51 protein-coding genes (1 of these 51 cut by a window edge) are annotated in these 56,052 nt (G+C 63.5%); 23 read left to right on the top strand and 28 right to left on the bottom strand.

The window, feature by feature from the left end; all coding sequences use genetic code 11:
• The first annotated feature begins 1,498 nt into the window (after positions 1–1,498).
• The 5 genes from UNPF46_RS11835 (at position 1,499) to UNPF46_RS11815 (ending at position 8,723) form a co-directional block, all read left to right on the top strand.
• The gene (locus UNPF46_RS11835; RefSeq protein WP_181769893.1) at positions 1,499–4,201 is read left to right on the top strand and encodes a tellurite resistance TerB family protein; all 2,703 of its coding nucleotides are present in this window, start codon (positions 1,499–1,501) and stop codon (positions 4,199–4,201) included.
• Complete coding sequence (locus UNPF46_RS11830; protein WP_142250121.1) at positions 4,198–5,520, top strand: ATP-binding protein; 1,323 nt, start codon at positions 4,198–4,200, stop codon at positions 5,518–5,520. Before UNPF46_RS11835 ends, UNPF46_RS11830 begins: the two co-directional genes overlap by 4 nt.
• The gene (locus tag UNPF46_RS11825; protein WP_142250120.1) at positions 5,517–7,754 is read left to right on the top strand and encodes a DEAD/DEAH box helicase; all 2,238 of its coding nucleotides are present in this window, start codon (positions 5,517–5,519) and stop codon (positions 7,752–7,754) included. Before UNPF46_RS11830 ends, UNPF46_RS11825 begins: the two co-directional genes overlap by 4 nt.
• Positions 7,755–7,958: 204 nt before the next feature.
• Positions 7,959–8,150 carry a hypothetical protein gene (locus tag UNPF46_RS11820; RefSeq protein ID WP_142250119.1) on the top strand — a complete coding sequence of 64 codons (192 nt, stop codon included), beginning with the start codon at positions 7,959–7,961 and terminating at the stop codon, positions 8,148–8,150.
• Between the two features lie 282 nt (positions 8,151–8,432).
• Positions 8,433–8,723: a hypothetical protein gene (locus UNPF46_RS11815; RefSeq protein ID WP_142250118.1), complete on the top strand. Its 291-nt coding sequence runs from the start codon at positions 8,433–8,435 to the stop codon at positions 8,721–8,723.
• Here the strand turns inward: UNPF46_RS11815 and UNPF46_RS11810 are convergent.
• Positions 8,715–9,413: a TetR/AcrR family transcriptional regulator gene (locus UNPF46_RS11810; RefSeq protein WP_210248333.1), complete on the bottom strand. Its 699-nt coding sequence runs from the start codon at positions 9,411–9,413 to the stop codon at positions 8,715–8,717. The two genes, UNPF46_RS11815 and UNPF46_RS11810, sit on opposite strands and share 9 nt — an antisense overlap.
• A 79-nt stretch (positions 9,414–9,492) precedes the next feature.
• On the opposite strand from UNPF46_RS11810, the gene UNPF46_RS11805 reads away from it, so the two are divergent.
• Positions 9,493–10,611, top strand: a complete 1,119-nt coding sequence (locus tag UNPF46_RS11805; RefSeq protein WP_100175160.1) for an FAD-dependent oxidoreductase — start codon at positions 9,493–9,495, stop codon at positions 10,609–10,611.
• 337 nt (positions 10,612–10,948) lie between these two features.
• Here the strand turns inward: UNPF46_RS11805 and UNPF46_RS11800 are convergent, their stop codons facing one another.
• The 3 genes from UNPF46_RS11800 to UNPF46_RS11790 all read right to left on the bottom strand — a co-directional run bounded on the left by UNPF46_RS11800 (position 10,949) and on the right by UNPF46_RS11790 (position 13,639).
• Complete coding sequence (locus UNPF46_RS11800) at positions 10,949–11,494, bottom strand: hypothetical protein (RefSeq protein ID WP_142250117.1); 546 nt, start codon at positions 11,492–11,494, stop codon at positions 10,949–10,951.
• A gap of 178 nt (positions 11,495–11,672) precedes the next feature.
• Entirely contained in the window at positions 11,673–13,115 is a 1,443-nt protein-coding gene (locus UNPF46_RS11795) for an MATE family efflux transporter (RefSeq protein ID WP_142250116.1), read from the bottom strand.
• A gap of 32 nt (positions 13,116–13,147) precedes the next feature.
• Positions 13,148–13,639, bottom strand: coding sequence for a hypothetical protein (locus UNPF46_RS11790; RefSeq protein WP_100175163.1), 492 nt, complete (start codon positions 13,637–13,639; stop codon positions 13,148–13,150).
• Between the two features lie 222 nt (positions 13,640–13,861).
• On the opposite strand from UNPF46_RS11790, the gene UNPF46_RS11785 reads away from it, so the two are divergent.
• On the top strand, positions 13,862–16,918 hold the full coding sequence (locus tag UNPF46_RS11785; RefSeq protein WP_142250115.1) for an ATP-binding protein: 3,057 nt from the start codon (positions 13,862–13,864) through the stop codon (positions 16,916–16,918).
• A 311-nt stretch (positions 16,919–17,229) separates the two neighbouring features.
• Positions 17,230–18,471 (top strand): OpgC domain-containing protein, encoded by a 1,242-nt coding sequence (locus UNPF46_RS11780; RefSeq protein WP_142250114.1) that lies wholly within the window; start codon positions 17,230–17,232, stop codon positions 18,469–18,471.
• Here UNPF46_RS11780 and UNPF46_RS11775 read toward each other — a convergent pair.
• The 4 genes from UNPF46_RS11775 to UNPF46_RS11760 form a co-directional block, all read right to left on the bottom strand.
• Positions 18,434–19,546 carry an ABC transporter permease gene (locus tag UNPF46_RS11775; protein WP_142250113.1) on the bottom strand — a complete coding sequence of 371 codons (1,113 nt, stop codon included), beginning with the start codon at positions 19,544–19,546 and terminating at the stop codon, positions 18,434–18,436. The two genes, UNPF46_RS11780 and UNPF46_RS11775, sit on opposite strands and share 38 nt — an antisense overlap.
• 2 nt (positions 19,547–19,548) lie before the next feature.
• The gene (gene rbbA / locus UNPF46_RS11770; RefSeq protein WP_181769892.1) at positions 19,549–22,320 is read right to left on the bottom strand and encodes a ribosome-associated ATPase/putative transporter RbbA; all 2,772 of its coding nucleotides are present in this window, start codon (positions 22,318–22,320) and stop codon (positions 19,549–19,551) included.
• Positions 22,317–23,384: an HlyD family secretion protein gene (locus tag UNPF46_RS11765; protein ID WP_142250111.1), complete on the bottom strand. Its 1,068-nt coding sequence runs from the start codon at positions 23,382–23,384 to the stop codon at positions 22,317–22,319. The genes rbbA and UNPF46_RS11765 overlap by 4 nt, the downstream gene beginning before the upstream one ends.
• 248 nt (positions 23,385–23,632) lie before the next feature.
• Positions 23,633–24,838, bottom strand: a complete 1,206-nt coding sequence (locus tag UNPF46_RS11760) for an ABC transporter substrate-binding protein (protein ID WP_142250110.1) — start codon at positions 24,836–24,838, stop codon at positions 23,633–23,635.
• A 211-nt stretch (positions 24,839–25,049) separates the two neighbouring features.
• Here UNPF46_RS11760 and UNPF46_RS11755 point away from each other — a divergent pair, with 211 nt between their 5' ends.
• Positions 25,050–26,663: an acyl-CoA synthetase gene (locus UNPF46_RS11755; RefSeq protein WP_142250109.1), complete on the top strand. Its 1,614-nt coding sequence runs from the start codon at positions 25,050–25,052 to the stop codon at positions 26,661–26,663.
• A gap of 15 nt (positions 26,664–26,678) precedes the next feature.
• Entirely contained in the window at positions 26,679–27,005 is a 327-nt protein-coding gene (locus UNPF46_RS37425) for a hypothetical protein (RefSeq protein WP_181769891.1), read from the top strand.
• Here UNPF46_RS37425 and UNPF46_RS11745 read toward each other — a convergent pair.
• The gene (locus tag UNPF46_RS11745; protein ID WP_245448096.1) at positions 26,927–27,646 is read right to left on the bottom strand and encodes a helix-turn-helix transcriptional regulator; all 720 of its coding nucleotides are present in this window, start codon (positions 27,644–27,646) and stop codon (positions 26,927–26,929) included. The genes UNPF46_RS37425 and UNPF46_RS11745 overlap by 79 nt on opposite strands.
• 512 nt (positions 27,647–28,158) lie before the next feature.
• Here UNPF46_RS11745 and UNPF46_RS11740 point away from each other — a divergent pair.
• Entirely contained in the window at positions 28,159–29,010 is an 852-nt protein-coding gene (locus UNPF46_RS11740; RefSeq protein WP_142250108.1) for an outer membrane protein, read from the top strand.
• A gap of 12 nt (positions 29,011–29,022) precedes the next feature.
• Here UNPF46_RS11740 and UNPF46_RS38240 read toward each other — a convergent pair whose 3' ends face one another.
• Positions 29,023–29,232 carry a hypothetical protein gene (locus tag UNPF46_RS38240; RefSeq protein ID WP_246668637.1) on the bottom strand — a complete coding sequence of 70 codons (210 nt, stop codon included), beginning with the start codon at positions 29,230–29,232 and terminating at the stop codon, positions 29,023–29,025.
• A gap of 60 nt (positions 29,233–29,292) precedes the next feature.
• Between UNPF46_RS38240 and UNPF46_RS11730 the strand changes: the two genes are divergently transcribed.
• The 4 genes from UNPF46_RS11730 (at position 29,293) to UNPF46_RS11715 (ending at position 33,758) form a co-directional block, all read left to right on the top strand.
• Positions 29,293–30,096 (top strand): MBL fold metallo-hydrolase, encoded by an 804-nt coding sequence (locus UNPF46_RS11730; protein ID WP_142250107.1) that lies wholly within the window; start codon positions 29,293–29,295, stop codon positions 30,094–30,096.
• A 157-nt stretch (positions 30,097–30,253) separates the two neighbouring features.
• Entirely contained in the window at positions 30,254–31,270 is a 1,017-nt protein-coding gene (locus UNPF46_RS11725) for an alpha/beta fold hydrolase (RefSeq protein ID WP_142250106.1), read from the top strand.
• Positions 31,271–31,285: 15 nt separating this feature from the next.
• Entirely contained in the window at positions 31,286–32,251 is a 966-nt protein-coding gene (locus UNPF46_RS11720) for a fatty acid desaturase (protein ID WP_142250105.1), read from the top strand.
• 274 nt (positions 32,252–32,525) lie between these two features.
• Positions 32,526–33,758: an EAL domain-containing response regulator gene (locus tag UNPF46_RS11715; protein WP_142250104.1), complete on the top strand. Its 1,233-nt coding sequence runs from the start codon at positions 32,526–32,528 to the stop codon at positions 33,756–33,758.
• Between the two features lie 56 nt (positions 33,759–33,814).
• On the opposite strand, the gene UNPF46_RS11710 is transcribed toward UNPF46_RS11715, so the two are convergent.
• The gene (locus tag UNPF46_RS11710; protein ID WP_142250103.1) at positions 33,815–34,057 is read right to left on the bottom strand and encodes a hypothetical protein; all 243 of its coding nucleotides are present in this window, start codon (positions 34,055–34,057) and stop codon (positions 33,815–33,817) included.
• A gap of 138 nt (positions 34,058–34,195) precedes the next feature.
• Positions 34,196–35,176 (bottom strand): helix-turn-helix transcriptional regulator, encoded by a 981-nt coding sequence (locus UNPF46_RS11705; protein WP_142250102.1) that lies wholly within the window; start codon positions 35,174–35,176, stop codon positions 34,196–34,198.
• Between the two features lie 83 nt (positions 35,177–35,259).
• Between UNPF46_RS11705 and UNPF46_RS11700 the strand changes: the two genes are divergently transcribed.
• Positions 35,260–35,904 (top strand): glutathione S-transferase family protein, encoded by a 645-nt coding sequence (locus UNPF46_RS11700; RefSeq protein ID WP_142250101.1) that lies wholly within the window; start codon positions 35,260–35,262, stop codon positions 35,902–35,904.
• 17 nt (positions 35,905–35,921) lie between these two features.
• A complete protein-coding gene (locus UNPF46_RS11695; RefSeq protein ID WP_181769890.1) occupies positions 35,922–36,356 on the top strand; it encodes a DUF6157 family protein in 435 nt (144 codons plus the stop codon).
• Here UNPF46_RS11695 and UNPF46_RS11690 read toward each other — a convergent pair whose 3' ends face one another.
• From UNPF46_RS11690 to UNPF46_RS11675, 4 genes are all read right to left on the bottom strand, one after another.
• The gene (locus UNPF46_RS11690; RefSeq protein ID WP_142250100.1) at positions 36,357–37,142 is read right to left on the bottom strand and encodes an enoyl-CoA hydratase/isomerase family protein; all 786 of its coding nucleotides are present in this window, start codon (positions 37,140–37,142) and stop codon (positions 36,357–36,359) included.
• Positions 37,143–37,155: 13 nt separating this feature from the next.
• Positions 37,156–38,262 carry a cyclic nucleotide-gated ion channel gene (locus UNPF46_RS11685; protein ID WP_142250099.1) on the bottom strand — a complete coding sequence of 369 codons (1,107 nt, stop codon included), beginning with the start codon at positions 38,260–38,262 and terminating at the stop codon, positions 37,156–37,158.
• Between the two features lie 158 nt (positions 38,263–38,420).
• Positions 38,421–38,645, bottom strand: a complete 225-nt coding sequence (locus tag UNPF46_RS11680; protein WP_142250098.1) for a hypothetical protein — start codon at positions 38,643–38,645, stop codon at positions 38,421–38,423.
• Between the two features lie 115 nt (positions 38,646–38,760).
• On the bottom strand, positions 38,761–40,206 hold the full coding sequence (locus tag UNPF46_RS11675; RefSeq protein ID WP_100175180.1) for a TAXI family TRAP transporter solute-binding subunit: 1,446 nt from the start codon (positions 40,204–40,206) through the stop codon (positions 38,761–38,763).
• Positions 40,207–40,623: 417 nt separating this feature from the next.
• Between UNPF46_RS11675 and UNPF46_RS11670 the strand changes: the two genes are divergently transcribed.
• Together UNPF46_RS11670 and UNPF46_RS11665 are read left to right on the top strand one after the other, a co-directional pair.
• The gene (locus tag UNPF46_RS11670) at positions 40,624–40,971 is read left to right on the top strand and encodes a DUF3307 domain-containing protein (protein WP_174719270.1); all 348 of its coding nucleotides are present in this window, start codon (positions 40,624–40,626) and stop codon (positions 40,969–40,971) included.
• A 274-nt stretch (positions 40,972–41,245) separates the two neighbouring features.
• Positions 41,246–41,644, top strand: coding sequence for a hypothetical protein (locus UNPF46_RS11665; RefSeq protein ID WP_142250097.1), 399 nt, complete (start codon positions 41,246–41,248; stop codon positions 41,642–41,644).
• A 100-nt stretch (positions 41,645–41,744) separates the two neighbouring features.
• Here UNPF46_RS11665 and UNPF46_RS11660 read toward each other — a convergent pair whose 3' ends face one another.
• Together UNPF46_RS11660 and UNPF46_RS11655 are read right to left on the bottom strand one after the other, a co-directional pair.
• Positions 41,745–42,068, bottom strand: a complete 324-nt coding sequence (locus tag UNPF46_RS11660) for a YkgJ family cysteine cluster protein (protein ID WP_174718743.1) — start codon at positions 42,066–42,068, stop codon at positions 41,745–41,747.
• 5 nt (positions 42,069–42,073) lie between these two features.
• Positions 42,074–42,772 (bottom strand): helix-turn-helix transcriptional regulator, encoded by a 699-nt coding sequence (locus UNPF46_RS11655; protein ID WP_097660039.1) that lies wholly within the window; start codon positions 42,770–42,772, stop codon positions 42,074–42,076.
• 113 nt (positions 42,773–42,885) lie between these two features.
• Between UNPF46_RS11655 and UNPF46_RS11650 the strand changes: the two genes are divergently transcribed.
• Both UNPF46_RS11650 and UNPF46_RS11645 read left to right on the top strand, forming a co-directional pair.
• A complete protein-coding gene (locus UNPF46_RS11650; RefSeq protein ID WP_100175184.1) occupies positions 42,886–43,146 on the top strand; it encodes a hypothetical protein in 261 nt (86 codons plus the stop codon).
• A gap of 36 nt (positions 43,147–43,182) precedes the next feature.
• Positions 43,183–43,911: a glutathione S-transferase family protein gene (locus tag UNPF46_RS11645; RefSeq protein WP_100175185.1), complete on the top strand. Its 729-nt coding sequence runs from the start codon at positions 43,183–43,185 to the stop codon at positions 43,909–43,911.
• A gap of 336 nt (positions 43,912–44,247) precedes the next feature.
• On the opposite strand, the gene UNPF46_RS11640 is transcribed toward UNPF46_RS11645, so the two are convergent.
• The 9 genes from UNPF46_RS11640 to UNPF46_RS11590 all read right to left on the bottom strand — a co-directional run bounded on the left by UNPF46_RS11640 (position 44,248) and on the right by UNPF46_RS11590 (position 53,373).
• On the bottom strand, positions 44,248–45,399 hold the full coding sequence (locus UNPF46_RS11640; RefSeq protein WP_097660036.1) for an ABC transporter substrate-binding protein: 1,152 nt from the start codon (positions 45,397–45,399) through the stop codon (positions 44,248–44,250).
• A 78-nt stretch (positions 45,400–45,477) separates the two neighbouring features.
• Positions 45,478–45,897, bottom strand: a complete 420-nt coding sequence (locus UNPF46_RS11635; protein WP_063200585.1) for an acyl-CoA thioesterase — start codon at positions 45,895–45,897, stop codon at positions 45,478–45,480.
• Positions 45,898–45,909: 12 nt separating this feature from the next.
• Positions 45,910–46,671, bottom strand: coding sequence for an SDR family NAD(P)-dependent oxidoreductase (locus tag UNPF46_RS11630; protein WP_100175186.1), 762 nt, complete (start codon positions 46,669–46,671; stop codon positions 45,910–45,912).
• A gap of 25 nt (positions 46,672–46,696) precedes the next feature.
• Positions 46,697–48,580: a feruloyl-CoA synthase gene (locus UNPF46_RS11625; protein WP_100175187.1), complete on the bottom strand. Its 1,884-nt coding sequence runs from the start codon at positions 48,578–48,580 to the stop codon at positions 46,697–46,699.
• Positions 48,577–49,386: a crotonase/enoyl-CoA hydratase family protein gene (locus UNPF46_RS11620; protein WP_100175188.1), complete on the bottom strand. Its 810-nt coding sequence runs from the start codon at positions 49,384–49,386 to the stop codon at positions 48,577–48,579. The genes UNPF46_RS11625 and UNPF46_RS11620 overlap by 4 nt, the downstream gene beginning before the upstream one ends.
• 227 nt (positions 49,387–49,613) lie before the next feature.
• On the bottom strand, positions 49,614–50,072 hold the full coding sequence (locus UNPF46_RS11615) for a DUF3237 domain-containing protein (RefSeq protein WP_142250095.1): 459 nt from the start codon (positions 50,070–50,072) through the stop codon (positions 49,614–49,616).
• Between the two features lie 223 nt (positions 50,073–50,295).
• The gene (locus UNPF46_RS11605) at positions 50,296–51,615 is read right to left on the bottom strand and encodes a TRAP transporter large permease (protein WP_100175190.1); all 1,320 of its coding nucleotides are present in this window, start codon (positions 51,613–51,615) and stop codon (positions 50,296–50,298) included.
• Between the two features lie 2 nt (positions 51,616–51,617).
• Positions 51,618–52,127: a TRAP transporter small permease gene (locus UNPF46_RS11600; protein ID WP_100175191.1), complete on the bottom strand. Its 510-nt coding sequence runs from the start codon at positions 52,125–52,127 to the stop codon at positions 51,618–51,620.
• A 229-nt stretch (positions 52,128–52,356) separates the two neighbouring features.
• Complete coding sequence (locus tag UNPF46_RS11590) at positions 52,357–53,373, bottom strand: TRAP transporter substrate-binding protein (protein ID WP_100175192.1); 1,017 nt, start codon at positions 53,371–53,373, stop codon at positions 52,357–52,359.
• A gap of 267 nt (positions 53,374–53,640) precedes the next feature.
• Between UNPF46_RS11590 and pobA the strand changes: the two genes are divergently transcribed.
• Positions 53,641–54,810 (top strand): 4-hydroxybenzoate 3-monooxygenase, encoded by a 1,170-nt coding sequence (gene pobA, locus UNPF46_RS11585; protein ID WP_142250093.1) that lies wholly within the window; start codon positions 53,641–53,643, stop codon positions 54,808–54,810.
• A 222-nt stretch (positions 54,811–55,032) separates the two neighbouring features.
• Complete coding sequence (locus UNPF46_RS11580) at positions 55,033–55,452, top strand: PaaI family thioesterase (protein WP_100175194.1); 420 nt, start codon at positions 55,033–55,035, stop codon at positions 55,450–55,452.
• An 85-nt stretch (positions 55,453–55,537) separates the two neighbouring features.
• Here the strand turns inward: UNPF46_RS11580 and UNPF46_RS11575 are convergent, their stop codons facing one another.
• Positions 55,538–56,052, bottom strand: the 3' portion of a protein-coding gene (locus UNPF46_RS11575; protein ID WP_100175195.1) for a LysR family transcriptional regulator. Its footprint extends 370 nt past the window's final position; only the last 515 of its 885 coding nucleotides appear in the window; its start codon lies off the right edge, out of view — the gene reads right to left on this strand; its stop codon occupies positions 55,538–55,540.

Genomic DNA, 56,052 nt, shown 5'->3' with positions numbered 1-56,052 from the left:
TGCCCTCGTTCAAGCACGGCGTAACCAAGTCCTGTCAGGCGATAACAGGGTTTGGGATGGTTTCGGTATTGCGGGTTATCGACAATCTCAAGCAGGCCACGTTCCAGAAGCCAAGCGGCGATGGTGTCACCGACGCCCGGATGTTGAGCGGTAGGTTCGCCATAGCTGAATGCGGTGCGAAACGAAGTGAGGCCTTTCCAATAGTGGCCGGTAACGTCATCATGCGTAATGTCAAACATCAGGTTTCCCCGCGATTCTCTCTGGTTGGATGTTAGCGGAAGAGAACGCCCATGCGAATGGAGTTCGAAGCCGATCTTTGTCGGATCAAGGTGCACAGAGAGATGTCCGGTTTTCCTGAAATCGGATGCGCTTCGAGCGTAAGGCGTGCGGTCTACGGCAGAGGGTAGACGGAGTGCGAACGCGGCGTTTGCATTCCTTACAACTTAGCATTGCAGCGAGGTCGAAAGTCGGCATAATCGGCTTCGGCTCGATTGGCGTGGGGGCGCGCAATGATCCGAAGGTTCGCAATTGCTGCGTTCGTTGCGGCGTTAGGCGGCTGCGCGTCAAAACCTCCTCCACCGGCAGCGCTTCCGACGGTCGCGCTTGTTGGTACGCTTGATCTCAGCAAGCCCGGTATCGGCATTCATATTGCGGACGAACCTGGGGTAATTTCGTGCGATACGCACTATGACAAAGGAAAATTGCCTGAAACGCTCTCTCTGCCGCTGACGTGTGCTGATGCACGAACTGGAACGTTGGATCTCGTCAAGACACCCGATCTTCGCGGGACTGCGTCACTGAGCGATGGCGTTTCTGGAACGGTTACCTTTGCGCCACCTCCAAACGTGGCCGTGCCGCCGCCCGTACCACCCACAGTCGCGCCAACGACAGTATCGATAGCATATGTCAGGTCCCGGAGTTCAACTGGATATGTTCGGGGCCACTATCGGCGTGGAACATACGTTCATAGCTATTATCGCAACGGCCATTACGTCCGTGGGCACACGAGGCGAGGTTCGTACGTCCGCCCATACTATCGTCATCGACGCTAAAGGATCAAAGCGGCTCTCTAGTGGCGCCGAAGTTCAACGGCGGTCCACTACACGCGCCAGACGAAGAAATGGCGAGCAGGTGAAATAGTACCTCAGTGAGAACTCCCCGCTTCGCGCCGATGCCCGTTCATGCCTCGGCTTCTTCCTACACTTGCGCTTCCTCTGGGGCGCAAACCGACGCCAGCACAAGGAATTCGTTCGAGAATCCGCGTCGGCCGCTCAGCAAAACGGCCTAGCGCCGGCCTTCTCTATGCCGTAGACTTTTTTGCAACTTCTAGGTGGGGCCGACCGGCGGCATACGGACAGGACTCGGGGGAGCGCTGATGTGGGGAGTGCACAGATCCTGGCGACTGGTTGCGACCGTCATCGTGATGCTGTCGACCTCGTACGCTTCCGCCCAAACACCACCTGTTGCTTCGGCGGCCACAGGAGCGGCGCATCAAGGGGTGAGAAAACCTCCCAGCCTGACCGTGGGCACTCCAAGCGCCTCGCGTCGCAGCAATCCTATCTCCGGTACCACCAGGGGACGCTACTTCGCGCCGACATCGGCGGAATGGCTCGCCTATCAGGAGCGCCTACGTCCGCAACTGAGGCTGCTCGACCGAGAAAATCATACCGAAGATCCTACCAGCATGACGCCAACGGTTCCTTGGTGGATCTCGCGCACCGATGGTTCTAGAATTGTGGTCGGTGTGACGAAAACGAAGACTTCGGAGCCGAAGGAAACAACCGAACCTGTCTCTGCTATCGGCACTGGACCAGATCCAAAGCCCTTGGAGCGGCCGCTGACGCGCGCTGCTTCCGATATGGTTGCGACACCAAGCCCGCCAGTGCCGTCCATACATGGGAACCCAAGCAGTTCGTTCGGTATCGTCGCAGTAACGATCATTACTGCCTTGGCGTTCCTAGTGAAGGGGCTGTCGCTCTGGCGCGAGAGAATTCGCGTCCAGCCCACAATCCGACGGAGCTCCGCTGTCGAACCACCGGCCCCGCCACCCGATTTGACGCGGGACGCTCCTGCCGTTGTCACGACGCCGATCATAGAGATTCCGAAGCGGCGCGCCGACGACAATCCCGTGTGGGTGCCATTTGGAACGTCGGCGCGGGTCGGCCGATTGAATATCGCTGGACCTGCCTACGTCGGCCGCCATCTTGCGAAGCTCAACGGCACTGGATCAGAGAACTGCCTCATCGATCCCTTGCTACCGGTTGGCGTAATCGCCGACACGGCTGGGCGGCTGATGGACTATTGGCCGAGCTACGAGTCGATGGATCCCCAATCCAGACGAGCGTTCTTGGACTGGATGGCGTCTTCGCGAAATGCGCCCGGGACCTACATCGGCTATGTCTTCGTTTACTTCTATGCGCTTGAACGTCGCGCCATTCTCGAACGATCGGCCGAAGACCGACCTGCCATCGCTAAAGAGCTTGAACGCCTACTTGCGATTTACGGCGACAACCGATCCTTCCGTCGTTACGGCACGGCATTGCAGGCGGCCATTCAGTTGCTCGATTTGGCCCGTCGAAGCGATCTTTCACTGGAATTCAGCTCGTCCGAAGGTGGCGTGCCGCTCAGCACGAAAGTGGCGGTGGGTCGCAGGTTGAGGGACGGCCTGCCAATCGAGCCAGATCTCCTATTGTCGCTCACGATGTCGCACCCTTCGACGAAGGTGAAGGCGTCTGCACACCGCTCCTTCGATCTTCTGCGTGCGTCGTTTGCGGACGAATGTCGGCGTCGTTTCCCGACGGGGCTAAGGTTGGATGGTTCCAGCTTGAGCCAGGCGCAATTCTCTTACCGCGCGGCAAGCGGAAGCTTCGTGTCCGATTTGACGGATGCCGTCGGATCATTGCCGGATGCGGCAGAATGCGAAGAGGCATTGGTGTTGGGGAGGCGCATTCTTGACGAATGTACCGAGCGACTTGAGGCCTACGGCAAATATGTGGTGAAGGCCCCCGAGCAGGCCTCCTCGCTTGTCGCGATCTCCTTGTTGCCACCTTCACAGCGCGCTTCCGCCGTCGCAGGACTACCGGGGGATCCGCTGGCCTGCCTGCGCGAACGCGCGCGCAATCTCGACCCGATATCTGTCGGGCAGGTATTCGAGAATGTGGCGCCTGGAACGGTGCCAAAGATTACTCCGGCTAAGATCCGCGAGCTCGCGCAAGTTCTCGCGAGGTTCGGCCTTGGAATTGTTCCGGATCCCGATTTTTCGTTAGTGGCCGTTGACGACGCAATGTTGCTCTTCGAAACGGCGGGGCCGATCGAGGCCATGGCCGCACCTTCCGCCGCGTATCGAGGCACGTTACTTACGCTCGCGCTCGGCATGTTGGTCGGAAAGGCCGACGGACATCTGCAGGATGTCGAGAGGGTTGTGCTTGAAGGTCTGGTGAAGAACGCAGGGGACGTGACACCCGATGAGCGGCGAAGACTCCACGCTGATCTCCGCTGGCTCGAACTGCATCCCGTCGCACTCGGAGGAGTTCGGCGCAAGGTCGCATCGCTTGGGGCGGCCGAGCGATCAAAGATCGCCGATCTGCTCGTCGCGGTCGCATCGGCGGGGGGAACGCTTGAGCGAACTGAAGTCGCGATACTTGAACGCATCTATCGGGAGCTGAATCTAGATCCGGAACGCCTTTACCAAGGACTGCACCGCGCGACGGTTGACGAGGAGAACGACGAACCAGTTCGTTTGGCTGGCGATGGGCCGTCCCTGGGTTATGCGATCCCGCCTGCTCCAACGGTCTCGGGCGCAAAGCCTGGCACTGAGGCCCACCCGCCCCGTAAATCAGGCTCGGCACCGGTCGATCGAAGGGCCGCGATTCGAGCAGAAACTGAAGCCGCGGCTGCCCTGCTCGCTGGCGTATTCGATACGGAGGAGAAGGAGCCGGAGGAGACTACATCTCCGAGCGACTCTCGTGGTCTTGAGCCGCGTCTCGGCGGTCTCCTGCGTATCCTGTTGGAACGGCAACATTGGCCCCGCGGCGAATTCGAACGGCTTGCCCGCGAACACGGGCTCATGCCGGGTGCCGCGCTTGAGAACATAAATTCCTGGAGCTTCGAGGAATACGACGAATGTCTGCTGGAAGACGGCGACCCGATCGTGGTCAATGGCGATATTCTTTCAGGTCATTTCTCCGAGGCCGCTGAATGACGAAACAGCCGACCATCAAACCGAGGGATCGGGAAACGATCCTCAATGCGCTCCGTTCGGGCGTCGTGCCGCGCATTGGGCTTCAGCACATTCAGGTAGGGCGCAAGCGCGAGATAGAGACGCTGCTTTCCGATCTTGAGCGCGTCGCGTCGGGGGGCGGTTCGCTGCGATTCGTCATCGGAGAATATGGTGCGGGCAAGACCTTCTTTCTGTTCTTGCTGAGGCAATTGGCCGTCGCCAAGAACCTCGTGGTGATGCAGGCCGAACTCTCGCCCGACAAGCGTCTGCACTCAACGACGGGGCATGCTCGTGCGTTATATGCCGAACTTGCACAGAGCACAGCTACGCGGACATCGCCAGACGGTGGCGCCTTGCGCAATATTCTTGAGAGGTTCGTTGGGAAAGCCGCGGAGGACGCAAAGACGAAGGGCATCTCTACGGCAGACGAAATAAAGTCCAAGCTGGATGACGTGCGGCAGATGGCCGGCGGCTACGATTTTGCGGCCGTCGTGAGCACCTACGCCCGCGGATATGAAGAAGGCTCGGACGAAATGCAGGCAGCGGCGCTTCGTTGGCTAAGGGGAGAGTATGCCAACAAGACAGCCGCGCGACAGGAACTGGATGTAAGAACGATCGTTGACGATGCCGGAGTGTACGATCATTTAAAGCTGGTCTCGCGCTTCGTCCGCCATGCCGGTTACGCGGGGCTCTTTGTCTGCCTCGACGAACTTGTCACGCTCTATAAGCTTCAAAGCGCGCAGTCCCGCAAACTCAATTACGATCAGATTCTACGTATAATCAACGATGTGCTTCAGGGGTCGGCTGAGGGAATAGGGTTTGCGCTGGGCGGAACTCCCGACTTCTTGTTGGATACGCGTCGCGGATTGTATTCTGATGGTGCGCTTCAATCGCGGCTCGCGGAGAATAGCTTCGCGAAAGACGGCCTTGCCGATTATTCGGGGCCAGTCATCAAGTTGCAAAACCTCACCCCAGACGAGCTGTTGGTCCTATTCGAGCGGCTTCGAAACGTCTTTGCTGGGGGGCATCCGGATAAGTTCCTCGTTCCGGACGAAGCGCTCGAGGCGTTTTCCGCTCATTGCCGGGAACGACTAGGGGACAATTACTTCCGTACACCGCGTAACAGCGTGAAGGCGTTCGTCGATCTTCTTTCCGTTCTTGAGCAGAACCCTAGCGCCGATTGGCGCTCCTTGATCGGGGCCAGTGACATTCCGGAGGACCACGGAGCTTCAGCCGACGCACTGGATCCCGAGGGTCCGCTTGATGCGCCGGACAACGAGCTGAGCCGGCTGCAATTGTGACCTCTAGTACCTCCTCGCAGTTCGATCGCCTCGCCGACCCTGTCAAGCGCTGGGTCTGGACGCAGGGATGGACGGAATTGCGGGATGTGCAGGAGCGCGCTATTCCGGCGATCATGGATGGTGGCGACGTCATCCTCGCCGCACGAACCGCGGCCGGTAAGACAGAAGCTGCGTTCCTCCCTCTGATTTCTAGAATACAGGCGCGCGGGGCGAGCGCATCGGATGGTTTTTCTGTCGTCTATGTCAGCCCCTTGAAGGCCCTGATCAATGATCAGTTCCGAAGGCTTGAGGGGCTTCTCACCACCTGCCAGATTCCTATCCATCGTTGGCACGGCGACGTTTCTGCTGACGCCCGCAAGCGCGCCATCGAAAGGCCGGCGGGAATCGTCTTGATCACCCCGGAATCGCTGGAAGCAACGCTGGTCCGTCGCGGTCGTCAGGTTGAACGGCTGTTCGGGCGTTTGGATGCCTTTGTGATCGACGAGCTTCATGCTTTCATCGGCTCTGAGCGAGGGCGTCAGCTACAGTCGGTTCTAAATCGAATCGAGGTTGCCACACGTCGCGAAAGAATAGACCGGATCGGTTTGTCCGCGACGTTGGGCGACATGAGCTTGGCTGCCGAAGAGTTAAGGCCTGGCGCCGGGCAGACTGTCGAAATCGTTGAGAGCCGCGAGGGAACGCAGGACATTCTTCTACAGATTCGGGGTTATCGTCATCGGCGTCCACCGGTCGAACGAGCTGAAAACACTCCGGCCGCGCCGGTAGCCGATGAAGAAATGGTCCAACACATGTTCAGCGCGCTGCGCGGAAAGCGCAACCTCCTGTTTGGCGGTTCGCGCAGAAACGTTGAGCTCTTCACAGACCGGCTCCGTGAATCTTGCGACGACCAGCGTATTCCCAACGAGTTCTTCGCCCATCATGGAAACCTCTCGAAAGCCGAGCGCGAACAGGTCGAACAGAGGTTGCGTGACGATCCGAGGCCAACGACTGCGGTGGCGACTTCGACCCTGGAGCTTGGTATCGATATCGGCGAGGTCGAGAGCGTCGCTCAGGTAGGCCCGGGCTGGTCCGTCGCGTCGTTGCGCCAACGTCTCGGTAGATCTGGTCGCCGTGCCGGCAAGCCGGCGATATTGCGGATCTATATCCCGGAAGAGGAATATGGCCCGGGACTTCACCCATCGGACAGACTTCGGCTCGATCTCGTGCAGGCCGTCGCGATGGTTGAATTGCTGATAGCAAAATGGTGCGAGCCTCCGCGAGCGTCAGGATTGCATCTGTCCACCCTCTTGCAGCAGACACTTGCGTTGATCTGCCAATTCGGCGCAGTGAAGCCGACGTCGGCTTGGAAGGTGCTGTGCGAACGCGGGCCGTTCCGATCTGTTGATGATGCCCTTTACGCGCGGTTGCTTAAAGCGATGGCAACAGCGGAGTATCCCCTTCTTGAAATGGGCTCTGACAAGACATTGATGCTTGGAAAGGGCGGCGACCGCATAGTGGCAGGTCACGACTTCTATGCCGTCTTTGCGACGACCGAGGAATTTCGCGTCATAGCCGAAGGAAAAACCATTGGCACGATTCCAATCGACCAGACATTGGTGCCTGGGCAAACGATCATCTTCGGAGGACGCAGATGGAAGATACTCTCGGTAGACACAAGATCTCGCGTATTGGAGGTCAAAGCGAGCGATGCTGCCATTCCGCCTCGATTTGGCGGTGGCTTCGCGGGAGTACACGACAAGGTCGCGGAAACAATGTGGTCGATCCTCGTCGGAACAACTGTGCCGGCACACCTGGATACGATCGCACGGGAGCTTCTTAAGGAAGGTCGCTCGGCATTTCGAGAAGCTGGCTTGGATCAACGATCGATCTCGCAGAATGGAAGTGGCTGCTTCGTCTTTCCGTGGGTCGGCTCGGTCAAGCTCGATACGTTTGCCTTGGCTCTAATGAGTCGCGGTTTTGAGGCGAGTGCGAGTGGTCACGTGATCGAGGTCGCAAATTGCAATACGACAGATGTATTGGAGGTATTACGCGAAATCGCGACGTCGGCTGCGCCCGACGGAATGGAGTTGGCTAAGCACGCCGCAAAGTTGCAGCGGGAAAAATATGATCATCTCATTCCGGACGAGCTTCTCTTGATGGCTATGGCAAGAGAGCATCTTGATGCTGCTTCGGTTCCGGACCTTGCTACGCAAATTTTGAAACGCTGCTCGGGATCGGGAACTGAGAGTTATTAGGTATTCGGAACTGCCTTCCTCGTGCCAAGCCGGCGGCAGTCGTCGGTTCAATTCGTCGACACCACCGATGGCGTCTGCTTGCTTGTGCGTGCACGTCGTCCCGATTTGCAAGCGTAGCCTTGCATTCCGACCTGAGACAACCATGTTTGTGACGTTGTGCTTGTTGCGTTGGGTCGACTACCATTCCTAAATGGAGAGACCGCCATGAGCGATGCTGACAGCCTTGTCCGCTTTACCGTCAGGGAGACCTCGCCTCAGGTCAATCAGATGAATCCCGCCCAGCCCATCTATTGGCATTGGTCCGTCGTAGCCCGATCGCCGGAAGAAGCGGTCGCGGCGGTGCGCGCCGGGATGACTGGTGGCCGGGACCAGCAGATCGTTATGCCTCTGGGCTGAAAATCGATCTCCACGAGAGCCGCGCCGCGCGTAGCTTATCTTCGTCGCCCGCGTCCACAGCGGACGTCACGAGATGGCGGCAGAACAACCGTATGAAACTGCCGCTTTGGTGGAATCTGCGTTTGATTAGCACAAATTCTAGCACAGAATTATTTTTACTCCATGATTATATAATTATATCAGTAATTTATCCGAGTGCTTTCCTGTCTCATAACCTGAAGGTCATAGGTTCAAATCCTATCCCCGCAACCAAATTCGGATTTGACCGGATCCGATACGAAAATGGCCCGCATCGCGCGGGCCATTTTTGTTTTGGGGGCGGTCTCCGAGCGGACCAGCAGGAGCGCGGGCCGGCAAAGTGCCGGCTCGTGCAGCATCGGGAAAAAGAAGGCGCTCAGGAAGCCTGATATCTTTGGCCTCGGCGGTGCATGGCGGAAGGCCGGACATGTCAGCTGCAAACCGCGGAAGCTTGAGCGCCGCCCCGCCTCGAGCATGATCCGGAAAGGTGTGCAGCGGATTTCCGAAAGATCAGGCTCAAACAACAACCTGCAGCGCGATGGCGTTTCATCTTGATCGCATTGCGCTGCAGGCGTTTCGCTTGACGCAGGCGCCCGCCAGGATGAAGTCGACGCCGGCGACGAACTGTTGCCGATCGTCATGCTCGCTCAGCTGTGCCGCCACCCGCCGAAGAAATGGACGCGATTCGGGATCATCCTGAATCCAGCCGCTGGCTATGCCCTTCAGCCAGGCCTTGCGATCCGTTCCGCGCGGAAGCGTGCGGGCGTTGGCCGCGTTCTGGCCGGCCACACCGAGGATGTAGTTCGTCAGCGCTGAGGCGCAGTCGAATTGTGCATGCACAGGGACGCCAAGCGGCTGGAGCCATTCGCCGATGCGTTCGAAGATCTCTCCAACCGCGGCATGCCATGGTTCGCGGGAAAGGTGAGCGCCTGCCCAGGGGTGAGCGTCAATCGCATCGAATGCCGCGAGCGCGATGGCGCGGATCGCGACCCTTGGCTCCTTTTCCTTGGCCACTTTCGCCAGGGCGCGGGCGAGAACATCGCCCGTCGCGGCGCCAAGGAGGCCGTTCCTGTCGGCGATATGCCAGTAGATCGCCCCGCTGCCCGTCGCCAAGTGTGTCGCCAGCGCCCGGAATGTCAGAGCGGCCTCCCCGCGCGCATCGAGAATCTCGATCGCCGCCTCAACAATCCGCGCCTTGGAGAGGGCGTCCGCGCGCCGCGCCGACCGGTGGGCCCGTTTTGACATGCGCCACCATGGCATACCTGGAACGTCGTTCCAATCCATGTTATATGGAACACTGTTCCAATCCTCTCGAGGGACCACCATGACCGCCTCCGTTACTATTGTTGGTGCAGGCTTGGGCGGCCTGACCCTCGCCCGTGTACTCCACGTCCACGGCATCGCTGCCACGATCTATGAAGCAGAGCCCTCCGAGAGCGCGCGCGCTCAAGGCGGCCAGCTCGATGTTCACGAACACGACGGTCAGCGCGCGCTCGCTGCGGCCGGCCTGACAGACCCGTTTCGCGCGATCGTTCACGAGGGCGGCGACGCGACGCGCGCGCTCGACCGAAACGGCAACGTGCTGCTCGACCAGCCCGGAGATGGCAGGCGTCCTGAGGTGCTTCGGGGCGAGCTGCGGCGCATCCTCATCGACTCCTTGCCTGCCGGGACGATCCAGTGGGGGCGGAAACTGGTCGGAGCCACGCCCTGTGGCGCCGGTCGTCACGAGCTGACCTTCACCGATGGTTCGGCTGCAGAGACCGAATTGCTTGTCGGCGCCGACGGCGCCTGGTCGAAAGTACGCCCGCTGTTGTCAGACGCGGAGCCTGCCTATGTCGGCGTGTCCTTCGTCGAGGCCTACCTGCACGACGCTGATCGGCGATTCCCCGCAACGGCTGTGGCGGTCGGAGCCGGCGGAATGTTCGCGCTCGAACCGGGCAAGGGGATCACCGCGCACCGGGAGCCGGCAGGCGCGCTTCACACCTACGTTCAACTGATGCGACCTGCGGCGTGGTTTGCAGAAATCGACTTCAACGACACAGCGATCGCGAAAGCCCGGATAGCAGCCGAATTCGACGGGTGGACATCGACTCTCACCACATTGATCACAGGTAGCGACACGGGGCTGGTCCTGCGAACGGTCAATGCGCTGCCAGTTGGTCACCGATGGAATCGCACGCCTGGCGCGACGCTGCTCGGCGATGCCGCGCATCTGTCGCCGCCGGCCGGCGACGGCGCAAACCTGGCGATGCTCGACGGGGCCGAGCTTGGCGAGGCCATAGCCGCTCGGGCTGGAGACATCGAGGGCGCGCTGGCCGCCTATGAGGCGGTGATGTTCTCGCGCAGCGAGGCCGCTGCCGTGGACGCGCACCGGGTCCTGGACCTTTGCCTGGGTGAGCGGGCGCCCTTCAGCCTCGTCGACTTTCTCGGCGCCGCGCAATAGCCACGGTACTTCGGGCAAGCGACGCTGGCGTTGCCGAACGTGTCTCCGATCGCGCAGCGAGCGCGTTCACCGCGTTCACCCGCCATGTCGGGCCAGGGGGCACCACGCCTCCGGCGGCATACGAGTATTTTCAGATGGGATCATATTGATTGTCAGTTGATTAGACGGGGTGTCCGCCTGCTCATGGCCGTAGGTTCAAATCCTATCCCCGCGCCAAAATTCGGATTTGACCGGATCCGAGACGAAAATGGCCCGCGCGATGCGGGCCATTTTTGTTGTGGGACGGTCTCCGAGCGGACCAGCAAGAGCCGCGGGCCGGCTGCCGCCGTGGCGCAGCTTACTTGGCAGAGTGCTCCTGCCGAGCCTCTGCCGAGGCATCCGCCTTCCGCGACCTGGTCGCGTAAGGGCAGACCATGGTCAGGTTGAGCAGCGTCGGCGCCTGGTCTTCGCCGTTGCCGTATTCCCAGACCAGACGAATCTCGTGCTGGTCGGAATTGACGTCGTCCTGCTGATGCTGCGTGATGTCGGCCTTCATCGGAATCGGCGGCTCCGAGTTGAAGCATTTGCGGATGGAGGCATCCAGCAGCGCGCATTTGGTCGGCGGCACCACGACGCGCTCGTCGTTCGACAGCGGCGTGGTGTTGGGCTGCGCGGTGAGCTGAAGCCGGGCATGGCCGAGCGCCTTGAACCACACCTTGCCGCTGCCGTTCGGCCACGTCTCGAGCGGCGACAGGATCGGCTGATACTGGCCGTATTCCATCGTCTCGATGTCGATCTGCTTGGAGGCTTTGAGTCTCGCCACGCTCTTCTTCATGTTCTCGAGCGGGTAGTAGTTGGCGTTCATCAGGTTCTTGTAGTTCTGGTCGTCGTAAATTCCGCCCATCGATCACTCCCGATCTTCGCCTGAGCACTGGCACGCGTGCCGGCGAGACATTCCAAAGCAGCGTGACCCATGATGAACCACGCTTGTGCCCCAAGTCTTACGCTGCGAACGCTATCATTCGTGCAGATGCGGCGTCAACGAAAGCAACCTGAGAGCGTCGTGGTGTGACCTTGCGCTGCTATTTGTCCGCCGCATTCGCCAAGCTCAGCGAGCCCTTTGCGCCGGTCATGCGCGGCCCCCAGCGAGTCAACGCAACTGCTACACAAGAGAGAAGGCCGAGCAATATCATCGACGCGGCCGTCAGCATGAAGAAGCTCTCGGCTGTTGCCGCCTGCGATGTCAGATACCAGCCGCCAAGGATGATGAAGAGCAGGCGCGCCGTTTGCGCCAGCACGGGACCGAGCACGTTACCAGCACCCTGCGACGAGAAGTACATCGCCGAGGCGAGCCCGATGAAGGCGTAGAACGGGGCGACGGTCCGGAGATATTGCCGGCTGGCGGCGTGCGCTTCGGCATTGTCGGTAAAGAGGCTAACCCACGGATCCGGGAAGAGCGCGACCGCGCTTGCGAGCCCTCCGACCACAACGAGCGCGACAAGGCCGGTCGTCCAGGCGACACGGCGGGCCCGCGGGATGCGCCCCGCGCCGACCGCTACCCCGATCATCGGTACCGAGCCGATGCCTACGGAGAAGGCAATGGTCGCGAGCACGTATTCGAGCCGTGCCCCGATGCCATAGGCGGCGAGAACCGCGGTGCCGAACACGGCCAGCATATGGGTGAAGATGAGGTTGGTCAGCGTATTTTGCAGCGGGGAGAGGCAGGCGACCATGCCGACCTTGAGGATGTCGACAAACAGGGGCCATTGCATGCGAAACCCGCGCAACCGGGGAGCGATACGGCTCCGGCCCGAGAACAGATACCAGGCCATGATCGCGATATTGATCGAATAAGCGATCAAAGAACCGGTAGCGACTCCCGGCATGCCGAACTGCGGCACGGGCCCGAGGCCGAGACCGAGCGTCCCGCCGAGGATGGTCTGGCAAATCGCGGAGTTCACGATCATCATCGACGGCAGTTTCATGTTGCCGGTGCCGCGCAGGATGCTGGCCAGAATATTGACCAGCCAGGTCAGCACCGCTCCGCCGAAATAGATCTCGCTGTAAGCGATTGCCTGCGCCAACACGTCGCCCCTGCCGCCGAGCAGCTGCAGTAATTGCCTGCCGCCGATCTGCATGCCCAGCATGAAGACGAGGCCAAAGAAGATCGCGATCAGAAGCGCGTGTGTGGCAAGGCTCTCGGCGCGATCGCGGTCACCTGCGCCGAGCGCGCGCGCAATAGCTGAAGATACGCCCCCACCCATGGCAGCCCCCGAAACGCTCATGGTGAGCATCACGCAGGGAAACACCAGCGCCATCGCCGCCAGCGATTCGACGCCCAGTTGTCCGATGTAGGATGTCTCCGCGATCGCGACCAGCGTCCCGGCCGAGAATGCGATGGCATTCGGCCAGGCCAGCGAGAGCAGCGTGTGCAGGACCGGTCCGTCGAGCAGCTTGTTCGCAGCTGCCTGCGCGGTCGGCGGCAACGGACTGTCTTCTTTCGCTTGGCGGGCGGGCGTCTCCATCGGAGCATCCGCCCCTGGGGCTCGGATGGTGTTCAGGATCTGTGCGGACAGACCATCGTCAGATTGAGCAGTGTCGGCGTGTCCGAGCCCTTCTTGTACTCCCACTCGAGCCGGATCTCGTGCCGGTGGGCGTAGGCGTCGCTGGCCGCGTGGGTGATGATCTTCGTCTTCATCGGGATCGGCGGCTCGGAGTTGAAGCACTTCCGGACGCAGGCGTCGAGCAGGTCGCATCGCGTCAGCGGGATGACGCCCGGCTCGTCCCTGGAAAGGGGGACGGTGTTCGGCTGGGTGCTGAGATCGACGCGCGCCCGGCCCTTTTCCTTGTGCCAGTACTTGGCGCTTCCCTGTGGCCATTTCGAGGGTGGGGTCAGGATCAGGTGGTACTGGCCGTATTCCAGGGTCGGCAGATCGATGTCGTCCGACGCCTTGAGCTTGGCGACGCTCTTCTTCATGTTCGCCAGGGGATAGTAATTGGCGTTCATCAAGTCTCGAAATGCCTTGCCGCTATATGCCAGTCCGCTCATCGTCTTTTCCCCAATCGAAATTGCTGGGCTCGTGGCCCAGGTATCAAAGCGTATCGGCCGCCTAGTGCCTGCTCTTAGACGCTACCATCCAAGAAAGCGTCGCGTCCAGAGAGCTACCCCAATAAGTTGTGTTCTGTGCGAGACTGATTGCCATGGATATCCCGATCGGTAATCTTACGCTTAATTGAGCGCGCCATCTCCGCGCCCGGTGAGAACGCAGGAATGAATTGCCAGGCGTGCCAGTCGATGATTGACCCAGGCGATAGCTGGTGCCGCAAATGCGGGGCAGCAGTCGGGCATCGCCTTGATCCCGACAATGAGCGGCGGTTTGTGACCATCCTCCGCGCCGATGTCATCGATTCGACCGGTCTCGTTGCCGAGTTGGGACCGGAAGAGGCGGTCTTGCGCCTGGAGCCGGCCTTGGCGGCGATGAGGGGCGCGGTACGGCAGTTCGGCGGCATCGTCAGCAAAGAGCTTGGCGACGGGCTTGCCGCGGTGTTCGGTGCCCCTATCGCGGACGATAACCATGCGCCGCTGGCTTGCCATGCCGCCATCGAACTCGTCCGGCGCGTCGCGAGCCTGGGCGATCCCGGACTTCAGGTGCGTGTTGGCCTGCATTCCGGCCACGTCGTCGCCTACATGGTCGCAAGCGAGTTCTCCAAGGTTTACGAGATTGGTGGTGCTGCGCAGCACTTGGCCGCGCGGCTGGAGTCGGCTGCCGAGGCGAATCAGATCTACGTGTCCGAAGCCTGCCAGAGCCTTGCGGATGGGCACGTCCGTTTTGAGTTTTTAGGGTCCAAGACGCTGCGCGGCTTCAATGAGCCCCTGCCGGTCTACAGGATTATGGGCGCGAGTGACCTGTCGAGCTGGCGGGTCCGACGGGCGCGGAGCATCTCCCGGTTCGTCGACCGCACCACGGAGCGCGCCCTGCTGGCGCGTGCGGCCGAAGGAACGAGCGAGATCCGCCAGACGGTTCTGCTGTTGGGCGATGCTGGAATCGGAAAGTCCCGGCTCGCGCATGAGTTCGCGCAGGGGCTGCGGGCCGAGGGCTGGAGCCTTGTCGCCGCCGAGTGCAGCCCAAACCTTCAGGGAGCGCCGTTCAGCACGCTCAAGCGCGTGTTGCTTCCGATCCTGGAGGCGGCCGCAAAGGATCCCGATGATCCCGCCGATCCTCGTAAGGACCTGCCCGCGATTCAGCGGTGCGCGCTCGATGCGGTGCTCGATTTGCCCATATCCGATCCGCAGTGGAACGACCTGGAGCCCGATGCTCGAAGACGCGCGATTTCCGATGCGAGCTGCGCAATCATCGAAGGTATGGCCCATCGCCAGCGCACGGTGCTTTTGATCGAGGACTTGCACTGGATCGATCGAGCGAGCGACACGGTCGTGGCCATGATCGCTTCGTTACGAGCGCGAGGCCTTTTGGTGCTTCTCACCACGCGGCCGGATGGCATGCCGGTTTGGGTCGCCAGTTGTCACGCGGAAGTCGTCGCGATGCGGCCTCTCGACGATGATTCTGGATTGGCAATGCTGGCGGACATGCTCGGTCCTTCCGAGACGAATGCCGACCTCAAGCATCGGATCATTTCTCATACGTCCAATGTCCCCCTTTTCATCGAAGAGGTTTGCCGTGGGCTGAAGGATAGTGGGACGCTTCGCGGTCAGTGGGGTGATCTTGCTCTCGTGCGCCCCATTGATGAACTCGGTATCCCCGCCAGCATCCAAGGCGTGATCGCGGCACGGCTTGATCGCGTGTCGAAGCAGGAGCGTTCCATTCTCCAGATCGCCGCAACGCTAGGTCAGCGATCGAGCGAAGCGATGCTGCGGAAGGTCGCCGGGCTGCCTGAAGAGGCGTTGCAGAATTGCCTTTCTACTCTCGATCGCGCCGAACTGCTGGTCAGGATTGACAGCGAGGTGGAGGACGCTCTCGAGTTTCGGCATGAGATGGTTCGCCAGGTGACCTACGACTCGATGGTCGAAAAGGTGCGCGAGAATTTACATGCTCGCGTCGTGGCCGCATTCGAGAACGACGAAGCATGGCGCGATGCTCCCGAGAGGCTCTGCTATCACGCGACACGAGCGAAGAATTGGCAGAAGGCGTCTAGCTATGGGAGAGCCGCGGCACGAAAATGTCTGGTGCGCTCGGCTTATGCGGATGCCGCCGACTACTTTGAAATCGCGATGAACTCGCTCGACAAAACTCCAATAACTCGGTCGCGCGAGGCGGACGCGGTTGATCTCCGGATGGAGGCGCGGATGGCCTTCATGTGGTCTGGTTCAGTTGCTCGGGCGTTGGAACTCGGAAATGAAGCTGAGGAACGGGCCGACGCAATCAATGACGTCGAGCGTAAAGTCGCGGCCATGACGGTGAGAGCGAGTGCGCAGAATTTCTACGGAACGCCGAGCGAGGCCGTCGCTATCGGCGAGGCCGTCGTGCGCCTGGCGGCGGACTGGGGCAATCAAGGCTGGAGCAATCTGGCGCAATATGGTCTCGGGCAGGCATATTTTGTCGCCGGCCGTTATCATAGCGCCGAAAAACTGTTGGCTGCGGTCCGCGCCCGGTTGCTCGACCCGGAAGCCCATGCGCCCATCGGAACGACTCCGCAATACCTCCTCCTCCTCTGCTGCATGATGAACAGCATCACCCACACCGTCATGGGCGAGTTCGCCGCCGCCGGGCAGCTCCAGCAACAGGCCGAGGCGATCGCCGAGGAGACGGGCCGACCCTATGATCGCGTCGCCGCCGCCTATAGCGGCGGCTGGCTGAAGCTCGGTCAGAACGATCCCACTGCTGCCGCCACCATTCTCGAGGACGGCTTCGTGCTGGCGCAGAAGCACGGCATCCGCCTGTTCGTGCCGGTGCTCGCCTGCCATCTCGGCATGGCTTACCTGGAGCAGGGGCTGTTCGACCGGGCGCGCGGCATGTTGACCGAGGCGCGCGAGGAGGCGAGGGCGGTCGGCTATACCTCGGCCGTGCTGCGCGGCTCGATCTACCTGGCGCTCGCGATTTGGCGTCTCGGCGATGGGCAGGCGGCGCAGAACATGCTGCGCGAGGCGCGCAACACCGCCCGCCAGCAGGGGTTTTCCGGCCTCGAGGCCGAGGCCCTGTTCGGCGAAGCCGTCGTGACGCCCGCCGCCTCCGAGGCGAACAAGGCCGCCGTCCTGGCGTCCCTGCGCGCGGCGATCGCGATCGCCTCCGAAAGCGGCGCCAAGCCGCTCCAGCAGAGGGCCGAAGCGATGCTGGCCGGGATGCTCGCCCGGGACGACCGGCCCGCCTGACCGTTGCTCGTCGTTGCCCGTGCGATCATACCGTTTCGCCGGTTTTCCTGCCCGACGGGTCATTTGAGTTTCGTAGTCAAAGCAAGCGCTTAGGCGGCCCTCGCTACTGTGCATGGGGTTGTTTTCGAGTTTTTGAATCGGCGCCGCTCGAGGTCGGAGCGCAGAATCGCCCAGCGGTGCCCCGTTCGCCAATGACAAGTCCCTTGCATGAAGGCCAAGCTCGGCTACCGTTGACACCAGCCCCGGGGACCAGATGACTTTTTGATCGAGATGTTTGCCATGGCGCGGCGCCCGGCTGGAGAGGCGGGGCCATGATCACACGGGACCAGCAAGCTCTGATGTCGCCGATCGAGCGCGATCTTCGGCTCGATCTGTTCCGCGGCATCGGCCTGTGGATGATCTTCCTCGATCACATCCCGCACGAGGTCGTGGCCTGGCTCACGCTGCGCGACTACGGCTTCAGCGACGCTGCCGAGGTTTTCGTCTTCATCTCCGGCTATCTGGTCGGCTGGCTCTACGGGCCGGTCATCGCCGGCGGTTACTTCCTCGCCGCGCTCAAGCGGCTCTGGCGTCGCGCTCTGTCGCTGTATGTCGCGCACATCATGCTGTTCCTGCTGTTCACCGCGCAGGTCGCGCGTACGGCGCGCCGCTTCGACAATCCGATGTATGCGCATGAGTTCAACGTGTTCAACTTCCTGGCGCATCCGGACGAGCTGATCGAGCAGGCCATCCTGCTGAAATACAAGCCGGTCAATCTGGACGTGCTGCCGCTCTACATCACGCTGGTGTTCGCCTCGCCCTTCATCGTCTGGTGCCTTGTGCGCCGGCCGAACCTGACGCTCGCCGGCTCCGTCGTGCTCTTTGGGCTGGCGCGCTGGTTCGACTGGAACATCGCCTCCTATCCGCCGGGCACGACTTGGTACTTCAACCCGTTGTGCTGGCAGCTGATCTTCATCTTCGCCGCCTGGTGCGGCATCGGACAGATCGACAAGATCGGCAGATGGGTCTGGTCGAGGACGGCGATGGCATTGGCGGCGGCGTGGGTCGTCTTCGCCTTTCTCATCGTGATGACCTGGCACTTCCACGCGCTCGAAGCCTTCGTCCCGAAATGGATGATCAAGGCGATCTACCCGATCGACAAGTCCAACCTCGACCTGCTGCGCTTCAGCCATTTCCTCGCGCTGGCGATCCTGGTGACCTGCTGCGTCTCGCGCAAATGGCCGGCACTCCATTCGGTCTGGCTGCGCCCCGTCATCCTGTGCGGGCAGCACTCGCTGCCGATCTTCTGCCTGGGCGTCTTCCTGTCGTTCTCCGCGCACTGGATCCTGACGCAATATTCGGAAGGCGTGTGGGAGCAACTCGCCGTCTCTCTCGCCGGCATCGTCATCATGACCGGTGCGGCCTGGCTGCTCGATCGCGTCAAGCGCGTCCCCGACCTGTTCGTGAAGGTGACGGACGACGAGGACGCGGGGACCGCAACGGAAGATGCTGCGGCGTCGGCCGGGGCCTGTTGTCCTAGGCCAGAAACGCGCGAAACCGGCGCAGCGCGATGACGAAGAAGACGCCGCCGATCACGGCGAGCGCGGCGAGCTGCGGCCACACGACCTCGAGGCCCGCGCCGCGGAACAGGATCGCCTGCGCCAGCATTACGAAATGCGTGTTGGGCGCCGCCAGCATGATGTCCTGAACGAAGAGCGGCATGCTCTCGCGCGGCGTCATGCTGCCCGACAGGGTCTGCAGCGGCAGCAGGGTCATCATCAGGAGCAACCCGAACTGCGGCATGGAGCCGGTGACGGTGGCGAGGAAGATGCCCATGCTGGTGGTGGCGAACAGATGCAGCGCCGCGCCGAGCAGGAACAGTGCGACCGAGCCCTCGATCATGACCGCCAGCCATCCCTTGATCACCAAGGCGATCGACAGCGCGGAGGCCGCGAGCACCACGGCTCCCATCGACCACACCTTGCTGACCATGATTTCGAGCGGCGTGACCGGCATCACCAGCAAATGCTCGATCGTGCCGTGCTCGCGCTCGCGGATCAGCGCCGCGCCCGTCAGGATGATCGAGAGCATGGTGATCGACATGATGAGGTGGTCGACCGCGCCAAACCAGGATCTCTTCAGCTCCGGATTGAAACGGGCGCGCAGCGCGAGGTCGATCTGCGGTGCCTGAGCCTGGCGGTTTCGCGCCAGAAATTCCGCGATCTCGGCGCCGACGATCTGCTCGACATAGCCGCCGCCGTTGAAGGCTTGCGAGATGCGCGTCGCGTCGACGTTGAGCTGGATTGACGGCGCCTTCCGCGCCAGGAGGTCGCGCTGGAAGTCCGGCGGGATGTCGAGGGCAAACGTGTCGAGGCCGGCATCCATCCGTCGGTCCATCTCGTATTGCGAGATCATCCGAGGTGTAGAGAAGTACGGAGCGGTGAATGCCATCGCGATGCGCGTCGAGATCGGCGAATGGTCCTCGTCGACGACGGCGATTGCGGCGTGGTTCAGCGTCTCCGGCAGCGTGTTGGCACCCTCATACACCGCGAACGTAAAGGAATAGGCGATGAGCACGAGCAACACCGGGTCGCGTGCCAGTCCGCGCAATTCCTTGATTCCGAGCTGGAGCAGGTTGCCAAGGCGCATGGTCAGCGGGCCTGTTTCTTCAGGAGCAGCGCAGCTGCGGTGACCAGCACCGGGATCATGACGGCGAGCGCCAGGAGCTCGTTGTGGAGCGTGCCGAATCCCAGTGCCTTCGAAAATGCGCCGCGCGAGATGGTCACGAAATAGCTGGTCGGATAGACAAGGCCGATCATCTTGCCGGCCCCTTGCAGCGAGGAGACCGGATCGATCAGGCCCGAATACTGGATCGCGGGAATCAGCGTGATCAGCACAGTTCCGAACAGCGCGGCGATCTGGCTCTTCATGAAGGCCGAGATGACCAGCCCGATGCCGGTGGTGGCCGTGACGTACAGCAGCGCGGCGGCCGCATAGGTCGGGAAGCTGCCCGTGAAAGGAACGCGGAAGACGACGAGCGCAAAGGCGACCAGCAGCAGGAAATTGCCAAAGGCCAGCACCACGTAGGGCAGCTGGGTGCCGAGCAGGAACTCGAGCCGCGTCACTGGTGTGACGTAGAAATTGACAATGGAGCCGAGCTCCTTCTCGCGTACGACGGCGAGTGCGGCGAGCACCGCAGGGATCATGATCAGGAGCAACGGGATAATGCCGGGCGCCATGGCGACGACGCTCCGGACGTCCGGATTGTAGCGGTAGCGCAGCTGGAGCTGGTAGGAGCCGGCGATCGCCGCCTCGCCATAGAGCTCGCGGCCCTTCTGCGCCAGCCAGGCGGCGTGGATCGCCTGGGCGTAGGAGCGCAGCGTCTCGGCCCGCGTCGGATTGGCGCCGTCGACCCAGGCGCCGATCTCGACATGGCGGCCGCGGCTGACGTCGCGGCCGAAGCCGGGCGGCAGCTCGATGGCGAGGCCGATCTCGCCCGCACGCATGCGGCGGTCGAGATCGGCATAGTCGATGATGGGGGATTTCTCGGTGAAATAGCGCGACCCCGCGATCTGGAGGCTGTAGTCGCGGCTGATCGCGCTGTCGTCGCGGTCGAGCACGGCGAAGGTCAGGTTCTCGACGTCCATGCTGATGCCGTAGCCGAGCACGAACAGCAGCAGCACGCTGCCGAGGATCGCGAGCGTGGCGCGGATCGGATCGCGCCGCAGCTCGAGCGCCTCGCGCCGGGAATAGGCGAGCATGCGGGTCGGGTTGAACGTCATGCCGCGCTTGCGCGGCGCTGCCGTCGTCCCGGCCGGTACGGCCGGTGCGGTTGCCGGCTGGATGGCTGCATCCGAGGTGTCGGCGATCGCCTCTTCCAGGCAGGCGATGAAGGCCTGCTCCAGCGTCGCGGAGCCGCGTGCGGCCACGATGGCCGCGGGCGTGTCCGACGTCAGCACCTTGCCGGCGTGCATCAGCGAGACCCGGTCGCAGCGCTCGGCCTCGTTCATGAAGTGCGTCGAGACGAAGATGGTGACGTTGTCCTTGCGGGAGAGCTCGGCGAGGATCTGCCAGAAGCGGTCGCGCGCGATCGGATCGACGCCGGAGGTCGGCTCGTCGAGGATGAGGATGTCCGGCGCATGGATCATCGCGACGGCGAGCGACAATCGCTGCCGCAGCCCGAGCGGCAGGGCGTCGGGCAGGGCATCGGTGACGTCGGCAAGATCGAACCGGGCGACCATCTCGCCGATGCGCGGGCCGATGGTCTCCGCCGGCAGCTGGAACAGGCGCGCGTGGAGATCGAGATTTTGCGCGACCGTGAGCTCCGAATAGAGCGAGAAGCCTTGCGACATGTAGCCGATGCGCCGCCGCACCGACATGTCGCCGGCATCGATGGTGTTGCCGAACAGCCGTGCAGTGCCCCCGCTGACCGGTAGAAGGCCGGTGAGCATCTTCATGGTCGTGGTCTTGCCGCATCCGTTCGAGCCGAGAAAGCCGAATATCTCGCCCTTCCTGATACGGAAGCTGACGTCGTCTACCGCCACGAAGCCGTTGAATCGCCGGGTCAGGTGATCGGCCTCGATCGCGATCTCCTCATGGCCGTCGCCCCGCGGCGGGATCACCACTTTGGTATGGTCGCCGCGATCGGCTTCGGGCAAGAGGCGGATGAAGGCCTCGTCGAGCGTCTCGGCGCCGGTCTGCCGCTTCAGCTCGGCGGGCGTTCCGGTCGCCAGCACGCGGCCGGCGTTCATCGCGATCAGGAAATCGAACTGCGCCGCCTCTTCCATATAGGCGGTCGAGACGATCACGCTCATGCCGGGCCGGCTGCTCCGGATCGAGGCGATCAACTCCCAGAACTGGCGCCGCGACAGGGGATCGACGCCGGTGGTCGGCTCGTCCAGGATCAAGAGCTCGGGATCGTGGATCAGGGCGCAGCACAGGCCGACCTTCTGCTTCATGCCGCCGGACAGCTTTGCGGCGGGCCGATCGGCGAACGGCGCGAGACCAGTGTCGCGCAGCAGGCCGGCGATCCGCCTCTCCCGTTCCACCTTGTGATGTCCGAACAGGCGGCCGAAGAAGTCGATGTTCTCGAACACCGACAGCGTCGGATAGAGGTTCTTGCCGAGCCCCTGCGGCATATAGGCGATGTCGGGGCACACGTTGCGGCGATGGCGCGAGCTTGCCATGTCGCCGCCGAGCACGTGGACGTGCCCCTGCTGGATCGCGCGAGCTCCGGCGATCAGCGACAGCAGGCTGGATTTGCCGACACCGTCGGGGCCAATCATCCCGACCATGCACCCGGCCGGCAGGTCGAGCGTGATGGACTCGAGCGCCCGGGCCTTGCCGTAGCTCAGGCCTACGCCTTCCAGATGCACCACGCTGCCGACGGCAGACGGTGCTTCGGCTGCGGCAGTCGTGCTCATCTCGTCAGCTTGATCTTGAGGTTGTCGGGCCATTGCGCGGCCGGATCGAGCTGCACATAGGCCATGCCCGGCAGGCCGGTCTTCACATGCTCGACGTGCTGGCGCAGCAGATCGGGTGCGATATGCGCCTTGATGCGGAACATCAGCTTCTGGCGCTCCTCCTCGGTTTCGACCGTCTTGGGCGTGAATTGCGCGACGTCGGCGACGAAGGTGGCCTTGGCGGGGATCACATATTGCGGGATGGCGTCGAGCACGAGACGGACCTCGGCGCCGATCGCGACGCGGCCGGCGTCGGCCGTCGGCAGGAAGAACGTCATGTAGACGTCGCCGAGATCGACCATGTTGAGGACGCGGCCGCCGGCGGCCAGCACCTCGCCCGGCTGCGACACGCGATATTGCACGCGACCGTCGCGCGGCGCCTTCAGCACGCTGTCGTTGAGGTCGGCATTGATGCTTTCGATCGCGGCCTTTGCCGCGTCGACCGAAGCGCCGGCGTCGATCACCATGGCGCGCGCGGAGCTGATCGCGGCCTCCGATGCGGCGACCTGGGCGTGGGATGCGGCGAGCGCCGCCTTCGCCGTGGCGTTGGCGGAGCGGTCGTCGTCGAGGACCTGCTGCGACACGGCACTGGTCTTGATCAATTTTTCGGAGCGATCGAGCTTGCGGCTCGTGGTGTCGAGCTGCGCGATGCGCTGGTCGACCACGGCCTCGGCCGCTTTGCGCTCGGCCTCGCGCTGATTCACCAGGCTCTTGGCCGTCTCGACATTGATGGCGGCGCGCTGCAACTGCGCCTCGGCCTGGCGGCGCTGGGCCTGCAATTGCTCGGTGTCCATACGCGCCAGAACCTGGCCCGCGCGCACGAGGTCGCCTTCGTTGACCAGGATCTCGCGAATCCGGCCCGGCGTCTTGGTCGCGATATCGATCTCGACCGCTTCGATGCGTCCGTTGCCGCGGGCGAAGCCTGCCGGCAGCGTGTTGGTATCGCGGTGCTGCCAATAGTAATAGCCGCCGCCAGCAACGAGGACGGCGATCGCGGCGATGACGCGACCCGGAGTGAATTTCATCTGTTCAAAACGCCGTGAGGCGGCGCCCACTGTTGAGAAACGTGCGCCCGGCCCGCTGATGGCGCGGGGAGGGCAGCCTCAACATTGCAGCCAATTTCTGCATCGCAACTTGATGCAGATCAGACGCTGGCGCGAGGGTCAGTGCCTGTATTTTTGGCTCCGCGTCGTCGCCGCTCGTCCGCCCTGATTGGTCAAGCGGACGAGCCAGGCCTGCTCAACGGATTGCCATCGGCCTGATCCGGGCTGCCTCATTTCACCAGCGGGCAGCCGCCGTCCTTGAGCGGGCGGAACGCCTGGTCAGCGGGCACTTCGGCGAGCAGCTTGTAGTAATCCCACGGTGCCTTCGACTCCTCCGGCTTCTTCACCTGGAACAGGTACATGCTGTGGACCATGCGGCCGTCCTCGCGCAGCACGCCGTTGTCGGTGAAGGCGTCCTTCACCGGCAGCTCGCGCATCTTCGCCATCACCGTCTTGGTGTCGCGGGTGCCGGCGGCCTGCACTGCCTTCAGATAGTGCAACGTTGCACTATAGGTCGCGGCCTGGTTCATCGTCGGCATCCGCTTGACCCGCTCCATGAAGCGCTTGCCGAAAGCGCGGGTCTTGTCGTTGAGATCCCAGTAATAGGCCTCGGTGATGATCAGGCCTTGCGCAAGCTTGAGGCCGAGGCTGTGCACGTCGGAGATGAACATCACGATCGCCGCCAGATTCTGGCCACCGGCGACGATGCCGAACTCGCCGGCCTGCTTGATCGCGTTGATGGTGTCGCCGCCGCCATTGGCAAGCCCGATGATCTTGGCCTTGGACGCCTGGGCCTGCAACAGGAACGAGGAGAAATCGGCTGTGTTGAGCGGATGCTTGACGCTGCCGAGCACCTTGCCGCCCGCCGCCTTCACGACATCGCCGGTGTCGCGCTCGACCGAATGGCCGAATACGTAGTCGGCGGTGAGGAAGAACCAGGTGTCGCCGCCGTTCTTGACGATGGCGCTGCCGACGGTGTGGGCGTTGGCATAGGTGTCGTAGGTCCAGTGCGCGGTGTAGGGCGAGCAGGACTTTCCGGTGATGTCGGAGCTGGCCGCATCCGTCACGATCATGATCTTCTCGTACTGCTTCGACAGCTCCATCACCGCGAGCGCGGTGGCCGAGGTCGGCAGGTCGATGATCATGTCGACCCCTTCGGTCTCCCACCATTTACGCGCGATGGTGGAGGCGACGTCGGGCTTGTTGAGCACGTCGGCCGCGACCATGTCGATCGGCTTGCCGAACATCTGCCCGCCAAAATCTTCGATCGCCATCTTGGTGGCCTCGACATTCCCCTGGCCGCCGATGTCGGAATAGACCGACGAGAAATCGGAGAGCACCCCGATCTTGAGCGGCGCCTGCTGGGCTGAAGCCGAACCGAGCAGAGACGCGAACAGCAATCCAACGGTGACGGCAAAGCGAGTATTCCGGCACATGAACATTTCCCTCTGTAAAGTTTCTTGTTGCTGAAAGCCTAGATTTGCCTCCGAGGAGTGCAAGGTCTTGCGCGACGGCGCCGGCGCGGAGAGCGATTTGACGTGGTCAATTGACGCAATTACGGTCCGCGGAGCAAAAGCGGCAAGCGCCGCGCCTCATTGGCGTCGAGGCGGGCGGCCAAGCCAAACATCAGAAGTTCAGGGGATGGATATGTCCAGCGAGACCGTAGCCACGATCGCGAAAGCTCGCGAGCATTCGATCGGCGATCTGCTGCGCCGCTCCGCGGCCCGCGAACCGCACAAGCTCGCCGTGAGCTGCGGCAAGGTCAGCTGGAGCTTTGCCGAGATGGATGCGGTTTGCAATCGGCTCGGCCGCGGCCTGCTCGGCCTCGGCGTCAAGAAGGGTGATCGCATCGCGGTTCTCTCGCGCAACTCGCATGCCTTCGCGGCGCTGCGCTTCGCCGCGGCGCGGATCGGCGCGGTGCTGGTGCCGATCAACTTCATGCTCAATCCCGACGAGATCAATTTCATCCTGAGGAGCTCTGGGGCAAAGCTGCTGGCGACGGGTCCTGATTTCGTCGATCCGGCCAAGGCCGCAAGCGCGAAGGATTGCGCGGTCGAGAAGATGATCTGGCTGCCGGGCGAAGATTCCGCGTCGGCGCCCGCGGGCCTCACCACCTTCGACGATCTGCTCCATGCCGACGGCTCGTTCCTGGACGCGTCGGTCGACAGTCGCGATCTTGCGCAGATCGTCTACACTTCAGGCACGGAATCGCTGCCCAAGGGGGCGATGCTGACCCATGAAGCGGTGATGTGGCAGTATGTCAGCTGCATCATCGACGGCGGCATGAGCGTGGACGACAAGTTCCTGCACGCCCTGCCGCTCTATCACTGCGCCCAGCTCGACGTGTTCCTGGGCCCGCAAGTTTATCTTGGCGCCTCCGGCGTCATCACGGGCAAGCCGACCGCCGACAACATTCTCGCGCTGATCCAGGCGCACAAGATCACGTCGTTCTTCGCGCCGCCGACGATCTGGATTGCGATGCTGCGCTCGCCGAACTTCGACAAGACCGATCTGTCGACCTTGCAGAAAGGCTATTACGGCGCCTCGATCATGCCGGTGGAGGTGCTGCTCGAACTCCAGCGCCGCCTGCCCAATGTCAGATTCTGGAATTTCTACGGTCAGACCGAGATCGCGCCGCTCGCGACCGTGCTGCGGCCGGAGGACCAGCTGCGCAAGGCCGGCTCGGCCGGCAAGCCCGTGCTCAATGTCGAGACGCGCGTGGTCAATACGTCGATGGAGGACGTCAAGGTCGGCGAAGTCGGCGAGATCGTGCATCGCTCGCCGCATCTGCTCTCCGGCTATTACAACGATCCTGAAAAGACCGCGGCGGCGTTCTTCGGCGGCTGGTTCCACTCCGGCGATCTCGCGACCGTCGACGAGGAGGGCCACATCACCGTGGTCGACCGTGTCAAGGACATGATCAAGACCGGCGGCGAGAATGTCGCGAGCCGCGAGGTCGAGGAGATGGTCTATCGCATTCCCGCCGTGTCGGAGGTCGCCGTCGTCGGCCTGCCCGACCCGCGCTGGATCGAGGCGGTCACGGCCATCGTCGTGGTCAAGAGCGGCGAAAAGCTCGACGAGGAAACCGTCATCAAGCACTGCGCCGGCCAGATGGCGCATTTCAAGGTGCCCAAGCGCGTCATCTTCGTGGATGCGTTGCCGAAGAATCCGAGCGGCAAGCTGCTCAAGCGCGAGCTGCGCCAGCGGTTTGTCGGCGGCGAGACGCTGGACAAGGCGGTGCAGAAGAGCTTCGGCACCTGAGAGGGAGCGCCTCCCATGAAAGCCTGGCAGGTCGCGCGCGACTGGTCGATCGAGGGAATGGAGCCGGCCGATCTGCCCGAGCCTGTGCCCGGACCGGGTGCCGTGAGCGACCGCGTGTTCAGCTTCGATGCCGTGCCGGACGCGCTGCGGCTGATGCAGCAGGGTGGCGGCCATTTCGGCAAGATCGTGGTCGAGTTCGACCAAAGCGTTTTCGAACGAAGGGGCTATCGATTCGCGTCAAGAGAACGCGCAAGAAGGAAGCTCTATTTGCTCTCGCCGGAAAGCTTCCTGACATCGTCCGGCGTTTGCCCGAAGCGACGGCGAAACGCGCGATGGAAGTAGGAGACGTCGTGGAAGCCCGCGAGATGCGCGATCTCGATGATCTTGCGGGTGCGCATGGCTGGGTTTCGGAGCAGCCGCTCGGCGCGCAGCAAGCGCTGCTCCAGCACGAAGCCGCTGTAGGTGATGCCGGCCTGCTCGAACAGCAGCTGGATCGTGCGTGGGCTGACCCGATGCGCGGCTGACAGGACGGTGAGCGACAGCGCGGGACTGTCCAGCTGCGCCAGGATGTCGGATTTGAGAGTCTCCAGGCGCGCTGCGGCAAGGCCGCGCGTCCGCGCTTCCTCGGCGACGTCGCCGCGGGCCCCGATCATCAGCACGGCGAGATCGAACAGATGCTGCGAGACCGCATCGAGCTCCGCGGGCGCGAGCTTGTCGGCATAAGCGTGCGCGAGATCGTAATATCGGACGAACATCGACGTGATTGGATTGGCGCCGGGGATCGACCCTGCAATCAGATCCTCCGCATTCGGGCAGGCGCGCAGCAGCGCCTTGCGCGGCAGCAGCGCGGTCTGAAAATTGCCATGCCCTATCTGGGTGATCCGAGCGCCCTTGATCGAGGGGTCGCCGATCGTGACGTCGCCCGCGGCAACCTCCAGCGGACGATGCCCCATGGCGCCGCTGAGCGCTGAATTGGGCGACATCGTAATCACCAGTTCGTCATTCGTCCCCAGCGACACGAAAGATATCGGCGAGCCAAACGAGGCCGAGAGCCTGAGACGGGGGAGAATGGCCGGCGCGATGGTCCGGTGAACGCGCCCTTCTCCAACCGGGACGAAATCGACATTGGCGACCTGACGGCAGAACTGCTCGCGCCATCTTTCATAGGCCTGGCCATTCGGGTCGCCGTCGAATGAGAGTTGAGGCTGGATCATCGATCAGAAAGGCAGTGAGTTGGCGATGTCCTGCAGGTTGTATCGTCAGTCTGGTGCGCCGCAACGGCAAAAGCGCCGGATTGCGTGATAAGCCATTCGCGATGGCGTGCTGAGACCGCGACCAGGTGCCGCAGCCCGGTGTGCCCGGATCGCAACAGGCTCCGGCTTTGCCGCCGTCTTTCATTTCAGTCCATTCGGCGCTTCGCGCCTCGCCACGAATGCGGATCGCTTCCTGCCTATCGTCGCCGGCGAACGATCGACCGATTGGAAGGAAATGACCAATGACACCTCGTGCGCGCGATTGGCTGCCGGCTCTGCTGGCGCTTGGCCTTGGTGCCCTCGGCGCCGTCGATGCAACGGCCGCCGACTTCGCGCTCAAGGCTCCGCCAGCGCCGCTGCCGGCCGGCTTCAGTTGGACAGGCTTCTATGCCGGTGTTCACGCCGGCTACGGCACCGGCGACGGCAACGCGGCGCGGGTCGATCCCGCCGCGCTTCTGGCGATGTTTCCCGGCGTGAACAATCTCACCTCGACGGCATCTGCTCCGTTCACGCTCGGTGCCGATCAATCGGGTTGGCTGGGCGGCCTGCAGGCGGGCTACAATTGGCAGAGCGGCCATCTGGTCGCCGGTGTTGAAGCCGACGTCAGCGCGGCCGGGATTGGCGGACGCGCATCAGGCTCGTATGCGTTCCGCCCGGTCTTCCTCGTCGGCGATTTCGACAATTACACCGGCACCGTGACGGTGACGCAGGACATCGATTATCTCGGCACGCTGCGCGGCCGCCTCGGTTACGCCAGCCACAACTGGCTGTTCTATGCGACAGGCGGTCTGGCCTGGGCGCATGTCAAGGCAAGTCTCGACAGCAGCCATGTCAGGCTGACCAACAACTTCCCGATCCCCGGGTTTCCGGGCGCACTGGACGGTCATGCCGCGGCAAGCGGTTACAATGTCGGGTACGCGGTCGGCGGCGGTGGAGAGTGGGCGTTCGCGCCGCATTGGTCACTCAAGGCGGAGTATCTGTATCTCAACCTTGGTCGTCAGCTCACCTTGTCCATTCCAGCGGCCAGCCTTGCAGCCAGCGACATCGAGCTTCACACCTTCAGGATCGGTCTGAACCGCCAATTTGCGCCGTGATCTCGATGAGGCTCAGTACTTCTTGACCGCGGTGCCGAACATCATCCACAGCGCGATCGAGGCGAGGCCAAAGCCGCCGAGCCGCAGGAAGGTCGGGCCGTAGCCGATCCATTGTGCGATCCACTCACCTGTTCGTGTGTCGCGATCCTCCTGGCCAATCGTTCTGGCGTTGAACTGAACGTAACGGGCGCTTTCTGCGTTGGTTCCAGTCGCCCCGCTCATCGACCTTGCTGAAGGCGCATCCGCGATGTCATGTTGCGATCCTGCCACGGAGCTCTGCTTATGCCTCTCTGGACCTGCGAAACCTGCGGCGCGCAATTCCCGAACGGCGGGAGTCCGCCGGCCTCCTGCCTGATCTGCGAGGACGAGCGGCAGTTCGTGAATTGGAAGGGGCAGACCTTTCTCACGCGCGAGCAACTCATGCAGACGCATCGGCTGGTCGGACGCGACGATCTCGGCCTCACCGGCATCGGCCTGGAGCCGAGCTTCGCCATCGGGCAGCGCGCACTGCTGGTGCCGCAAGGCGACGGCTGCGTGATGTGGGACTGCATTCCGCTCGCAACCGACGACGCCATTCAATATGTCGCAGCGCTCGGCGGGCTGAAGGCGATCGCGATCTCGCACCCGCACTACTATGGCGCGGTGGCCGACTGGAGCGATGCTTTCGGTGGCGTGCCGATATATCTGCACGCCGACGATCGCGCCTTCGTCACGCGGCCGCATCCCTCGATCATGCACTGGACCGGCGACAGCCTTCGGATCTCCGACGACGCGCTGCTGCTGCGTACCGAAGGACATTTCGCCGGCGCCACCATGCTGCATTCGGCGCGCAGTGCGGAGGGCCGGGGCGCGCTGCTCACCGGCGACATCGCCCAGGTGACGATGGACCGCCGCTTCGTCAGCTTCATGTACTCCTATCCCAACTACATGCCGCTCAACGCAACCGCAGTGCGGCGGATCGCAGCCGCCGTCGAGCCGCTCGCCTTCGATCGCATCTATGGCGCGTGGTGGGGCCGCAACATCGCTGGCGGCGCCAAGGCCGCCTTCGCGGCATCGGTGGAGCGCTACATTGCGGCCATCGCCTGAGCCGGCGGGAGAAGCGGATTTATCTTGCCGGCCGCTAATAACTGTACTATAAGTACAGTTATTAAAACTTCTGCGACGGCGCAGCTGCGGGTCCGGCATGGTCGATGCATGATGGAAGCCGCGGCGCTCTGCGGCCGCGTGAGCGGGAGTTGGACGCATGACGGCGCTAAGCGATGGTCAGATCTTCGAGGCAGGCGACGTCACGCTCCAGTCAGGAGCCGTGCTCTCTGCGCTGAAGCTCGTCTACAAGACCTACGGCACGCTGAGCCCGGCCAGGGACAATGTCATCCTCTATCCGACTTCGTTCAGCGCACAGCACACCGACACCGAATGGCTGATCGGGCCCGACGGCGTGCTCGACACCACGCGCTACTTCGTCATCATCCCGAATCTGCTCGGCAACGGCCTGTCATCCTCGCCGTCGAACACCGCCGCGCCGTTCCCCGAGGTGACCTATCACGATGCCGTCGCGGTCCAGCACAGGCTCCTCACCGAGCGCTTTGGCATCTCGAAGCTGGCCCTGGTGTATGGCTGGTCGATGGGCGGCATGCAGGCCTATCACTGGGCGGCGCTGCATCCCGGCATGGTGGAGCGGGCCGCCGTGGTCTGCGGCAGCGCGCGTTGCGCCCCCTACAACTACGTCTTCCTGGAAAGCGTGAAGGCCGCGCTCACCGCCGATCCCGCCTTCCGCGACGGCCGCTTCGTCGAGAAACCCGTCGCCGGCTATCGCGCCATGGGGCGCGTCTATGCCGGCTGGGCGATGTCGCACGGCTTCTATCGCGACGAGCTCTGGCGCGAGGCCGGCTTCACCTCGCTGGAGGACTATCTCGTCCGCACCTGGGACGCGACGTTCGCGCGGCGCGACGCCAATGATCTCCTGGCGCAGATCGGCATCTGGCAGCGGGGCGACATCAGCCGGTGTGAGGCATTCGGTGGCGATCTCGATCGCGCGCTGGCGGCGATCAAAGCGCACATGCTGCTGATGCCGGGTGCGACCGATCGCTATTTCGATGTCCGCGACAACGAGGACGAGCTCGGCCGGCTGGTGAACGCCAAGTCCGCCGTGCTGCATCCGATCCCGTCGCTGCACGGCCATCGCGCCGGCAATCCCGTCAGCAATCCGCGCGACCAGGCCTTTCTCAAGGTCGAGGTCGCGGCACTTCTCGACAAATAGAACAGGCATCCAATCATGACCGACGCGACAGTTTCAGAGTCCGGCCATCGCCTGAAGCCGCTGACGCCGGCGATGCTGCGCGAATTGTCCGTCCGCTCCGATCTCCGGGGTGCAGGCCAGAGCCTTGGCCATTACGCGATGATCGCGCTCGTGGGCACGCTGATCTGGATGGTGTCGTCGACATGGGGCGTGCTTTGGGCGCTGCCATTGATGATGGTGCAGGGCTATGTCGTCGCCTTCCTGTTCATGGCGGTGCACGAGACCGCGCACAAGACCGCGTTCAAGAGCCGCGGCCTCAATCTTGCGGTGGGTAATCTTTCGGCCTTCATCATCGGCCTGCCTTACGAATATTACTGCCTGTTTCACTGGGATCATCACCGCTACACCCAGGACCCGGACAAGGACCCCGAGCTGATCGTCGGCGTGAAGCCGACATCCGACACGCAGCTCGCAATCGCCTATAGCGGCCTGCTCCAGGTCGCCGGCCGTCTACGGCTGATGCTCGGCCACGCGATCACCGGCAAGGTCGTCGTGCCCTGGATCCCCGAGGGCAAGCGCGCCGTCATCGTCAGGGAGGCGCGTGCCTATGTCGCGCTGTATGCCCTGCTGCTTGCACTGTCGCTGTGGTTCTCGTCGGCGCTGCTGCTCTGGGTCTGGATCGTCCCGCTCGTGATCGGGCAGTTCTTCCTGCGGCCCTATCTCTATGCCGAGCACACCGGCTGCGAGCGCACCCGCAGCGCTTTCGAGAACACGCGCACCACCTACACCGCTGCGATCGTCAAATGGTTCGCGTGGAACATGCCCTATCACGTCGAGCACCACGCCTATCCCTCGATCCCGTTTCACGCGCTGCCGAAGCTGAACGCCATCGTCGACGGTGAGATCGTTCATCGCGGCCGCGGCTACATCAGAACCACGTGTGAGACGTGGGTTTGGTTTCGCCGGCAACGGCAGGCCGGGCCAATCGACGCGCGCCGCTGAAGATGCCCCCGTAATTTGTCGGGCATTTGCCGGCTTCCGATAGCGAGCTTTACGACGCGTTCATTGCACTTGCGCATGAGGAAGAGCATTGGGGTACCGTCCCGCCGCACGTCGCATAAGTGCGAGAAGAATCAATCGCTTGAGGGCCTCAAAAACGTGCCTAACGAATTCCTCCGGATCGGAAAAGTTTTAGCTGTCTTGTATTCATAACCGGGCGAGATCGCCGCTCTAATGTTGGCGCCATCAACGCCGCCGACGTCTGGAGAAATTGGTGATGAGTGCGACGAGAGGCCGTCTTCTGGTGGTCGACGACGACCTGGTGCAGCGCGTTCTGATCGGCAAGATCGGAGCAAAGCTCGGCTACGAGACGGTCGTTGCGTCCTCCTTTGAGGCCGCAACCGAGCTTCTGGCCCGCGACACCTTCGAAATCATGGCGCTCGATTTGTCGCTCGGCGAGCGGGACGGCGTGGAGCTGTTGCGCTTCGTTGCGGAAGCCGGGCTGCGCGCGATGTCGATCGTGATCATCAGCGGCTGCGATGATCGCATCATGAAGGCGACGCGACGGGTCGCGAACGGGCTGAAGTTGTCGGTCGGCGGATGCCTGACCAAGCCGCTCGATCTGAACCGCCTGCGCAGTGCATTGGAATTGCCGCAGCGCGCGCCGCTGGCCGCGTTGTCCGCCTCGCCGCAGCTTCGGATCACGCCGGAGAGAATCCTGCGCGGACTGGCCGACGGTGAGTTCTTCGTCGAGTTTCAACCGAAGATCGCGCTCGAGACCGGAAGAGTCGTCGGCGCCGAGGCACTCGCACGCTGGCGGAGCGCCGAATTCGGCATGGTCTCGCCATTGATCTTCATTCCGATCGCCGAGGAAGCCGGCATCATGCGCGAGGTGACCGATTGCATCCTGTCGTCGGCGATGTCGCAGGGCCGCAAGCTGATCGAGCGCAATCCCGGCTTCACCATTGCCGTCAACATCTCGGGCTCGCTGATGTCGGATCTGACCCTGCCCGACCGCATCGAGGAGATCCTGCGCCGCGAACACATCTCGCCGACCTCGCTGACGGTGGAGATCACCGAGACCTCGGCGATGGCCGACGTCGACCGCGCCAACGACATCCTGGTCCGGCTGCGGATCAAGAAGATCGGGACGGCCATCGACGATTTCGGCACCGGCTATTCGTCGCTCGCAGCCCTGGTGCGGCTGCCGTTCAGCGAGCTGAAGATCGACCAGTCCTTCATCAAGGGCTGCGAATCCGACGACGACATGATGAAGATCGTCGATGCTTCGGTCGCGCTTGCCAAGGCGTTCAACATGAAAGTGGTGGCCGAGGGCGTCGAAAGTCCGGAGGCGCTCGAGATCATCCGCCGGATCGGCTGCGATGTCGCCCAGGGCTTCCTGTTCGCGCCTTCGTTGCGGCGCTCGCGCGCCGAACGATGGATCTCCGAGCGCAATTCCCTCGCGGACGAACAGGCCGCTTCCGTGACACAGGCGGCGCTCGCGAGCTAAGACGACGAACCCCGGTCGCGGAGCGACCGGGGTTGCGCCAGTCGATGCAGGCGGGCTCAGTAGATCCCGTAGGCGCAGACGTTCACGACGCGGACGCGCAGGCCGTGACGGGTCTGGACAACGCGCTCCTGGTAGCAGTTGCTGACGCCGGTGTTGACGTAGACACCGCCGAAGCCCCAGCCCGGACCCCAGCCATGGCCCCAGTGATGGAAGCCGTGGGCGGAGGCGGCGGTGGGCGCGAGAGCGGCGACGCCGAGCGAACCGGCGGCGATCAGACCAAGAGCAAGCTTACGAAACATCTTCATTCTCCAGTATGGCGCTAGGGCCGTTGTTGTGTCCCTGCATCTCGGTCGGGCCGAGATGCGATCGCGTTCACGCGGCACGAGGAGAATCGTGTTTCAGGATTGTTTCGTGGCCCGCGGCGAAATATGCCGCCGTCAGGCTTTCGGCGCCGCGCGATAGCGCGCGGCCATCGCCTGCGTCATCTCGATCATCTTGTCGCGGAGATCGGCGGGCTCCAGCACCTCGGCCTCGGGGCCGAGCCGCAACAACTCGGCCGCGGCGTGCCAGGATGTCTTGCCGACAGGCACGCGCGCGATGCGCCAGCCGTCCGCATCGGCGCTGTCCTCGATCTGTGTTCGTGCCTTGACATAGGGCTGGCTCAGCGCGTCGAGCAGTTTGACGCCGAGCGGCGACAGCCGCACCACCGCGACGTTGGGATGCATCTCGGCCTCGAGGCGAAGCGTCGCGGCCTGCCAATAGGCGGCGAGATCGAAATCGGCGGGGCGATCGAAGCGGTCGTCGAGCGCCGTGCAGTCGAGCACGCGCGCCACGCGATAGGTGCGCACGCTGCCGTCGACCTGTCCTGCGAGATACCAGCTGCCGCCCTTCAGCACGAGGCCGAGCGGTGCGACGCGGCGCTGCTTCTCGGCGCGCCAGCTCTGGTAGCGGATCTTGATCAGTGTCCCGCGCAGAGCGGCGCCGGCAATGGCGCGCAGATGTCTTGGTTCTTCCGCCTCGCCGAACCAGCCCGGTGCATCCAAATGAAAGCGCTCCTGCATCCGTCCGGCGTCTTCGCGCAGGTGGACCGGCAGGGCCGCCATCAGCTTGTTCTGCGCGGCGATCATCGCCGCGTCGAGCCCGAGCGCCGCAGCGGGGCCCGGGAGCCCCGCGAGGAAGAGCGCGCCGGCCTCGCTTTGCGACAGTCCATTCAGCCGAACGCGGTAGCCGTCGAGCAGGCGATAGCCGCCCTCCGCGCCGCGATCGGCATAGACAGGGACGCCGGAGGCTGCGAGCGCATCGATGTCGCGATAGATCGTGCGCACCGAGACCTCGCAGGCCTCGGCAAGCTCAGGCGCAGTGACCTGCCCTTTGGCCTGGAGGGTGGTGAGGATCGACAGCATCCGGCTCGCGCGCATGAGCCCTTAAATCATACCTGACACAGGATGTCAGGTATGGGTGCGTAAGAAGGGGGCGCCAGCCAGTACCTAGGAGACCAGCCATGACCGATCCGAACCGCATCACGCTGTATTACTCGCCGCAAAGCCGCGCCACCGGCACGCGGGTGCTGCTGGAGGAGCTGGGAGCGCCCTACGACCTCCATATCCTCAACATGAAGGCCGGCGAGCAGCGCCAGCCCGCCTATCTCGCCGTCAATCCGCTCGGCAAGGTTCCGGCGATCCGCCATGGCGAGGCGCTGGTGACCGAGCAGGTCGCGATCACCATCTATCTCGCCGATCTCTTCCCGCAGGCAGGTCTGACGCCTGCGCTGAACGATCCGCTGCGCGGTCCATACCTGCGCTGGATCGCCTATTACGGCGCCTCGTTCGAGCCGGCGCTGATCGACAAGTTCATGCAGCGCGAGCCGGCGCCGATCACGCAGTCGCCCTATGCCGATTACGACACCATGCTGGGGGCGCTCGAAGCACAGCTGTCGAAGGGGCCGTACCTGCTCGGCGAACGCATGACGGCTGCTGATGTATTGTGGAGCGTCGCGTTCAAATGGACCATGATGTTCGGCATCGTGCCGAAAAAGGACGTCTTCGTCCGCTATGCCGAGCGCATGACAGCGCGTCCCGCGTTCCAGCGGATCAATGCCGCCGACGATGAGATGGCGGCGCAGCATGCCGCGGTTGCCGATGGTTGAATGAACCTGGATTGTAGATGACGAAGCCGATGCACACGACCAACTGCTTCAATACCTTCATCCAGGTCGCTGAAGACTGTCCCGCGCGTACTGGTGAGGAGCCGCCGCTCCGCGCGGGGAAGCCGACGGTGGCATGCCTTCAATACGGGATGATCGCCAAGGCGCCCTACAAGTACACCTCCGACGACGTGATCTTCGCGACATCCGCGCCGGGACGCGATCTCGACGTGAAGGCGACGGAAACGGAGAAGCATGCGGCTCGCGAAGCGTTCTTTTCCCGGGGGCAGGCGTGCATGAGGGCGTCGAGCCTCGGCAAGCGCTTCGGCTGGGGCGTTCATGCCGACAGCGAGGGCCGGATCGCGATCTACGCGGTCGACAGCAAACGCTACCAGGCGCTCGTCCGCGATCCCAAGCTCACGCAGGTGCGTGCGATGCGGTCGAAGCGAGCCTGATCAGAATTTTGGCGCTCTCTTCTCCGCGAACGCCTTGATGCCTTCCTTGATCTCGTCGCCGCGCATGCTGTCGCGGTGGCGCTGGTCGGCGGCGCGGTCGTCGAGCTCGCCGCGGGCGAATTCGTTGATCGCGCGCTTCATGCCGCGCATGGCCTGCGGCGCGTTGCCGGCGAGGATACCGGCGAGCTTGTCGACCTCCTCGTCGAGCGACTCTTCCGGCACCATCGCGGTGAGGTAGCCGATGCGCAGCATTTCCGGCGCGCTGATCTTCTGCGCCGTCAGGAACAGCTTCTTCGCATTGTCGAGGCCGAGCCGCGTCACGTAGCGCTTGATGCCGCTCCGGTAGTAATGCAGCCCGAGCCGCGCCGCCGGCATGAACATCTCGGCGGTGTCGATGCCGATGCGGAAATCGCAGGCGAGCGCAAGGTCGGTCGAGCCGCCATAGACGCCGCCGTTGAGCCGGCAGATCGTGGGCACACCGAGATCCTCAAGCCGGTTGACGACCACCTCGAAGGCCGAGCCCGCGCTCTGCTGCTCGTGGGCGCTGACGGCGCGCTCGGCGACCGAGTTGAGGTCGTAGCCGGCGGAGAAGGCGCGGCCGGTGCTGGTCAGCACCAGCACGCGGATGGCTGGATCGGCCTCGATCAGGTCGAACAGCCTGACGAGCTCGTCGAGATCCTCCGCCTGGAGCCGGTTGAGATGCTTGGGCCGGTTGAGGCGGATGGTGGCGCGTGCGCCGTTGATTTCGAGCACGGGGCTGGTTGCCGCGTCGGCGATGTCCGACATTCTTGTCTCCTTCTTACTTGTTTTCGAGCGCGCGGCGTCTTGCTTCCGCGTCGATGGTCTCGGCGAGGTCCGGGTGCCGTGCCATCAGCACGCGGAAGTCGACGAGATCGAGCACCAGAAGCCGCGACACTTTCGTGGTCGAGACGTTGGCGCCGCGCTTGTTGTTGCCGAGCAGCGCCATCTCGCCGAAGAAGGCGCCCTCGCCGAGCTGCACCTTCTTGCCGGGCAGCTCGACCTCGACCTCGCCGGCGGCGATGAAATACATGCAATCACCTTGCGCGCCCTTGCGGATGATCATGGTGCGCGCAGGAAGCTCCATGGTGCGCAGCATGTGGGTGACGTCGGCAATGGCGGCGGGCCCGAGCGCTGCGAAGAACGGCACCTTGCTGACGGACTCCCAGGTCTTGAGAAAATTGTCGCGCCGCGTCTCGGCGGCAAACCCGGTCGCCAGGATGCCGGTCCAGAGGCCGAACACGCCGAGGCCGGAGATCATCACCGCGGCCGCCACCATGCGCCCGAGCGGCGTGACCGGCACGGCATCGCCGTAACCGGTGGTCGTGAGCGTGACGACCGCCCACCACAGCGCGGCCGGCACGCTGCCGAACGTCTGGGGCTGTACGTCCCGCTCCAGGAAATATTCGGCGACGGAGGCGAGGAAGACCACGGTCAGGAAGATCACGAGCACGCTGACCAGCGGCCCCGATTCCAGCACCAGCACGCGACGAAGCTGCCGCAGTCCCGGAATGCCCGGAATCACCTTCAACACCCAGAGCACGCCGAGCAGCCAAGCCGTCCTGGGGTCGACGCCAAGGAGAAGCGCGGCCGGCACGGCCAGCGCTCCGATCGCATCGACGATGCCGGCGGAGGAGGACACATAGAGCGAAAGCCGTCCCTGTTGCCTCATGTGGCGTAGCCGGACCAGCCATTCGAACACGAAATAGGCGAGGCAGGTCCAGAGCAGGCTGTCGACCCAGCCGCGCGCCCCCTTGGCCCGGTTGTCCGTCAGCAGCACCATGCTGAGCACGCCCACGGTCACCGCGACGTAGGCCGCCTTGGTCATGTTGCGGCCGGCCGTGGCGGCCGTGAACTGGGCCAAAGCGGAGATCAGCGGCTTGAACATGCGGGAAGGCTGTTTTGTCTCGGGGCAGGTCTCGAGGCCCCGGTTGGGACGTCGGCGCCAAAGTGCCTGTCCGGGGGGAGGCCGTCAACGACGGCAGGCGGCTTTGCCGGCGCTGCTGCGCCGGGCTGGCCGGTCTGTGCCGCCGTCGTTGGCGGTGCCTACCTGAAATGGGGCGGCTCGTCGTAGCCGCGGCGGCTGCTGAAGAACAGCAGCACCATCAGCCCGATGCCGACCACGACGGAAAACCCCGCGCCCAGCGCCAGCGCCAGCGCCACGTAGCCTTCCGTCGGGATCGGCTCACCTTGGATCGCTATTGCGGAATAAGCAAAATAGCCGACCGCCGCCAGCATTCCCAGAAGGAGGAGGATGAGGAGTGCACGCATGCTGCGGTCTCCGGTTGTAGTCGCGAACCAACGGTTGCAGAACACGCCAGTTCCCGAATAAAGCGGTGTCCTCGACAAGGAACATCCGACAGGAACGGGGGCAAAACCCCGCGCCTCAGGCACTTTGGGCGGTCTTCACCACGACGACATTGCTCTCGTCGTGCTGGGCAGGGCCGCCGGCCTGCACCGTCTCCTCGGTCTCGCCGGCGTGACGTTTCAGATAGTCGCGGCGCATGCCAATCTCGTCGCGGACGAATTCGTAACCCAGCTTGAAGGTGTCGAGCCCGTCGGTGCTGATCGTGCCGTCTCTGAGGCCGATGACGGCACCGCGCAGGATGCCCTCCAGCTCGTCCTGGAGGCATTCGAGCTGATCCAGGGAGTGGGCGTGTTCGATCCGCTCGCCGATGTCGAGGATGGCGGTAGAGAGCTCGCTGGCCTTCTCGGGCGCGATGCGGGTGATCTTGGCGTAGATCGCCGCGAAGATCGAGCCGATGACACTGAGTGCGGCGGCGCCCAGATACATCAGGTCGCTGTACTTCTCCATGAACGACTTGGTGTCGTCGTTGATGTAGTCGGCCGCACCCTGGTGCGCCATCACGAAGGCGTCCTTCTCGACGGAGGCCGGCTCGATCCTTGTGGCAAAGCCGTTGTCGAGCCCGAGCGCAGGCTTGTTCTCGTAGACGACACGGGCGAGCTCGCCTGCCGTGGTCGGGGACATCCTGGATTGCGCGACCAGCAGCCATTCGAGCCCGATCGTGTCGAGGTCGTCGTCGGGGATTTGCGGCGAGGTCGATAGCGTGCCCGCCGTCAGCGTTTCGCTGGAAATGCCGGGAAGCCTGCGCGCCAGCGCCTTGGCCTCGTCGATTGCATTGAGGGTGAAGCCGCCGCGCTTGGCGAGTTGCTCATAGCCCTTGTCCCTGACGGCCTTGGAGGCATGGACGATAGCGATCACCGCGCCAAAGCCGTTCGATGCTGCGAACAGCTTGTCGAGCGTTGCGCCCTGCGGCGCCATCTGGATCTTGGCGGCCTCCGGCCCGTCGGGAATGTCGAGAATGCTGCGGACGAAGGCGAGGGAGGCTTCACTCTCGGCGACGACCGCGACCTTCTTCTTCTTCAGCTCCGCGATCGACTTGATCTTCTTGTTGCCGGGACCGAGCAGAAGCACGAGATCGTGCTCGAGGATCGCCAGCGTGCGCGCCCGCAACGGGACCTTGGCGTCGGTGCGCAGGACGGCGAGATCGGCCTGCTTGCGGTCGAACTGCGCGAGCGCCTTGGCGCCGTCTGCGTTGTTGACGATCTTGATCCGGAAGCGCGAGGCGTTGGCGTTGAGCACGGCGGCGAGCTTGGCCGCGAACAACGCCTCCTCGCTGTTGGGAGCGCCGGCGGCAAAGGTCAGCGTTTCCGAATTGTGCAGCAAGGCGCGGCCGCCCCAGACGGTGGCGAGCGACAACAGCAGGGTCAGCACGACGTAGAGGAAGACCTGCTGTTGATTGGTCTTGATCACCTTGGGTCGCCGGGGCGGCGGCTCGGTCAGCGACGAAATGGGGCCTTCAGCACTCATGGCAGCACTCTGGCCTTATTCTTTCGGTGGCGGGTGGCTCGCGAATGTGATCGCGGCGAGCGCCCTCTAATTCGTAAGCGTCTGAAAAAAGAACGATATTCTCTGTCTTCAATGATAGCGCGAAGGTCGCGGAATGCAAATTTCGAGCCGACGGTAACCTTACGCGACGTGTCCGCGGCGATTGGTCATCCTATCACCAGTTAGCCACACTTGGCGATTTTCCGGTTCCCCCCGGCTGCATTCCTCCGCGGGAGATGTCATAAATCGCGCGTCCCGGCGATTTGACCGGTCCAGAACTGGTCCAAGAAGAAGTTGCGCTGAACGGCTCCCATTTTTCTTGTCACGTCAATGAGGGCGTCAGCCTTGTCGTTTCCACCCATGTCATCGGCGGTTCCGGTCGAAGCGCTCATTGGCTGGATGTTGCTGCTCACCTTCAAGCACATCATCGCCGATTTCGTCCTCCAGACCGCCTGGATGGCGCATGGCAAGGACCAAAAGCATGGCTGGGCCCTGCCGCTTCTGGTGCACTGCCTGGTTCACCTTGCAGTTGCACTGCCGCTGATACTGATCGTGGCGCCGAAATTCTGGTTCGTGGCGCTGATCGACTTCGTGATCCACATCACGATCGACCGCGCCAAGGGGTTCGTGTCGGCCAATTTCGGTGTTGACCTCCAGCATCCCTGGTTCTGGACCCTGATCGGCGTCGACCAGGCCCTGCACCACCTCACCGGCTTCGGCCTCTCCATCTTCATGGCGGCGAACTGAGTTAGTGGCCATCTGGAGAAGCCGCCGGCCGGCATGGTTCGACGGCGCTTCGCGCCTCCTCACCATGAGGGGTTGGAGTCTTGCAGCAGAAACAGACCGCATCCTGAGGAGCCCGCCAAAGGCGGGCGTCTCGAAGGACGGCCACAGGTGAGCCGTCCGCCGGCTCCCTGATTCGCGGCCAGGGCGCAACCACCCCGGGTGACTACCGCCCAGGGTGGTTAACCTTTCGTTAGAGAATTGCACTGCATCTTCCTTGAGACGAGGGAGAACTGCAATGTTTTCAAGCCGCGATACCTTTGAAAGCGATTTCTGCCCGGTCCGCGACGAGCTCCTTGGCGAGATGTATCGCGCCAGCGAGAGTGGCCTGCCGAGGCTGGTTGAGAGTGTTTCCCCCGACGCGCGCGCCAGGCTGGCGCTGTTCTGCTACCGCCGCAGCCATCTGCACTCGCTGGCGGTCGCGATCGCAGGGAGCTGCAACGAGCGCGACCTGATCGAGAACGGCGGGCGCGTCGGCTCGACGCTTTACGCGCTGTCGCGCGAGAGCACGGCGAAATCCTCGCCGTCGCTGTCGGGCGGGCGCAAGCCGATCACGCTGTCGACCAAGCCGCTTTCGGTGCTCGCACCGCTGGACGACGAGATCGACGACGAGATCAGCGAAGCGGTTCCGGCTTAAGCGGCTTCTTGTTGGCGTATAATCTCCGCGCAAACGCTTTGCGTTTGTCTCGCGGAAAACCGCTGCACACTTTGCGCTAACGCGGCCCTCCGGGTCCGGATCATGCGCTAACGATCACGGGCAACCCGAACTTCCGCCGCGCCATCGCGCATTCGGCATCGCCCGGCATGCAGGTGCGGCACACCTCCGGCCTCACGGCATAGATGCCGCAGGCGGTCGCTTTCCCGATTTCCCCCTGCAAGGCCGAGCAGCGATCGCCCTCGCACCGCATGCCGGATTGACGCGCGTTGACGAGCGCCTCCGGAATGGCTGCAAGCTCTTCGTCGCTCTCGACCGAGAAGCGCGGCCAGTTGGCCGAATAGCCACAGCACGCGCCGCAACTCTGGCAATAGCTCGACGGATCGGTGGGGAAATCTTGCTGCATCCTCGTCACGTGTCCTTTGGCGGGCCCCAGACCAGGCTCTGCCGCCATCTGGCGCGCAGCACGTCGCGACGCTCCGGATATTTCTCGTCGAGATAGTTCGCGTCTACCACGCGGTCGGTGCGGAAGCTGCGGAAGTCGCCGCGCAGTTCGCACCAGGCCGCGAGCAGCCGCACGGCTTCGAGATAGCCGACCGAAATCGGCCAGATCATGCGCTCGCTGGCGCGGCCCTGCTCGTCGCGATAGCGCAGCATGATCTTCTTGCCTTCGTGGATCTGTGTGCGGGTGCGCACCATGTCGAGACGGTCCGGCTCCCTGTTCCAGCTTGGCCGGGCGCGGCTCGCCGGCTCCAGCACGAAGGGGCGCAGGCGCTCGGGGACAGTGTCGGCAATCTTGGCCATCAAGTCTTCGGCCGCGCGCGCCAGCGCGGAATCGGCGTGGCCCGCGACCCACTGTGCGCCCAGCACTGCGGCCTCGATCTCGTCGGGTGTCAGCATCAGGGGCGGCAGGTCAAAGCCCTTTTCCAGGATGTAGCCCATGCCGGCTTCGCCGCGGATCGGCACGCGCTGGCCGATCAGCGTGGCGATGTCGCGATAGATCGTGCGCTTCGAGGTCTCGAGCTCGGCCGCGATGGCATCCGCCGTCAGGGGCTTACGCGTGCGTCTCAGCACCTGGATGATCTGAAACAGCCGGTCGGCGCGTCTCATGACAATTCTCTTATCGGTGATCTTTTCAGAAAGCGGCGCGCGGCTGCTGACAGGATGTTGGCAGCAGGGGAGTTCTATACCGGGACAACACAGCGACTGAAGAGGATTTGTCCATGATCATTCCAACCCATTTCGGCCCGGTCATTCCGATGCTGCGGGCCCAGGCATGGTCCGTGGCGGTGTTCGGCCGCCTCGTTTCGCTCGATCTCATGGCCGTCGACCTCCGGTTTGCCCTCGCCGGCGCAGTGACAGGCTCGCTGGTTCGGGCCGCCGACGCGCTGGTCCGCCACGTGATGTGCCGCGCCTGGCGAGGGGCTCGCTTCGCAGAAGATATCACGACTGCTGCCACCATGGTGGCAGCAGCCGGCCACTAGGTTCCCCAAACTTTCGAGAGGTCCAGGAGAGATCGCATGATCACACTTTACGGCTTCGGCACCGGCTTCGGCCTGCCTGAAATCAGCCCCTTCGTCACCAAGACCGAGGTGCAGCTCAAGATGGCGGGACTGCCCTACCGGAAGGAGCGGGCGATGCCGCCGGCCTCGCCCAAGGGGCAGCTGCCGTTCATCGACGACGGTGGCGAGGCGGTGGCCGATTCCACCTTCATCCGCGCCCATATCGAACGTCGCTACGGCTTTGATTTCGACGCCGGTCTTTCACTGGCCGAGCGGGCGCAGGCCTGGGCGTTCGAACGGATGATCGAGCATCACGTCTATTGGGGGCTGGTCGGCGCCCGCTGGGTCGATCCGGTCAATTTCGCCAAGGGCCCTGCGCATTTCTTCGACGGCGCGCCGGAGCACAATCGCGAGAAGCTGCGCGAGGATGCGCAATTCCGCGTCGCCGAGAACTATCTGCTCTCGGGGCTCGGCCGCCATGGGCCCGACGACGATGTCGACCTTGCCGTGCGCTCGCTGTTCGCGCTGTCGGTGCAGCTCGGCGACAAGTCCTTCCTGATGGGCAACAAGCCCTGCGGCGTCGACGCCACCGCCTTCGGCATGCTCGCCGGCATCCTCACGCCGTTCTTCGAATCGGCCCTGCGCGAGCGCGCCGAGGGATTTCCGAATCTCACCGCCTATGTCGATCGCATGATGGATGGCTATTATCCCGAGTTCGCGTGGACGCCGCTGCGGCAGGCGGCGTAGCCCGAGGCGATGAGGCTCCTTCCCGTACCTCGCAGGAAGTGCGTTCCCTCCCCCCTTGTGGGGGAGGGCTAGGGAGGGGGGTAGCCCAGGAAAAGGTACCCGTTGTTGACGATGCATTGAGGGCGGGTGCGCGAAGGAAAGAATCCCCGTGTGGCACCCCCCTCCCTGCCCCTCCCCCTCCCCCTCCCCCACAAGGGGGGAGGGAACGGAGAGAGTGGTGCTGTTGGCCGAACTCAATTTGATTTCACGCCCACTGCAACTCGATCTCACGGACACACAAAAACAAAAGAGCCGGCCCATCGGGCCGGCTCTCGTCGTCTCTCAATCGCGCCGCGCTTACTTCACCAGCGAGTACTTGCCATCCTTCACCGTCAGCAGGATGCGGGCGCGTTCGTCGACGCCGTAGCGGTCCTTTTCGGTGAAGTTGTAGACGCCCTGGCTCGCCGCGAGGTCCTTCTCCGACAGCAATGCCTGGCGGATCGCTTCGCGGAATTCCGGCGTGCCGGGCTTGGCCGTCTTCAGCGCGACAGGGATGATCCGCTTCAGGATCTCGAACGCATCGTAGGAATGGCCGGCGAACTGGCTGCGGCTGTTCGGGCCATACTTGGCCTCATAGGCCGCGTTGAGCGCGAGGCCGGGCTTCTTGGTGAGCGCGCTGTCCGGCTGATCTTCCGGATCCATCACGGGGCCCGAGGCCATCAGCACGCCTTCCGCCGCTTTGCCGGCGATGCGGATGAAGTCCATGCTGGCGGCGCCGTGGGTCTGGTAGATCAGGCCCTTGTAGCCGCGCTCGCGCAGCTCGGTCTGCGGCAGCGCGGCCGCGGTGCCTGAGGCGCCGACCAGGATCGCGTCGGGATTGGCGGCAACGAGCTTCAGCACCTGTCCGGTCACCGAAGTATCGGGACGGGCAAAGCGCTCCTCGTCGACGATGGTCATGCCCATCGGCACGGCCTGGGCCTTGAGGTCGTTGAACCAGAGGTCGCCATAAGAGTCGGAGTAGCCGATATAGCCGAGCGTCTTCACGCCCTTGGCCTTCATGTGGTCGTACAGCACCTTGCCGACGATCGGAATCGGCTGCGGCATCGCCACCGACCACTTCATGCGCTCGGGCGTGATCGGGAACGGCGCCAGGCCGAAATGCGGAATGCCGGCTTCGTTGGCGACGTTGGAGACCGCGATGGTCGGTGGCGTCAGCGCCGAGCCCATGATGATGTCGGCCTTGGATTCGGTCACGAAGCGGCGGGCGTTGGTGGTCGCCGTGGTGGGATCACCGCCGTCGTCGAGCACGATCACCTTCAGCGGCACGCCGCCGATCTCCTTCGGCACGAATTCGAGCGCGTTGCGCTCGGGAATGCCAAGGGCTGCGCCCGGGCCGGTCGTGGTGGTGGTGATGCCGATGGTGACTTCGGCGGTCTGGGCCAGCGCGGGCAGCGCCGGCAAGGCGAGCGTCGCAGCCGCGATGGCGGCGGTCAGGTAAAAGCGTTTCATTTATTCCTCCCTTGACGTGTTTCTTTGAAAGCAGAAATCGGGGGGTAATTCAGCCCCCTCTTTTGGTGATGCGGCGATTTAGCTTCCCGTGAACTTGGCTACCATTTCCGCCGGGAATGGTGCCGATTTCAGCTTGTCGGGGTTAACGGGATCGCGGCCGACCAGGACGCGGGTCTCGAAGCCTTCGATCGCGAGCGCCTCGCCCTTGTAGACGTTGTGCTTCACCTCGAAGCTCGAGCGCTTGATGCTCTCGATCCTGGTTTCGATGGTGATCCAGTCGCCATAGGTCGAGGGGATGTAGAACTTGGACCGCGTGTCGACCATGGGGATGCCCACCAGGCCGTATTTGCGGACCAGGTCCTGCTTGGAGAAGCCGGCGACCTCGAACAGGGTCGAGGTCGAATCGTCGAACATCGCGAAATAGCGCGGGTAGTAGACGATGTTGGCGGGGTCGCAATCACCCCACTGGATCTGGACCTCGCGCCGGTTCACGAACATGCGATTGTTGCCCTACTTCGGCGCCATGCGCAGCGAGCCGTCGAGGCGCACCACTTCGCCGTTCAGGTAGGAATTCTCGACCATGTGCAGGGCGAGCGCGGCGAACTCGTCGGCGTTGCCGAGCCGGCGCGGGAAGGGGATCGCGGCGGCGAGCGAGTCCTGGGCTTCCTGCGGCAGGTTCGCCAGCAGCGGCGTCAGGAACAGGCCGGGCGCGATGGTCAGTACGCGAACGCCGAACTGCGCGAGCTCGCGCGCGATCGGCAGCGTCATGCCGACGATGCCGCCCTTGGAGGCCGAATAGGCGGATTGGCCGATCTGGCCGTCATAGGCGGCGACGGACGCCGTGTTGATGATGACGCCACGCTCGCCGGTCGCCTGCGGTTCCAGCTTCGACATCTCGGTCGCGGCAAGGCGCAGCATGTTGAAGGTGCCGATGAGGTTGACCTTGATCACCTTGTCGAAATCGGCGAGCGCCATCGGGCCGTCGCGGCCGACCACGCGCTTGGCAACGCCGATGCCGGCGCAATTGACCAGCACGCGCGGTGCGCCGACGGTCTTGATCGCCTGCGCGATCGCGGCTTCAGCGGAAGCGGCATCGGAAACGTCGCAGGTTATCGCGACGCCCTTGATCTCTGCGGCAACGGTTTCGGCAAGCTTGGCATTGAGGTCGAACACCGCGACCTTGGCGCCCTGCGCCGCCAGCTTTCGCGCGGTGGCCGCGCCCAGTCCCGATGCGCCGCCGGTGACGATGGCTGCTTGATCCTTCAACAACATGGCGTTCTCCTGGTGCGGTGATTTCTTATCCGACCGATATCACACGGTTGGATGGATTGGCAGCGTAGAGCTCCTCGATCAATTCGGTGCGGTGCTCGAGCACAGCGCGCTGGTTGATCGAGCCCTTGTCGGTGACCTCGCCCTTGTCGATCGAGAGCGGCGTGTCCATCAGGATGGCGCGCGTGATCCTGGTCGACGAGCCCGTGGCCTGGCCGAGGAAGCGGGTCAGGCGCTCGCGGAAGGCTTCGCGGACCAGCCGGTCGCGCGTCGCAACGAGGAGATCGTCGGTCGGCAGCGTCGGGTTGATCAGCCGGCAGCCGTCGAGGTCGAGCACGACCAGCGCGGAGACCTCGTCACGGTTGATGCCGGCAATGACGACGTCGCGCACCAGCGGTGCGCAGGCTGCCGTGAGGCGCGCGCGCAAGGGGCCGACGCTGACCCAGGTGCCGCTGGCGAGCTTGAAGTCTTCACCGACACGACCGTCGAAATCGAAGCCGGCGTTGAAATCGTCGGGATCGGCGGGCTTGAGCGCGTCGCCCATCTTGTAAAATCCTTCCTCGTCGAAGGATTTTGCGGTGATGTCGGCCTGGCGCCAGTAACCGGGCATCACGTTCGGCCCCTTGGCGCGCACTTCCAGCTTGCCGTTGTTCGGCACCAGCTTGGCATCGTTGCCGGACACAGGCAGGCCGACATGGCCGGATCGGCTGGTGCGCGGATTGACCGACATGAAGAACGGCGCGGTCTCGGTCGCGCCGAGGCCGGTCAGCATCGGCACGCGATAGCCTTTTTCCTTCACCGCGAGCTCGTCGAGGCTGTCCCAGATGAACGGCGAGAGCGCGGCGCCCGAGAAGAACATCGCGTGCAGGCGGTCGAAGAACTTTGCGCGCAGGCCCTGATCGTCGCGCAAATAGGGCAGCAGCGATTCATAGCCCTTGGGCACGTTGAAATAGACCGTCGGCGAGATTTCCTGGAGATTGCGCACCGTCTCCTCGATGCCGCCGGGCATCGGCTTGCCCGCGTCCAGATACATCGAGCCGCCGTTGTAGAGCGTCAGCCCGATATTGTGGTTGCCGCCAAAGGTGTGATTCCAGGGCAGCCAGTCGATGATGACGGGCGGCTCGTCCTTGAGGAAGGCGAGCGTCTCGCGCAGCATCACCTGGTTGGCGCAGATCATGCGCTGGGTGTTGATGACGGCCTTCGGGTTGCCGGTCGAGCCCGAGGTCAGCAGGAATTTTGCGATCGTGTCGGGGCCGATCCTGCCGTGGACGTCGTCGAGATCGCTGCGGATCGGCGTCGCCATGAGATCGGCGAGCAGGGTGACGTCGCGGCCCGGCACGTGGCCATAGGACGCGGCGATCTCGGTGCCGAGCGAGACATTGGCGGCGAGTGCATCGGCGAACTTGTCGGCATCCTCGGCGAAGACGAGGCCGGGCGTCAGCAGCTTCATCAGATAGGACAGCTTGCCGTAGTCCTTCGACACCAGCGAATAGGCCGGCGACACCGGGCAGAACGGAATGCCGGCATAGAACGCGCCGAACGCGAGCAGGGCGTGGTCGATCGAATTGCCGGAGAGGATGACGACCGGCCGCTCCGCCGACAGGCCGCGCGCGATCAGGCCCGACGCGATGTGCCGGCTGGCGACGAGCAGCTCGGCATAGGTGATCTTGCGCCAGAAGCGGCCGCCTTCGCGCTCAGCCATGAAGACGCGGTCCGGCGTGGTATTGGCCCAGTGATGCAGGCGGTCGGTGATGCGGACGGGATAGTCGCCGAGCGGCTGTTTGGGCCGCAGGTAGATCGTGCCGTCGTCGCGCCGTTCGATGTTGACGACGGGATCGCCGAACGAGATGGGCCGCAGCGGGAAAGTGCTCGCGCCGCGCTCCATGCTGGAAGAGGACGGCTGCGCGCTCATGACTTCGGCTTTACCTTTGCGGTCTTGTGTTCGAGGAATTCGCGGATCCTGCGCTTCGCTTCCTTGTCGCTCTGCGCGACGGTCGCCATCAACGATTCCATCAGCAGGCCGGTCTGCGGATTGGCCTCCGCGATCATCGGCAGCGCCTGGAGCACGGCGAAATTGGTCAGCGGCGCGTTGGACGCGACCTTGGTCGCGAGCTCCATGGCCTTGCCGAGCGCGTTGCCGGCTTCCGTCACATATTGCGCGAAGCCGTAGGAGGCGCCTTCGGTCGCGCTGTAGACGCGGCCCGTCAGCATCATGTCCATCATCCTGGCGACGCCGATCAGCCGCGGCAGCCGCACCGAGCCGCCGCCGCCGACGAAGATGCCGCGCTGGCCTTCCGGCAGCGCGAAATAGGTCGAGGGCTCGGCGACGCGGATATGCGCCGAGCAGGCAAGCTCCAGCCCGCCGCCGATCACGGCCCCCTTCAGCGCCGCGATCACGGGCACGCGGCTGTACTGGATGCGGTCGAATACCCGGTGCCACATCTGGGAATGGAGCAGGCCGCCGGTCGCGTCATGCTCGGTCAGCTCGGAGAGATCGAGGCCGGAGGAGAAGTGATCGCCGATGCCGTGGATGACGACTGCGCCGATATCCTCGGGCAAGGAGGCAAAACACTCGCCGATCTCCAGGATGATGCCGTCGTTCAGCGCATTGCGCTTGGCCGGCCGGTTCAGACCCACGGTCAGAACCCGGTCCGCCCTCTCGATCCGGAGCAGCCCGGAGGCGCCCGCCTTCGCGGTATCGGCGTTTCCCTGTGTCATTTGCGTCCTTATCAGAATAGTTATGTTGTATAACGAATTCTGAGGGAGTCAAGGTCAGGACGGCAGAATCGGGCTCAGCATACGGTGTCGTCCCTGCAAATGCAGGGGCCCATAACCCCAGGGGAAAGTCTGGCGAAAGCCCGTCGTCCGGTACTCCGACCGTTCGCAATCGATAAATCCTGCGGCATGGGTTCCTGCGTGCCCAGGGACGGCAGCAGAGCGTGCGGTCAAACCACCTGATGCACGTCGATCACCACGCGGTCCGCGTGACGCGCGGCCGAGCCTACGAAGATGTGCTCCATCAGCCAGCGATACTTCTCATGCCCGGTCTCGAATCTCGGCACGGTGCGGAAATAGATCAGCTTGGGATCAACAGGCTCGCCGCGCTTGAGCTTCTGCAGCAGATCGACGGGACCGAAGCGCATGCCCTTGTTCTCGACATAGACGACGGCGCCGTCGTCGGTCTCGAAGGCGTATTTGGCCTCTAAGTCGATCAGCTCGTTGGGGCGGATGGTCTGGAAGTCGGCCCCGAACGGCAGCACTTTGGCTGTTATCGCGCCCGTCACCTCGCCGCCGATGATCGGGATGATGCGGCGAACGCCGATCCCGGTCTCGCCGGCGGTGACGACGTCGCCGATGCGAGCGGTGACGGTGAAGACGTATTTGGTCTCGAGAATGGGAGTCATGGATTGCTCCAATTTCGTGTCAGAAGGCGTCGATGTCTTCGCCTCTCCCCGCTTGCGGGGAGAGGCCGGAATCCGCGCGATTAGCGCGGATTCCGGGTGAGGGGGAGTCTCCGCGAGTCCAACTGTCACCGTCCCCGCGGAGGCTCCCCCTCACCCCAACCCTCTCCCCGCAAGCGGGGCGAGGGAGCTCACCGGCGTCGCGGCGACAATTCAGTCTCAATCCTCAATTCGCCATCATCCGCGTCGGCAGCCAGGTTGCCAGCAGCGGGAAGGCGATCAGGATCACCAGGCGGATCAGGTCGGTGACCACGAACGGGATCACGCCTTTGAAGATGGTGGAGAAGGAGACGTCCTTCACCACGCTCTTGATGACGAAGACGTTCATTCCGACCGGCGGATGGATCAGGCCGAGCTCGACGGTCATCACGATGATGACGCCGAACCAGATCGGGTCAAAACCCAAATGGGTGATCACGGGGAAGATGATCGGCACGGTGAGGATGATCATCGCCATGGCGTCCATCAGGCAGCCGAGCACGAGATACATCACCATGATCAGCGCCAGCACGCCGTAGCTGCCGAGACCGAGGCCGGTGAGGAACTCGGTCACCTTCTGCGGTGTCTGCGTCACCGTGAGGAAATAGCCGAAGATCAGCGCGCCGATCAGCACGGTGAAGACGGCGGCCGCGGTGCGCGTCGCCTGCAGCAGCGAGGCCAGGATCTTCTCGCGGTCGAGACGGCCGGTGAGCACGCCGATGATGAACGCGCCGGCGGCGCCGACGCCGCCGGCTTCCGTCGGCGTGAAGCGCGGCAGATAGGGCAGGCCGTAGAGGCCGCCGATCACGAAGATGAACAGCAGCACCGGCGCCCAGATCTCCTTCAGGCCCGCAAAGCGCTCGCGCCACGGCGTCACCTTGCCCTTGGGCAGGAAGTCGGGACGGAAATAGCCGATCAGGAAGATCGTGATCATGTACATGCTCATCGCCAGCAAGCCCGGGATGATGCCGGCGATGAAGAGCTTGCCGATGTCCTGCTCGGTGATGATGCCGTAGACCGCGAGCACCGTGGAGGGCGGCAGCATCGCGCCCAGCGTGCCGCCCGCCGCGATCACGCCGGTGGCGAACGACTGCGGATAGCCGAAGCGGCGCATTTCCGGATAGGCGACGGCGGAGAAGGTCGCGGCGGTCGCCACCGACGAGCCGCAGATTGCGGCAAAGCCGCCGCATGCGCCGACGGTGGCGATGCCGAGACCGCCGCGCAAATGGCCGACGAAGCCGTTGGCGGCGCGGAACAGCTCGCGGCTCATGCCGGAGTTGGACACGAACGAGCCCATCAGCAGGAACATCGGGATGACGCCGAACGTATAGTCGGTCACCGTGCGCATCGAGGTCTGGCCGACCAGCTTCAGCGCCGCATTGCCGTTGACGAGATAGGCGAAGCCGGAGACGCCGACGAGGCCCATGGCCATGCCGACGGGCACGCGCAGCAGCATCAGGACGAACAGGGAAACGAAGCCGATTAAGGCGACGGCATCGGTGCTCATGATTACTCCGTCGCCTTCAATTTGGGGTCGTGCATCTCTTCAGGATGGAAAATCAGCCGGTAGGTGCGGATCGCGATCAGCAGCACGGCCGAGACATCGCCGATCCAGGCGACCGCGAAGAACGGCCAGGTCGGCATGTGCATGTCGAAGGTCTGGACGTTGTCGTTGTAGGTGCCGCGCACCTTGTCGAACAAGGTCCAGGTCTGGACCGTAACGACGAACAGCAGAACCAGGGTGGCGAACACGTCGATCCAGCGCTGGTAGCGCGGCCCGACATTGCCCCAGACGAGATCCACGGTGATGTGGGTGCCGCGATAGGAGGTCGCGGCGATGCCCCAGAAGATGAGGATGCCGAGCAGCATGCGGCCGATGTCGAAGCTGTCGGGGATCGAATAGTTCAGCGTGTTGCGCAGCAGCACCGACAGGAAAATGTCGAGCGCGACGATGCCGACGAAGCCGGCCGCGATCCATTCGATCGAGTCGATCACGCGATCCATCCAGGAGCGCTTCATGGGAGGGGTCACATCGTGTGCTGTCATCGTTCGATCTCGACTCCGGCGGCGGCTCCTCGCCTCTCCCCGCGTGCGGGGAGAGGCCGCATCGCATCGAAGATGCGATGCGGGTGAGGGGGACTCTCCGCGAGTCCATCTGTCACCATCTTTTGCGGAAGCGGCCCCTCACCCCAGCCCTCTCCCCGTAAGGACGGGGAGAGGGGGAGGAGAGACCGATCGCGCCGCGGCGTCACTCCGCCAGCGCGTTGTACTTCTTCAGCGAAGCCTTGAGCTCCGTGAGCGCTGCATCGGGATCGGCACCGGCTTTCTTGGCTCCGTCCGCCCAGGTCTTGACCAGAGGCTCGGCGGCCTTCTTCCAGGCTGCGGTCTGCTCCGCCGTCAGCTTGTAGACCTCGTGGCCGGATTCCGCCTTCACCTTGTCGATGCCGGCGTCCTCGAACTTGCCCCAGTGCTCGCCGACCACGCCCGCCATCTCGACCGAGCAGTTCTTGTCGATCGCGGCCTTCTGCTTGTCGGACATCGCATTGTACTTGTCCTTGTTGATCACGAACACGAAGGTCGTGGTGTAGAGCGGCGCCTCCATGTCGTACTTGGTCACCTTGTCGATGCCGAACAGCACGAGGGAGCCCCAGGGGAAGGTGACGCCGTCGGCGACGCCGCGCTCGATGATGTCGCGCACCTCCGGTGCCGAGGACTGCACGTTGGTGCCGCCGAGCGAGGTCACGAAGTTCGCCATGGTGGCGTGCGCCGGGCGGATCTTCATGCCCTTCACGTCCTCGGGCATCACGATCTTCTTGGTCTTGGAATGGAACGAGGAGGGCGAGTGGACGAACGCCAGGCAATATTTGACGTCCTTCATCTCCTTCTCGGCATATTTGCGATACCAGGCGTCCAGGCCCATCGAGCCGCCCTTGGCATCCGAGATCAGGAACGGCAGCTCGCCGGCGCCGACGATCGGGAAGCGGCCGGGCTGGTAACCGGGATTGACATAGGTGACGTCGGCGATGCCGTCGCGGGCCATGTCGTAATGGTCGAACGCCTTGCCGAGCTGCTGGGCCGGAAACACCTTGCCCTTGATGGTGCCGCCGGAATCCTTCTCGACCGCGGCCGCCCAGTCCTCCAGCGACTTCTGCAGCGGATGCGAGGCCGGCACCCAGTGTGAGATCTTCAAATCGAAGGTCTTGTCCTGCGCGAACGCGGGCGTCACGCTTGCTGCCAGCAGCAAAGCCAGACAGGCTTTCCTCATCACACGTCTCTCCCTGTTGTCGACTTCGGGCTTCGTTGGCCCGGTCTCATTAATTAACATGTTATCTAAATGGCGGACGTGTTCAAGCCGGAACTGGCGCGCAGCTCTGTCGCATCCTCAACGTCAGCCCTGTTGCATGGATGTGTCGCCGTTCGCGGCGACCCGCACTCCCCTTTTGCCCAACCGTTATATGGTATAATTATCCCGCGCGACCTGAAGCGACAAGCGGGCCGCGACGAAAGCCTACAGGATCGGGAGGAGCAAGTATTGCGGACAAAAGTCGCAATCATCGGGGCCGGGCCGGCCGGATTGTTGCTTGGGCAACTGCTGCAGGCTTACGGCATCGAGAATGTCATTCTGGAGCGGCAGAGCCCCGACTATGTGCTCGGTCGCATCCGCGCCGGGCTTCTGGAGGAGGGAACCGTCGCGCTGCTCGACCAGATTGGCGCAGGGACCCGGGCGCATGCCGAGGGCCTGGTGCATGAAGGCATCGAGCTTGCCTTTTCCGGCCGCCGTCATCGCATCGACATGAAGGCCGCGACCGGCAAGACGGTCATGATCTACGGCCAGACCGAGGTCACGCTCGACCTGATGAATGCGCGGAAGGCCGCCGGTCTCGTTTCGGTCTACGAGGCCAAGGACGTCCAGCCGCACGATTTCGACGGCGGTCACCCGCGCGTAACCTGGGTCAAGGACGGCGTCACCCACACGCTCGACTGCGATTTCATCGCCGGTTGCGACGGTTTCCATGGCGTCAGCCGCGCCAGCGTTCCGGCTTCGGCCATCGAGGAGTTCGAGCGGGTCTATCCGTTCGGCTGGCTCGGCATCTTGTCGGATACGCCGCCGGTCAGCCACGAGCTGATCTACTCCAACCATGCTCGCGGCTTTGCGCTCTGCACCATGCGCTCGACCAAGCGCAGCCGCTACTACGTGCAGTGCTCGCTGGACGACCATGTCGACCAATGGCCGGACGACCGCTTCTGGGACGAATTGAGTCGGCGGCTCGATCAGGAGGCGGCCGACGGCCTCGTCACCGGTCCCTCGATCGAGAAGAGCATCGCGCCCCTGCGCAGCTTCGTCGCCGAGCCGATGCGCTTCGGCAAGCTGTTCCTGTGTGGCGACGCCGCGCACATCGTGCCGCCGACCGGCGCCAAGGGCCTCAACTTAGCTGCCAGCGATGCGCATTATCTGTCGAGCGCCTTGCGCGAATTCTACGACGAGAAATCCAGCGCAGGCCTCGACGCCTATTCCGCCACGGCACTGGCGCGCGTCTGGAAGGCCGTGCGCTTCTCCTGGTGGATGACCTCGATGCTGCATAAATTCCCCGACACCGGCACCATCGGCGCCCGCATCCAGCTCGCCGAGCTCGATTACGTCACGCAGTCGCAGGCCGCGATGACGTCATTGTCGGAGAATTACGTGGGGCTGCCGTTTTAAGACAGTGCCGGGTGGGCAAAGGCGTTCTTGCGCCGTGCCCACCACCTTCCCATGATTGCGAAAGCGCGTGGGCACGCTTCGCTTTGCCCACTCTACGGCTCCGTCATTGTGGTGCCGTCCGTGTTTCAAACACCCGCGCAAATCGCGTTTAAAACTTTGTAATTGATGCGTTCGTCTCGTCCATCGCGTTCAATGCCGGCGACACGGTAACGCGAGACAGTCATGACCGCTCCCGACATCCCCGCCGGCTTCGAGCCGCATTTTCGCAAGGCGCCGCTGACCGATCCCTGGGAGCCGCTCTATTCGAAAAAGACCGACAAGGGCGTCACCGTGGGCTTGCGTCTGGCGACGCCACACACCAACGCGCGCGGCCTGATCCATGGCGGGCTGATCGCGGCATTGTCGGATGCCGCCATGGGTTACAGCTGCGCCCAGGCGACGGGCTGGACGACGTCCTTCGTCACCATCTCGCTGTCGATCGACTATGTCGGCGCCGCCGGGATCGGCCAATGGCTCGCGGTCGAAGGCGAAGCGATCAAGACCGGCAATACGATCTGCTTCGCGCAGTGCCTGGTGAGGGCCGACGACGCCGTGATCGCGCGGGCGAGCGGGACGTTCCGCGTGGTGCCCAAGAAGGGTTAGTTGTCGTTTCGGGGCGGTGCGACGCACCGAACCCGGAACCTCGAGATTCCGGGGTCTCGCTTCGCGAGTCCCGGAATGACGGTCGTCACCCGAATCTCCACTCTGCCGTCTCCACCACGAGATCGATGAACGCGCGCACCTTGGCCGAGAGCAGGCGCGAGGTCGGATAGACGATATGGATCGGCAGCGCCGGCTGCTCGTATGCCGCGAGCACGATTTTGAGCCGCCCGCGCTTCAGCCCCTCGGCGGCCTGATAGGCCAGCACCCGCGTCACGCCGCCGCCGGCCTCGGCATATTGCAGGGCGGCGTCGGCGCTGTTGCTGGCGAAGCGCGGGGCCGTCGTCACCTCGATGTCGCGACCGTCCTGAACGAAATGCCAGATGGCGGACGGGCCGAACGCGATGGTCTGATGCGCGAGCAATTCTTGCGGTGTCTTCGGTTCGCCGTGACGCCTAAGATAGCCCGGCGTCGCGACCGTGATCCGCCGCATCTCGCCGACCTGGCGCGCAACCAGCGAGGAATCGGCGAGATGACCGATCCGCACCGCGGCGTCGACGGCGTCTTCCACGAGGTTGACGAGATGGTCCGAGAGCCTGAGCT

Source organism: Bradyrhizobium sp. UNPF46 (assembly GCF_006658625.1).
Lineage (GTDB): Bacteria > Pseudomonadota > Alphaproteobacteria > Rhizobiales > Xanthobacteraceae > Bradyrhizobium > Bradyrhizobium nitroreducens.
Note: the sequence above shows the minus strand (reverse complement) of the source record. Positions and strands in the feature narration are given on the sequence as shown.

Bases quoted from the DNA above. Each gene is read 5' to 3' on its own strand.
- UNPF46_RS11830 (WP_142250121.1), top strand. From the start codon at position 4,198: ATGACGAAACAGCCGACCATCAAACCGAGGGATCGGGAAACGATCCTC.
- UNPF46_RS11820 (WP_142250119.1), top strand. From the start codon at position 7,959: ATGAGCGATGCTGACAGCCTTGTCCGCTTTACCGTCAGGGAGACCTCG.
- UNPF46_RS11815 (WP_142250118.1), top strand. From the start codon at position 8,433: ATGGCCCGCATCGCGCGGGCCATTTTTGTTTTGGGGGCGGTCTCCGAG.
- UNPF46_RS11810 (WP_210248333.1), bottom strand. From the start codon at position 9,413: ATGTCAAAACGGGCCCACCGGTCGGCGCGGCGCGCGGACGCCCTCTCC.
- UNPF46_RS11805 (WP_100175160.1), top strand. From the start codon at position 9,493: ATGACCGCCTCCGTTACTATTGTTGGTGCAGGCTTGGGCGGCCTGACC.
- UNPF46_RS11800 (WP_142250117.1), bottom strand. From the start codon at position 11,494: ATGGGCGGAATTTACGACGACCAGAACTACAAGAACCTGATGAACGCC.
- UNPF46_RS11795 (WP_142250116.1), bottom strand. From the start codon at position 13,115: ATGGAGACGCCCGCCCGCCAAGCGAAAGAAGACAGTCCGTTGCCGCCG.
- UNPF46_RS11790 (WP_100175163.1), bottom strand. From the start codon at position 13,639: ATGAGCGGACTGGCATATAGCGGCAAGGCATTTCGAGACTTGATGAAC.
- UNPF46_RS11785 (WP_142250115.1), top strand. From the start codon at position 13,862: ATGAATTGCCAGGCGTGCCAGTCGATGATTGACCCAGGCGATAGCTGG.
- UNPF46_RS11780 (WP_142250114.1), top strand. From the start codon at position 17,230: ATGATCACACGGGACCAGCAAGCTCTGATGTCGCCGATCGAGCGCGAT.
- UNPF46_RS11775 (WP_142250113.1), bottom strand. From the start codon at position 19,546: ATGCGCCTTGGCAACCTGCTCCAGCTCGGAATCAAGGAATTGCGCGGA.
- rbbA (WP_181769892.1), bottom strand. From the start codon at position 22,320: ATGAGCACGACTGCCGCAGCCGAAGCACCGTCTGCCGTCGGCAGCGTG.
- UNPF46_RS11765 (WP_142250111.1), bottom strand. From the start codon at position 23,384: ATGAAATTCACTCCGGGTCGCGTCATCGCCGCGATCGCCGTCCTCGTT.
- UNPF46_RS11760 (WP_142250110.1), bottom strand. From the start codon at position 24,838: ATGTGCCGGAATACTCGCTTTGCCGTCACCGTTGGATTGCTGTTCGCG.
- UNPF46_RS11755 (WP_142250109.1), top strand. From the start codon at position 25,050: ATGTCCAGCGAGACCGTAGCCACGATCGCGAAAGCTCGCGAGCATTCG.
- UNPF46_RS37425 (WP_181769891.1), top strand. From the start codon at position 26,679: ATGAAAGCCTGGCAGGTCGCGCGCGACTGGTCGATCGAGGGAATGGAG.
- UNPF46_RS11745 (WP_245448096.1), bottom strand. From the start codon at position 27,646: ATGTCGCCCAATTCAGCGCTCAGCGGCGCCATGGGGCATCGTCCGCTG.
- UNPF46_RS11740 (WP_142250108.1), top strand. From the start codon at position 28,159: ATGACACCTCGTGCGCGCGATTGGCTGCCGGCTCTGCTGGCGCTTGGC.
- UNPF46_RS38240 (WP_246668637.1), bottom strand. From the start codon at position 29,232: ATGAGCGGGGCGACTGGAACCAACGCAGAAAGCGCCCGTTACGTTCAG.
- UNPF46_RS11730 (WP_142250107.1), top strand. From the start codon at position 29,293: ATGCCTCTCTGGACCTGCGAAACCTGCGGCGCGCAATTCCCGAACGGC.
- UNPF46_RS11725 (WP_142250106.1), top strand. From the start codon at position 30,254: ATGACGGCGCTAAGCGATGGTCAGATCTTCGAGGCAGGCGACGTCACG.
- UNPF46_RS11720 (WP_142250105.1), top strand. From the start codon at position 31,286: ATGACCGACGCGACAGTTTCAGAGTCCGGCCATCGCCTGAAGCCGCTG.
- UNPF46_RS11715 (WP_142250104.1), top strand. From the start codon at position 32,526: ATGAGTGCGACGAGAGGCCGTCTTCTGGTGGTCGACGACGACCTGGTG.
- UNPF46_RS11710 (WP_142250103.1), bottom strand. From the start codon at position 34,057: ATGTTTCGTAAGCTTGCTCTTGGTCTGATCGCCGCCGGTTCGCTCGGC.
- UNPF46_RS11705 (WP_142250102.1), bottom strand. From the start codon at position 35,176: ATGCGCGCGAGCCGGATGCTGTCGATCCTCACCACCCTCCAGGCCAAA.
- UNPF46_RS11700 (WP_142250101.1), top strand. From the start codon at position 35,260: ATGACCGATCCGAACCGCATCACGCTGTATTACTCGCCGCAAAGCCGC.
- UNPF46_RS11695 (WP_181769890.1), top strand. From the start codon at position 35,922: ATGACGAAGCCGATGCACACGACCAACTGCTTCAATACCTTCATCCAG.
- UNPF46_RS11690 (WP_142250100.1), bottom strand. From the start codon at position 37,142: ATGTCGGACATCGCCGACGCGGCAACCAGCCCCGTGCTCGAAATCAAC.
- UNPF46_RS11685 (WP_142250099.1), bottom strand. From the start codon at position 38,262: ATGTTCAAGCCGCTGATCTCCGCTTTGGCCCAGTTCACGGCCGCCACG.
- UNPF46_RS11680 (WP_142250098.1), bottom strand. From the start codon at position 38,645: ATGCGTGCACTCCTCATCCTCCTCCTTCTGGGAATGCTGGCGGCGGTC.
- UNPF46_RS11675 (WP_100175180.1), bottom strand. From the start codon at position 40,206: ATGAGTGCTGAAGGCCCCATTTCGTCGCTGACCGAGCCGCCGCCCCGG.
- UNPF46_RS11670 (WP_174719270.1), top strand. From the start codon at position 40,624: ATGTTGCTGCTCACCTTCAAGCACATCATCGCCGATTTCGTCCTCCAG.
- UNPF46_RS11665 (WP_142250097.1), top strand. From the start codon at position 41,246: ATGTTTTCAAGCCGCGATACCTTTGAAAGCGATTTCTGCCCGGTCCGC.
- UNPF46_RS11660 (WP_174718743.1), bottom strand. From the start codon at position 42,068: ATGCAGCAAGATTTCCCCACCGATCCGTCGAGCTATTGCCAGAGTTGC.
- UNPF46_RS11655 (WP_097660039.1), bottom strand. From the start codon at position 42,772: ATGAGACGCGCCGACCGGCTGTTTCAGATCATCCAGGTGCTGAGACGC.
- UNPF46_RS11650 (WP_100175184.1), top strand. From the start codon at position 42,886: ATGATCATTCCAACCCATTTCGGCCCGGTCATTCCGATGCTGCGGGCC.
- UNPF46_RS11645 (WP_100175185.1), top strand. From the start codon at position 43,183: ATGATCACACTTTACGGCTTCGGCACCGGCTTCGGCCTGCCTGAAATC.
- UNPF46_RS11640 (WP_097660036.1), bottom strand. From the start codon at position 45,399: ATGAAACGCTTTTACCTGACCGCCGCCATCGCGGCTGCGACGCTCGCC.
- UNPF46_RS11635 (WP_063200585.1), bottom strand. From the start codon at position 45,897: ATGTTCGTGAACCGGCGCGAGGTCCAGATCCAGTGGGGTGATTGCGAC.
- UNPF46_RS11630 (WP_100175186.1), bottom strand. From the start codon at position 46,671: ATGTTGTTGAAGGATCAAGCAGCCATCGTCACCGGCGGCGCATCGGGA.
- UNPF46_RS11625 (WP_100175187.1), bottom strand. From the start codon at position 48,580: ATGAGCGCGCAGCCGTCCTCTTCCAGCATGGAGCGCGGCGCGAGCACT.
- UNPF46_RS11620 (WP_100175188.1), bottom strand. From the start codon at position 49,386: ATGACACAGGGAAACGCCGATACCGCGAAGGCGGGCGCCTCCGGGCTG.
- UNPF46_RS11615 (WP_142250095.1), bottom strand. From the start codon at position 50,072: ATGACTCCCATTCTCGAGACCAAATACGTCTTCACCGTCACCGCTCGC.
- UNPF46_RS11605 (WP_100175190.1), bottom strand. From the start codon at position 51,615: ATGAGCACCGATGCCGTCGCCTTAATCGGCTTCGTTTCCCTGTTCGTC.
- UNPF46_RS11600 (WP_100175191.1), bottom strand. From the start codon at position 52,127: ATGAAGCGCTCCTGGATGGATCGCGTGATCGACTCGATCGAATGGATC.
- UNPF46_RS11590 (WP_100175192.1), bottom strand. From the start codon at position 53,373: ATGAGGAAAGCCTGTCTGGCTTTGCTGCTGGCAGCAAGCGTGACGCCC.
- UNPF46_RS11580 (WP_100175194.1), top strand. From the start codon at position 55,033: ATGACCGCTCCCGACATCCCCGCCGGCTTCGAGCCGCATTTTCGCAAG.